General features: G+C 43.9%; 41 protein-coding genes and 1 pseudogene (2 of these 42 running past the window's edge). 15 read left to right on the top strand and 27 right to left on the bottom strand.

Features of this window, described 5'->3' with window-relative positions; genetic code table 11:
• The 5 genes in view from FDF36_RS08225 to FDF36_RS08205 are tightly spaced (at most 45 nt apart) and all read right to left on the bottom strand, a layout consistent with a single transcriptional unit that may run on beyond the window.
• Positions 1–613 carry the beginning of a hemolysin family protein gene (locus tag FDF36_RS08225; RefSeq protein WP_220391012.1) on the bottom strand. The gene continues 644 nt to the left of window position 1, outside the view, so only the first 613 of its 1,257 coding nucleotides appear in the window; its start codon is at positions 611–613; the stop codon falls past the left edge of the window.
• A gap of 2 nt (positions 614–615) precedes the next feature.
• A complete protein-coding gene (lptC, locus tag FDF36_RS08220; protein ID WP_220391011.1) occupies positions 616–1,233 on the bottom strand; it encodes an LPS export ABC transporter periplasmic protein LptC in 618 nt (205 codons plus the stop codon).
• A 4-nt stretch (positions 1,234–1,237) separates the two neighbouring features.
• Entirely contained in the window at positions 1,238–2,563 is a 1,326-nt protein-coding gene (locus FDF36_RS08215) for a hypothetical protein (protein ID WP_220391010.1), read from the bottom strand.
• A 45-nt stretch (positions 2,564–2,608) separates the two neighbouring features.
• Complete coding sequence (gene bamG / locus FDF36_RS08210) at positions 2,609–3,883, bottom strand: BamG family beta-barrel-assembly machinery protein (protein WP_220391009.1); 1,275 nt, start codon at positions 3,881–3,883, stop codon at positions 2,609–2,611.
• Positions 3,870–4,601, bottom strand: coding sequence for a type III pantothenate kinase (locus FDF36_RS08205; protein WP_220391008.1), 732 nt, complete (start codon positions 4,599–4,601; stop codon positions 3,870–3,872). The genes bamG and FDF36_RS08205 overlap by 14 nt, the downstream gene beginning before the upstream one ends.
• 512 nt (positions 4,602–5,113) lie before the next feature.
• On the opposite strand from FDF36_RS08205, the gene lnb reads away from it, so the two are divergent.
• The 5 genes from lnb to FDF36_RS08180 all read left to right on the top strand — a co-directional run bounded on the left by lnb (position 5,114) and on the right by FDF36_RS08180 (position 13,079).
• Positions 5,114–6,340, top strand: a complete 1,227-nt coding sequence (lnb, locus tag FDF36_RS08200; RefSeq protein WP_005775812.1) for a lipoprotein N-acyltransferase Lnb — start codon at positions 5,114–5,116, stop codon at positions 6,338–6,340.
• Positions 6,337–7,911: an alkaline phosphatase family protein gene (locus FDF36_RS08195; protein WP_005775810.1), complete on the top strand. Its 1,575-nt coding sequence runs from the start codon at positions 6,337–6,339 to the stop codon at positions 7,909–7,911. Before lnb ends, FDF36_RS08195 begins: the two co-directional genes overlap by 4 nt.
• A 107-nt stretch (positions 7,912–8,018) precedes the next feature.
• Entirely contained in the window at positions 8,019–11,348 is a 3,330-nt protein-coding gene (gene secA / locus FDF36_RS08190; RefSeq protein WP_220391007.1) for a preprotein translocase subunit SecA, read from the top strand.
• A gap of 119 nt (positions 11,349–11,467) precedes the next feature.
• Positions 11,468–12,568, top strand: coding sequence for a DUF6340 family protein (locus FDF36_RS08185; RefSeq protein ID WP_220391006.1), 1,101 nt, complete (start codon positions 11,468–11,470; stop codon positions 12,566–12,568).
• Positions 12,569–12,632: 64 nt separating this feature from the next.
• Positions 12,633–13,079 (top strand): hypothetical protein, encoded by a 447-nt coding sequence (locus FDF36_RS08180; protein WP_220391005.1) that lies wholly within the window; start codon positions 12,633–12,635, stop codon positions 13,077–13,079.
• Positions 13,080–13,159: 80 nt separating this feature from the next.
• Here the strand turns inward: FDF36_RS08180 and FDF36_RS08175 are convergent, their stop codons facing one another.
• The 5 genes from FDF36_RS08175 to FDF36_RS08155 form a co-directional block, all read right to left on the bottom strand.
• Positions 13,160–14,716, bottom strand: a complete 1,557-nt coding sequence (locus FDF36_RS08175) for a sulfatase-like hydrolase/transferase (RefSeq protein ID WP_220391004.1) — start codon at positions 14,714–14,716, stop codon at positions 13,160–13,162.
• A 174-nt stretch (positions 14,717–14,890) separates the two neighbouring features.
• Positions 14,891–16,456: a sulfatase family protein gene (locus FDF36_RS08170; RefSeq protein WP_220391003.1), complete on the bottom strand. Its 1,566-nt coding sequence runs from the start codon at positions 16,454–16,456 to the stop codon at positions 14,891–14,893.
• A 16-nt stretch (positions 16,457–16,472) separates the two neighbouring features.
• The gene (locus FDF36_RS08165; protein WP_220391002.1) at positions 16,473–18,113 is read right to left on the bottom strand and encodes a RagB/SusD family nutrient uptake outer membrane protein; all 1,641 of its coding nucleotides are present in this window, start codon (positions 18,111–18,113) and stop codon (positions 16,473–16,475) included.
• A gap of 6 nt (positions 18,114–18,119) precedes the next feature.
• The gene (locus FDF36_RS08160) at positions 18,120–21,500 is read right to left on the bottom strand and encodes a TonB-dependent receptor (RefSeq protein ID WP_220391001.1); all 3,381 of its coding nucleotides are present in this window, start codon (positions 21,498–21,500) and stop codon (positions 18,120–18,122) included.
• Positions 21,501–21,667: 167 nt separating this feature from the next.
• A complete protein-coding gene (locus tag FDF36_RS08155) occupies positions 21,668–22,675 on the bottom strand; it encodes a FecR family protein (protein ID WP_220391000.1) in 1,008 nt (335 codons plus the stop codon).
• Between the two features lie 135 nt (positions 22,676–22,810).
• On the opposite strand from FDF36_RS08155, the gene FDF36_RS08150 reads away from it, so the two are divergent.
• A complete protein-coding gene (locus tag FDF36_RS08150; protein ID WP_220390999.1) occupies positions 22,811–23,386 on the top strand; it encodes an RNA polymerase sigma-70 factor in 576 nt (191 codons plus the stop codon).
• Positions 23,387–23,589: 203 nt separating this feature from the next.
• Here the strand turns inward: FDF36_RS08150 and FDF36_RS08145 are convergent, their stop codons facing one another.
• The 5 genes from FDF36_RS08145 to FDF36_RS08125 form a co-directional block, all read right to left on the bottom strand.
• Entirely contained in the window at positions 23,590–24,663 is a 1,074-nt protein-coding gene (locus tag FDF36_RS08145; RefSeq protein WP_220390998.1) for a metallophosphoesterase, read from the bottom strand.
• An 84-nt stretch (positions 24,664–24,747) separates the two neighbouring features.
• Positions 24,748–25,776 (bottom strand): endonuclease/exonuclease/phosphatase family protein, encoded by a 1,029-nt coding sequence (locus FDF36_RS08140; protein WP_220390997.1) that lies wholly within the window; start codon positions 25,774–25,776, stop codon positions 24,748–24,750.
• 78 nt (positions 25,777–25,854) lie between these two features.
• Positions 25,855–27,375, bottom strand: a complete 1,521-nt coding sequence (locus FDF36_RS08135) for a SusD/RagB family nutrient-binding outer membrane lipoprotein (RefSeq protein ID WP_220390996.1) — start codon at positions 27,373–27,375, stop codon at positions 25,855–25,857.
• A gap of 13 nt (positions 27,376–27,388) precedes the next feature.
• Positions 27,389–30,691, bottom strand: coding sequence for a SusC/RagA family TonB-linked outer membrane protein (locus FDF36_RS08130; protein ID WP_220390995.1), 3,303 nt, complete (start codon positions 30,689–30,691; stop codon positions 27,389–27,391).
• Positions 30,692–30,948: 257 nt separating this feature from the next.
• Complete coding sequence (locus FDF36_RS08125) at positions 30,949–31,974, bottom strand: FecR family protein (RefSeq protein WP_220390994.1); 1,026 nt, start codon at positions 31,972–31,974, stop codon at positions 30,949–30,951.
• Between the two features lie 104 nt (positions 31,975–32,078).
• Between FDF36_RS08125 and FDF36_RS08120 the strand changes: the two genes are divergently transcribed.
• Both FDF36_RS08120 and FDF36_RS08115 read left to right on the top strand, forming a co-directional pair.
• Positions 32,079–32,660, top strand: a complete 582-nt coding sequence (locus FDF36_RS08120) for an RNA polymerase sigma-70 factor (RefSeq protein ID WP_181747520.1) — start codon at positions 32,079–32,081, stop codon at positions 32,658–32,660.
• A 209-nt stretch (positions 32,661–32,869) separates the two neighbouring features.
• Complete coding sequence (locus FDF36_RS08115) at positions 32,870–33,298, top strand: HU family DNA-binding protein (protein ID WP_220390993.1); 429 nt, start codon at positions 32,870–32,872, stop codon at positions 33,296–33,298.
• On the opposite strand, the pseudogene FDF36_RS08110 reads toward FDF36_RS08115, so the two are convergent.
• Positions 33,264–33,570 (bottom strand): annotated as a pseudogene (locus tag FDF36_RS08110) (sensor histidine kinase); the annotation flags it as partial. The gene FDF36_RS08115 and the pseudogene FDF36_RS08110 overlap by 35 nt on opposite strands.
• Between FDF36_RS08110 and FDF36_RS08105 the strand changes: the two are divergent.
• Positions 33,499–33,687 carry a hypothetical protein gene (locus FDF36_RS08105; protein ID WP_220391258.1) on the top strand — a complete coding sequence of 63 codons (189 nt, stop codon included), beginning with the start codon at positions 33,499–33,501 and terminating at the stop codon, positions 33,685–33,687. The pseudogene FDF36_RS08110 and the gene FDF36_RS08105 sit on opposite strands and share 72 nt — an antisense overlap.
• A gap of 174 nt (positions 33,688–33,861) precedes the next feature.
• Here the strand turns inward: FDF36_RS08105 and FDF36_RS08100 are convergent, their stop codons facing one another.
• The gene (locus FDF36_RS08100) at positions 33,862–36,492 is read right to left on the bottom strand and encodes a valine--tRNA ligase (RefSeq protein WP_220390992.1); all 2,631 of its coding nucleotides are present in this window, start codon (positions 36,490–36,492) and stop codon (positions 33,862–33,864) included.
• A gap of 116 nt (positions 36,493–36,608) precedes the next feature.
• Here FDF36_RS08100 and FDF36_RS08095 point away from each other — a divergent pair, with 116 nt between their 5' ends.
• Both FDF36_RS08095 and mazG read left to right on the top strand, forming a co-directional pair.
• Positions 36,609–37,670, top strand: coding sequence for a DUF3810 domain-containing protein (locus FDF36_RS08095; protein ID WP_220390991.1), 1,062 nt, complete (start codon positions 36,609–36,611; stop codon positions 37,668–37,670).
• Positions 37,671–37,675: 5 nt separating this feature from the next.
• Positions 37,676–38,461 carry a nucleoside triphosphate pyrophosphohydrolase gene (gene mazG, locus FDF36_RS08090; protein ID WP_220390990.1) on the top strand — a complete coding sequence of 262 codons (786 nt, stop codon included), beginning with the start codon at positions 37,676–37,678 and terminating at the stop codon, positions 38,459–38,461.
• A 101-nt stretch (positions 38,462–38,562) separates the two neighbouring features.
• On the opposite strand, the gene FDF36_RS08085 is transcribed toward mazG, so the two are convergent.
• The 7 genes from FDF36_RS08085 to FDF36_RS08055 all read right to left on the bottom strand — a co-directional run bounded on the left by FDF36_RS08085 (position 38,563) and on the right by FDF36_RS08055 (position 46,661).
• Positions 38,563–39,036: a hypothetical protein gene (locus FDF36_RS08085; RefSeq protein ID WP_005801211.1), complete on the bottom strand. Its 474-nt coding sequence runs from the start codon at positions 39,034–39,036 to the stop codon at positions 38,563–38,565.
• 28 nt (positions 39,037–39,064) lie between these two features.
• Positions 39,065–39,478, bottom strand: a complete 414-nt coding sequence (locus FDF36_RS08080; RefSeq protein ID WP_005785404.1) for a hypothetical protein — start codon at positions 39,476–39,478, stop codon at positions 39,065–39,067.
• Between the two features lie 17 nt (positions 39,479–39,495).
• Positions 39,496–40,047, bottom strand: coding sequence for an RNA polymerase sigma factor (locus FDF36_RS08075; protein WP_220390989.1), 552 nt, complete (start codon positions 40,045–40,047; stop codon positions 39,496–39,498).
• Between the two features lie 72 nt (positions 40,048–40,119).
• Positions 40,120–41,034, bottom strand: coding sequence for a ribonuclease Z (locus FDF36_RS08070; RefSeq protein ID WP_220390988.1), 915 nt, complete (start codon positions 41,032–41,034; stop codon positions 40,120–40,122).
• Between the two features lie 149 nt (positions 41,035–41,183).
• The gene (rpsA, locus tag FDF36_RS08065) at positions 41,184–42,977 is read right to left on the bottom strand and encodes a 30S ribosomal protein S1 (RefSeq protein WP_005775782.1); all 1,794 of its coding nucleotides are present in this window, start codon (positions 42,975–42,977) and stop codon (positions 41,184–41,186) included.
• Positions 42,978–43,118: 141 nt separating this feature from the next.
• Positions 43,119–44,234 (bottom strand): retron St85 family RNA-directed DNA polymerase, encoded by a 1,116-nt coding sequence (locus tag FDF36_RS08060; RefSeq protein WP_220390987.1) that lies wholly within the window; start codon positions 44,232–44,234, stop codon positions 43,119–43,121.
• 207 nt (positions 44,235–44,441) lie between these two features.
• Entirely contained in the window at positions 44,442–46,661 is a 2,220-nt protein-coding gene (locus tag FDF36_RS08055) for a DUF5686 family protein (protein ID WP_220390986.1), read from the bottom strand.
• Positions 46,662–46,901: 240 nt separating this feature from the next.
• On the opposite strand from FDF36_RS08055, the gene FDF36_RS08050 reads away from it, so the two are divergent.
• From FDF36_RS08050 to FDF36_RS08040, 3 genes are all read left to right on the top strand, one after another.
• Positions 46,902–49,091: a glutamine synthetase III family protein gene (locus FDF36_RS08050; RefSeq protein ID WP_005795924.1), complete on the top strand. Its 2,190-nt coding sequence runs from the start codon at positions 46,902–46,904 to the stop codon at positions 49,089–49,091.
• Between the two features lie 341 nt (positions 49,092–49,432).
• Positions 49,433–50,134, top strand: coding sequence for a Crp/Fnr family transcriptional regulator (locus FDF36_RS08045; protein WP_220390985.1), 702 nt, complete (start codon positions 49,433–49,435; stop codon positions 50,132–50,134).
• Between the two features lie 44 nt (positions 50,135–50,178).
• Complete coding sequence (locus FDF36_RS08040) at positions 50,179–52,623, top strand: beta-N-acetylhexosaminidase (RefSeq protein WP_220390984.1); 2,445 nt, start codon at positions 50,179–50,181, stop codon at positions 52,621–52,623.
• Positions 52,624–52,776: 153 nt separating this feature from the next.
• Here FDF36_RS08040 and trxB read toward each other — a convergent pair whose 3' ends face one another.
• From trxB to FDF36_RS08025, 3 genes are read right to left on the bottom strand one after another with little or no spacing between them, the layout of a single operon-like run.
• Positions 52,777–53,724, bottom strand: a complete 948-nt coding sequence (gene trxB, locus FDF36_RS08035) for a thioredoxin-disulfide reductase (protein WP_220390983.1) — start codon at positions 53,722–53,724, stop codon at positions 52,777–52,779.
• A 54-nt stretch (positions 53,725–53,778) separates the two neighbouring features.
• Positions 53,779–54,420, bottom strand: a complete 642-nt coding sequence (gene lolA1 / locus FDF36_RS08030) for an outer membrane lipoprotein periplasmic chaperone LolA1 (protein WP_220390982.1) — start codon at positions 54,418–54,420, stop codon at positions 53,779–53,781.
• 24 nt (positions 54,421–54,444) lie between these two features.
• Complete coding sequence (locus FDF36_RS08025) at positions 54,445–56,934, bottom strand: FtsK/SpoIIIE family DNA translocase (RefSeq protein ID WP_220390981.1); 2,490 nt, start codon at positions 56,932–56,934, stop codon at positions 54,445–54,447.
• A gap of 112 nt (positions 56,935–57,046) precedes the next feature.
• Here FDF36_RS08025 and FDF36_RS08020 point away from each other — a divergent pair, with 112 nt between their 5' ends.
• A protein-coding gene (locus FDF36_RS08020; protein WP_220390980.1) for a DUF5063 domain-containing protein crosses the window boundary here: on the top strand, positions 57,047–57,671 show its 5' portion. The gene runs 11 nt beyond the window's last position; 625 of the gene's 636 nt are visible here — the first part of the coding sequence; the start codon lies at positions 57,047–57,049; its stop codon lies beyond the right edge, outside the window.

Below are 57,671 nucleotides of genomic sequence, written 5' to 3'. Positions count from 1 at the left end.
AGTCTAGTGCATTCTGAAAGATTTTCACTTCCGTGTCCAGGGTTTCCTCACTTTCGGCATTGTCTATGCTTGACTGGACAAAGTAATCCAAATCTACCTTACCAAAAGCTTTAGCCGAAGCTTCCTTGTTCACCTTCACCCCAAACAGACGGAGAAAGAGATAAGAGATCCCCGACGAGAATTTAGATATCGGATAGAGAACAACATAACAGATAAAGAGAGGAATCGCAGAAACGTTCAGAGCCAGATTCGGATTAATCTTAAAAAGCGTTTTTGGCAAAAACTCTCCTGTCACCAAGATAACCAGCGTGGAAATCACAGTCTGTACCAGTACCATCACAAAATGGTTAGTGATCCATCCGGCCAGTAAATTGTCGCCGATAATCTGCGCCATCAATATACCATAGATAACCAAAGCGATATTATTCCCTACCAGCATGGTCGAAATAAAATCATTAGGATTCCGGAAGAATAGCGAAAGGATACGCGATGACACCCCTCCTTTCCGGTCCATTTCAAAACGAAGTTTGTCTACGGAAACAAAAGCAATCTCCATTCCCGAAAAGAAAGCAGAAAACGCCATCGTAATCAACAGGTAAATAATGATGCTCATAGTTACTTTACAGAATCTGTTTTTGCCTTTTCGGCATCTTCATCGATATATACTATACCAGATATGTTATGAACAACCGGCTTCATAAACTGATCGTCTGATTCAAAGCCATATCCGGTCATAATCTGATCCGGCTTTTCCATCCGGACAAACTTATCGGTATACACTTTCTTGGTGGCTTCATTCCAATATAACAACTCAGTAGTCACATGATCCCCCTTCAGACTCTTGATGTCGACATTTCCAATAAGCTTCCAGAGCCGGTCACGATCATAATAATAAGCTGTATCCGCCTTTATACTCGCATCTATATGAAATAGCGAATCGAACTGCTCCAGATAAATGCCCTTCTCAAAGGCCCAATACGAGGGTTTTTTCTTGTCAAAAATCAGCCACTCTTCAGTATTGACCCGATAACGCGTAACTCCGGAATCGGATATAAGAGTCGTTACTCCTCGCGTATCCATGACAGGGAGAGAATCCCGTTCGGTAATAGCATCAGCCATCACCTTATTTTTTCCGCCACAGGAAGAAAATAAAAGAAGCATAACAATTGCCCCGAAGACAATTGTTATGCTCAAACTTTTATTTAATAAACCGTTACTTTGTTGTCGCAACATAGATTTATCTGATCGTTGTAGACTCTCCAATCCAACCACCAATAGTGATGCGGTCACCGGCTTTGTAACCCAACATAAACAAGTCTTTAGCCTGCGGAGTATAAGCAGCATATCTGCTGATCATTTTGTTAGCTTCTTCGGCAACGCTCGGGTCTACGGATTTAGCTTTCTGCAATTTGTCAATAACAGCAAAATAAGTACACTTGTTCAAAGCCGATTCATCACTCCAGTTCGGACTCATTGCATACAGGTTAGCAATAAGGATGTAAGGAGCACCATAGTTTTCATTGAAGCTGATTGCTTTCTGAGCATAAGCTCTTGCCTGAGACAATTTCTTAGCTGTAGTTAAAACACTGGCAGCAGCATAAGCCTTTTCCGCTTTTTTCGCATTATCAGTCTCCAGATTAATAGCTTCATCAAAGAACTTCACGGAAGCGTCTATATCTCCTTTTTTATAGGCTTGGTATGCACATCCGGTAGCGGCTTCAGCTGAAGGCTCAATCTTATATACATAGAATGAAGCTTGCTGATAAGCATCGCTATCCGTACACTTCATCATTTTCATAATGCTTATGACCTTTTTCAAATAAGCCAAATCTGTCTGATTGGCCTCAACTTTAGGAGCATAGATAGCTTGGAGTGATTCGCAATCGGCAGTACCGCTATTGATGAACAGGGCAACCAAATTATCTTTGATGCCTCCAAGGGCTTTCTTCGTGCTCTCTTTATCAGCAGCAGCTATAGCATCATCTACATATTCGGATGCAGCCAGATAATCCTGAATAAACTGCTCCTTGTGAGCCGGGTCTGTCTTCAACTTATCATGTGACATCTGCAGGAAGTAGAATATAGTAGCTCCCGAAGATTCAGCCTTTACAGCATCCACTGATTTTTTCAGCCATTCATAGGCCTGATTTACATCCATATTAGGAGCAAAGGCAATATAATCGACAGCCTTGATTCCCAAAGCCTCGTCCTCTGATGATACTTTCACACCTTTTCCTAAAAATTCTTGAGTATACTTCATACGCAGATCATGCGTATTCATCAACTCATCAAAATACTTTTTGTATTCTGCAGAGTTTCTGTCCTTGATCTGCCCCAGCAACCCTTTCAGAATTTTATAACCGTCTGTGAAGGTATAGAAACGAAGAGTAGGGCAGTTCTCCAACACAGCTTTCCACGGAGTATAAGCATCTTTGAAATTGCCAGCTTTCACTGCTTCGTGAGAAATACTACTGTTCGAATTACAATTAGCGTCGTCCTGTGCTACCACAGTTGTTGCTCCCGCCGAAAGAAACAACACAGCCACAAGCGTTTTAATTTTCATTGTATCTAAATTTTAGTTGTTATATAATACCGTCTATTCTCTCTGTTATTTAACTTTACGTTTGAAGAACCAACCTTCATTGAACGTAATTCCGATGCTCAAACGCAATGTATTTTCATCTACCATACCGGCTTTCAGACCATGTACTTTAATATACTGGGCCGAAACGTTGATTAGCGAGCGTGAACCCGGAAGAGGCAACCCCAAACCGGCCGTTACTCCATACTCACGAGAGGCTCTCTCCCCCCCTATTTTATAATAAGGTTCCGAATAATATCCTCCAACGCGGTATTTGATATGCGCCAGATAACTCCGCGAGAAACGACTCGGCATGTACTCGGCACCCACTGAAATTTTCATCGCATCACAAAAAGCATTCGGCTGATTCATATAGGTCACGTCGCCCCACTTTTGCAAATTAAAATCAGCTCCCACGATCAGACGTTTGTCATACTCGTACGTAAGTCCCACCCCAAAGCTGTTTGGCATTCCAAAAGTAGCTACCGTATCGACCGTGTTCGTAGCGACAGCCTGCGTGCTGTTGGAGTTCGTAAGCGTCGCTCTTTGCACATAAGCTTCGTTATGCAAATCTTTTTTGGGCGAAAACACTACGCCTACTGTGACCGCATGTTTCCTACCGAACTGCTGTGTGTACTGTGCACCGAAGTCCAACTTATAGTCACGAACGGACAAATAGTCTACATTCTGAAAAGCAAAAGCATTATCATTGTTAGGAAAAGCAATACGCGCCGTACGCGTTATCTCTCCCCAAAAATACGAAACGTTTGCACCTACAGAGAAGTTTTTCAATATCTTCACTCCCAGACCGACATAAAGCTGATGCAATCCTCCGTCTCCGGCAAATGAAGTGATATTCTGTGCTTCTTCCGACGCAACGTCCTTATCTACCTTGGCTATACTATAGCCTACACTCGAGTAGGGTAACAGACCGATGCTCATAGCCACGCGCTGGTGTAGGCGGAACTGCATCGCTATGTAGTCAAAACTTGAATTTTTCGCATTCAACTTAGTACCTTCACTACTAAAGTTTGTATTTTGCATCGAAAACCCTCCGTCAAAAAGAAAGGTCAACGAATCAATCGCTGTATAAGAAGCAGGATTTAACGGATTAATATGTTTTCCATCGCGCAACCCATAAGCAATCCCTCCCATTGCTTTACTGTTTGCAAATGACTGATCAGCCAACTGGCCATAGCCATATCGTGTATAAGGAGAGTTTGTATTATTTTGAGCGATTGCCACTCCGGGTAATAATATCGTGAGCAGAAGCGCACAAAGTGTCTGTTTATATCCTACCATTATTATAGTTTAATATTCTATTTAATCCTTTCAACACTAAAAATCTATCTGCAAAGATGACACTTTTTAATTTCGTATCAAAAGAAAAATCATCTCCGCCCGTTAAAAAAACCAAAAGTTCAGGATATTTATGCTTCATAGCCGTAATATACCCTGCAATTTCGTATTCTATCCCTTTCTTTACACCTGCACGAATAGCAGTTTCAGTATCTTTTCCCATATCCGGCATGCGTCCTTCGGCATGAACCAACGGCAAACGTCCGGTAAACTGATGAAGTGCTTTCAGCCGCATCCAGAGTCCCGGAGAAATGTTACCACCATGATATTGTCCCAAAGAATCAACAAATTCATAAGTGATACATGTACCTGCATCAATCACCAGAATGTCTTTACCGGGAAACTGATCATTGGCCGCTACGACAGCAGCCATCCGATCATAGCCAAGAGTTTCGGGCGTTTCATACAAGTTTATTACCGGAAGCGGCGTATGGCTATCTAACCATAAGACGGGAACGGGGAGCTTAGCCAACTGAGCCAATACACATTCGTTTAAGTCTATAACAGTGGCAACAATTGCTTTTCGAACATTATATTTGCTGCAAACTGCCTCTAAACAATCCAGAGATTGATTAGAATCGTAAACAACTTCTACCATAGAAGCTTGGTCGAAAAGCGCTACCTTGGCTACTGTATTTCCAATATCGATAATTAAGTTCACTTTCTCTCTGTTTGAGGGTGCAAAGATAAGGGATAAAATTTATTTGCATGCTGAAATAAGAAATAAAAAAGCATTGGGAGGCAAAGAAAAGCCCCCAAAAGACGACCTGAGGAGCTATTGAAGAGACACGTTTTAAAACAGAAAATCCACCTGAAAAAGCATACGAAAAAAAGGCAGAAAGCCCAAAACCAAACATCCGGTTTTCACCACTGATCAACAACACCTTACGTATGTATAAAAACCCAGAAAAACCTACAATACAATACAGAACATAACAATAACAGAAGAAACAAGATACCGCCGCTGCCGATGCCATCCCCGGTAAACTTATCACAAAAAGATTTGTAGCCCGGCGCTCCGGCCCCGTAGCCCGGCGGTCGGATGTATGCAGCCCGGCGCTCCGCAATCTGTAGCCCGGCGCTCCGACACAAACAGCCCGGCGGTCGGGAAAAAGTGACAGATTTATTCACTTAATCGAGTATTTTATCCCGCAAAAGCAGTATCTTTGCCACATGAACTCAAAGTTGCGACATTTGCTCCTGATATTTTTTTCTTTCTTCACCATCCTGACATGGGGAACAGAGAGTCCATCCTCGCCTGATTCTGTCCGAATCAGCCTGCTGACGTGCGCTCCGGGGGAAGAAATCTATTCGTTATTCGGACATACTGCCATCCGCTATGAAGAACCGGCACGGGGTATCGATAGGGTGTACAACTACGGCCTGTTCAGTTTCAACACCCCTAACTTTACGCTACGTTTTGCACTCGGCAATGCCGACTACCGGTTGGGAGTGGAAGATTACCGTCATTTTGCCGTCGAATATGAATACTTCGGACGCAGTGTATGGCAGCAGACGCTCAATCTGACAGCCGAAGAACAACAACAGTTAATCACCCTTCTGGAAGAAAATTACCGCCCGGAAAACCGGATATACCGCTATAATTTTTTCTACGATAATTGTGCTACCCGACCACGGGACAAAGTGGAAGAGAGCCTGCAAAAAAGTGGCAGCCAACTGCTCTTCAGCAATACATATACCGAAAATAACGAGACTAAATCTTATCGAGATATTGTTCACCAATACACGAAAGGACACCCCTGGGCACAATTCGGAATCGACTTCTGCATCGGCAGCCAGGCCGACCGCCCCATCAGCGAAAGACAAATGATGTTCTCACCATTCTATCTGATGGATGCTTTTGACAAAGCGCGCATCGTTAACGCATCCGAAAACAGACCGTTAGTGACCGCCACTCAAAAAATTATCGACTGCGAACCGGACGTATCCGCACCTGCAGAAAGTGACATCTGGGATACACTTACCCCCATCCGCCTATCTCTTCTGTTTTTTATCGGCATCGGCATAGCTACGGTCTATGGCCTGCGAAAAAAGAAAAGTCTTTGGGGACTGGATATAGCAGTATTCGCCGCAGCAGGTATCGCAGGATGCATTATTGCTTTCCTTGCTCTTTTCTCCGAGCATCCCACGGTGGGGGCGAATTACTTGTTATTTGTCTTTCACCCGGGACATCTGCTCTGCCTCCCTTTCTTCATAAACGATGAACGGAAGCAGCGCAAAAGTAGGTATCATCTGCTGAATTGCATGGTTTTAACACTTTTTATAGCGTTTTTCCCTGTAATACCACAAAATTTCGACTTAGCAGTATTACCTTTGGCACTCAGTTTGCTGATACGTTCTGCAAGCAACCTTATACTGACATACAAAAAAGCTAAATGAAAGGACTATTAACCTCCATACTGACCGTACTTACTTTTACCGGGCTGCAAGCCCAGCCACTTCCCACTACTCCGAAATTAGTGGTGGGACTTACAATCGACCAGTTACGTACGGACTATCTGGAAGCTTTTTCAACTTTGTATGGCGACAAAGGCTTCAGGCGGCTTTGGAAAGAAGGACGCGTATTCCGGAATGCCGAATATACTTTCTGTGGCACAGACCGCGCATCGGCCATCGCAGCCATTTATACAGGCACCACTCCTTCGGTCAACGGAATCATCGGTAAACGCTGGATGGATGTGTCGATCCTGCGCACCGTGAGTTGTGTAGACGATCCTTCATTTATGGGTAATTACACGAATGAAAGTTCTTCTCCTTCACATCTCCTGACCTCAACAATTGCCGACGAACTCAAAATAGCTACCCGCAACGAAGGATTAGTATATGCTATCGCCCCCTTCCGTGACGCTGCCATTCTTGCAGCCGGACATGCCGGAAATGGCGCATTCTGGCTCAACAATACTACCGGAAAATGGTGCGGAACAACTTATTATAGTGAATTTCCATGGTGGGTGAGCCAATATAACGATCGGAATGCCGTAGACTTCCGCATTGCCGATATGACGTGGACTCCTGTCCACCCCATGCAAAATTACACATTCCTACCCGAATGGAGGGACGCAGCCTTTAAATATAAATTTGACGATGACCGCATCAATAAATACAAACGGCTGATTACAAGCCCTTTTATCAACGATGAAGTTAACTTGCTGACCGAGGAGCTTCTGGATAAGAGCACAATGGGAAAAGACAATACTCCCGACATGCTCTCACTCACCTATTACGCCGGCAATTATGCTCACAAAAGCGTACAGGAATGCGCTATGGAGATGCAGGATACCTACGTTCGCCTCGACCGCAGCATTGCTTCTTTGCTGGATATCATCGACAAGAAAGTAGGCTTACAGAACGTTGTCTTCTTTATCACTTCCACCGGATATACCGATACTGAATCGGCAGACCGGGGACTCTACCGGGTTCCGACCGGAGAGTTCCACCTGAACCGTTGTGCGGCCCTGTTGAACATGTATCTGATGGCTACTTACGGTCAGGGACAATACGTGGAAGCCTACTACGACCAGCAAATTTATCTCAACCATAAACTGATAGAAGAAAAACAACTGGATTTGGCAGATATTCAGGAAAAAGCCGCTGAATTCCTGATCCAGTTTAGTGGGGTAAACGAGGTTTATTCGGGTAAACGCCTGTTATTGGGGGCCTGGACACCGGACATCTCAATGATACGGAATGGTTTCCACCGTAAACGCTCGGGCGATCTGTTGATCGACGTATTGCCGGGCTGGACCATCGTCAATGAAAATACATCCGACCATAAAGTGGTCCGGAAAGCACATATTCCGTCTCCGCTTATTTTTCTGGGCAGTGGCGTAAAACCGGCCGTAATCAACACGCCCGTAACCGTCGACCACATAGCTCCTACCGTAGCTCACATCCTGAGAATACGGGCCCCGAACGCATGCACTGCAACTCCGATTACCGACATCCGGTGACACTTTCCACACAAAAAACAGTGTGCAAAGCGCAAATAAATCAGCATTTTAATGTAACTTTGCGCAGTTGAATCAATTTAGTAAATAATAAACATAAATAATAGATAATGGGATTTAATGAATTTTTAAGCTCGATTTTCGGAAACAAATCCACACGAGACATGAAAGAAATTCAACCCTGGGTAGACAAGATCAAAGCCGCTTACCCAGAGGTTGCTAAGCTTGACAATGACGGCCTCCGTGCAAAAACAGAGGAACTTAAAGAATACATCCGCAACTCGGCAAGCAAAGAACGTGCTAAAGCTGACGAACTCAGAGCAGGCATCGAAAGCGTGGAACTGGAAGACCGCGAAGAAGTATTCGCTCAGATCGACAAAATTGAAAAAGAAATATTAGAGATATACGAAAAAGCACTTGACGAAGTATTGCCGGTAGCTTTCTCCATCGTGAAAGAATCTGCCAAACGTTTCTCTGAAAACGAAGAAATAGTAGTTACAGCTACAGATTTCGACCGCACCCTGGCGGCTACCAAAGACTTCGTGCGCATCGAAGGTGACAAAGCCATCTGGCAGAATCATTGGAATGCCGGTGGAAATGACACGGTATGGAACATGGTTCACTACGACGTACAGTTGTTTGGCGGTGTAGTACTGCACAAAGGGAAAATTGCCGAAATGGCGACCGGTGAAGGTAAGACTCTTGTAGCTACGCTTCCCGTATTCCTGAATGCCCTGACCGGAAACGGCGTACATGTAGTAACCGTGAACGACTATCTGGCTAAACGTGACTCCGAATGGATGGGACCGCTTTATATGTTCCACGGACTCAGCGTGGACTGCATCGACCGTCACCAACCCAACTCTGACGCACGCCGCCAGGCTTATTTGGCAGACATCACTTTCGGAACGAACAATGAATTCGGTTTCGACTATCTGCGTGATAATATGGCTATCAGCCCGAAAGACCTTGTACAGCGCCAGCACAACTATGCCATCGTCGACGAGGTGGACTCAGTATTGATTGACGATGCCCGTACCCCGTTGATTATTTCAGGCCCCGTGCCCAAAGGCGAAGACCAGCTCTTTGAGCAACTCCGCCCATTGGTAGAACGCCTTGTGGAAAAACAGAAAGAGTTAGCAACTAAATACTTATCGGAGGCTAAGAGACTTATCAACTCAAATGATAAGAAAGAGGTGGAAGAAGGATTTCTCGCTCTGTTCCGCAGCCACAAAGCACTGCCTAAAAATAAGGCATTGATCAAATTCCTCAGTGAACAGGGAATCAAAGCCGGTATGCTGAAAACGGAAGAGATCTACATGGAGCAAAACAACAAACGCATGCATGAAGCAACAGATCCATTGTACTTCGTGATTGACGAAAAGTTGAACAGCGTAGATCTGACAGATAAAGGTGTAGACCTGATCACCGGTAACTCGGAAGATCCGACTTTATTCGTATTGCCGGACATAGCCGCCCAACTTTCGGAATTGGAAAACGAACATGGATTGAGCGACGAACAAAAGCTTGAAAAGAAAGATGCCTTGCTGACCAACTATGCCATCAAGTCAGAACGTGTACACACCATCAACCAGTTGCTGAAGGCATACACCATGTTCGAAAAGGATGATGAGTATGTGGTAATCGACGGACAAGTGAAGATCGTTGACGAACAAACAGGACGTATCATGGAAGGCCGCCGTTACTCAGACGGACTGCATCAGGCCATCGAAGCGAAGGAAGGTGTGAAAGTAGAAGCTGCCACACAAACTTTTGCCACCATCACTCTGCAGAACTACTTCCGTATGTATCATAAACTCTCGGGTATGACTGGTACGGCCGAAACAGAAGCCGGTGAGTTGTGGGACATTTACAAACTGGATGTAGTCGTGATTCCGACCAATCGACCGATTGCCCGCAAAGACATGAATGACCGCGTTTATAAAACAAAACGCGAAAAGTATAAAGCCGTAATCGAAGAAATAGAACAACTGGTACAGGCAGGACGCCCGGTATTGGTGGGTACTACTTCGGTAGAAATCTCCGAGATGCTGAGCAAGATGCTGACCATGCGCAAGATCGAACACAACGTATTGAATGCGAAACTTCACCAGAGGGAGGCAGACATCGTTGCTAAAGCAGGTTTGAGCGGTACGGTAACCATTGCTACAAACATGGCCGGTCGTGGTACGGACATCAAGCTGAGTCCTGAAGTAAAAGCAGCAGGCGGTTTGGCAATCATCGGTACCGAACGTCACGAGTCACGTCGTGTAGACCGTCAGTTGCGCGGACGTGCAGGACGTCAGGGTGACCCGGGTTCATCTGTCTTCTTCGTTTCACTCGAGGACGACCTGATGCGCCTCTTCTCTTCCGACCGTATCGCCAGCGTGATGGATAAACTGGGATTCCAGGAAGGTGAAATGATCGAGCACAAGATGATCTCCAACTCCATCGAGCGTGCACAGAAAAAGGTAGAAGAAAACAACTTCGGTATCCGTAAACGTCTGTTGGAGTATGACGATGTAATGAATAAGCAACGTACGGTTGTTTATACCAAACGCCGCCATGCGCTGATGGGTGAACGTATCGGAATGGATATCGTTAATATGATTTGGGACCGTTGTGCCGCCGCTATCGAGAACAATGCAGACTACGAAGAATGTAAGCTGGACTTGCTCCAAACGCTCGCAATGGAGGTTCCTTTCACAGAAGAAGAGTTCCGCAACGAGAAAAAGGATAAACTGGCAGATAAAACATTCGATGTGGCAATGGCTAACTTCAAGCGCAAGACAGAACGTCTGGCACAGATAGCCAATCCGGTGATCAAGCAAGTGTACGAGAACCAAGGACATATGTACGAAAACATCCTGATTCCGATCACGGACGGAAAACGTATGTACAATATCTCTTGCAATCTGAAAGCTGCTTACGAAAGCGAATCGAAAGAAGTAGTGAAATCATTTGAAAAATCAATTCTTCTTCATGTCATTGACGAATCCTGGAAAGAAAATTTACGCGAACTGGATGAACTGAAACACTCGGTACAGAATGCAAGTTATGAACAGAAAGACCCGCTGTTGATCTACAAACTGGAATCTGTGACTCTGTTTGACAACATGGTAAACAAGATCAATAACCAGACGGTGTCTATCCTGATGCGCGGCCAGATTCCCGTAGCCGAGCCTACAGAAGAACAGCAAGAAGCGGCCAGACGCGTAGAAGTACGTCAGGCAGCTCCTGAACAACGCCAGGACATGAGCAAATATCGCGAACAAAAACAAGACCTGAATGATCCGAATCAGCAGGCCGCTGCCCAGCAGGATACTCGCGAAGCCATAAAACGCGAACCGATCCGCGCTGAAAAAACAGTGGGTCGCAATGATCCTTGTCCGTGCGGAAGTGGAAAGAAGTACAAAAACTGCCACGGACGGAACAGCTAAGTAACAAAGAGCTTACAACTCCTTAATAAAAGCCTCGAACAGTTAAAAACTGTTCGAGGCTTTTCTATATTCAACCAAAATCGTATTTTTGTTCTTTTAGAAAAGTAAAAAAACAGGCTATGACAAAATATCCGTATATACTGTTCGTATTGCTCCTCGCGTCTTTCAGTTCCTGCCAGACTGTTGAGCAACTTTCCATCGATTATATGCTCCCCGCAGAGATCAGTTTTCCTAACGAACTGAAACGGGTGGCAGTCGTAAACAATGTGAGCGACACTCCGGATAACACCTTACCACCCAAGGATAATACAATAAAAAATAAGAATGAACTCAGCCGTGCAGTAGCCTATCACGAAGGACAACCCTCACTCACTACCGAAGCATTGGCCCAAGCTATTGCCGAACAGAACTATTTCAATGAAGTCGTAATCTGCGATTCGGCCCTGCGTGCACGTGATTTCACACCCCGTGAATCGACTCTCAGCCAAGAGGAAGTTCAGACCTTGGCACAGTTTCTGGACGTGGATTGCATCATCTCACTGGAAAACCTGCAGATGAAATCGACACGGGTTCTCAGTTACATCCCCGAATGGAATACTTATTACGGCACATTGGATACGAAGGTTTACCCAACGCTGAAAATCTATCTGCCGGGACGAAAAAGCCCGATGGTAACCATCAACACCCATGACAGCATTTTTTGGGAAGAATATGGAAATACCGAAGGGTTTGTCCGCTCGCGCCTGCCGGATGAAAAACAAATGATACGCGAAGCTTCTGAATTTGCCGGTTCCGTGCCGGTAAACAGAATATTACCTTACTGGAAAACGGCCAATCGATATTATTTCATCAATGGCTCCGTAGCTATGCGCGACGCTGCCGTTTATGTGAAAGAAAACGAATGGGAGAAAGCATCCAAACTGTGGGAACAGGCTTTTAAAGCAACCAAGAACGATAAAAAGAAAATGCGTGCAGCCTTCAACTTGGCCCTATATTACGAGATGAAAGACAGTGTGGAAGAAGCACACAAATGGGCTGTCACTGCACAAGAACTGGCCCGTAAAATAGACAAAATCGACACGTTGAAGAGAAACGATATAGACTTGAGCGAAATCCCCAACTACTACCTGACCAGCCTTTATGTGAATGAATTAAAGGAAAGGAGCAACGGATTGGGCAAATTAAAAGGCCAAATGAGTAGATTTAATGAGGATTTTTAAAGAAATCATGCAAGGGTTCTTATTTTTTTTATACCTTTGAGCTAAATAAAAAGAGCTAAAAGATATGAAACTTAGTCAGCAATCACAAGCCATTATCGAATCTGCGATTCAAAAAGCAATCAACAAATATACCTGTGGATGCGAACAGACCATCGTCACAGATATCCATATTCAACCGAATCAAAATTCCGGTGAACTCTTTATCTATGACGATGAAGATGAAGAATTATCCAGTGTAACCATCGATGAATGGACAGCCTACGAAGGGGACGACTTTTACGGAGATGCTGAAAGAATTTTCCGTACCGTGCTTTGCCGCATGAAAGAGAACGGAAGCTTCGATAAGCTAACTATCCTCAAGCCCTACTCCTTTGTATTGGTAGACGAAGACAAAGAGACGATCTCAGAGCTTTTGCTCGTAGACGACGACACACTGTTGGTGAACGATGAACTATTGAAAGGACTGGACAAAGAATTGGACGACTTCCTGAAAGACCTGTTGGAGAAATAATCCTCTTTTTTTTCATTATATAGTAAAAGAGGCCATCCGAAAGATTCGGATAGCCTCTTTTTGATATACAGTTTGTATAATCAAAATCTCGTCACTTTGTCGGAGTGAGCTTTCAGATACTCAAAACGATTGATCAGTTCACCCAACTTTTTAGGATACTTCTCGGCCAGATTCTTTTGTTGACCGATGTCCGACTTCAAGTTATACAACTTATAACCGTAACCCAAACCGATAAAGTCACCGTCTTCCTTGCTATAAGGATTGTAATATGGAGGAATCAGCGCCCAATCTCCCTGACGATAGGCATAATTGAACATTCCCTCAATAACCAACTCTTTACGCCCTTTTTTACTCTTGCCCAGAAAAGCATCGAGTGTGTTTTCGCTATCTACCTTGTCCGGATAAGTCTGTCCCAAAAGAGAAGCAAACGAGGCCAATAGGTCCATCTGACAGACAAATACATCTGACACCTGAGGTTTCACCTTTGCAGGCCAACGAAGCATGAATGGTATACGGGTACCTCCGTCGAACATACTTGTTTTACCCCCTCTCAACGGACCGGCTATTTTGTGATCACCCACCAACTCTACCGCATCATCTTGATAACCATCATCGAGCACCGGACCATTATCACTTGTCAGGATCACAATGGTATTCTCCGCCAATCCCAGCTTATCCAACTCTTTCAGGAACTGATCGACACACCAGTCTGCCTCCAGAATCACATCACCACGGGGACCCATGCCCGACTTTCCTACAAAACGTTCGTTGGGAACGCGAGGTACATGCGGTTGGTGAAGTCCGTAATAAAAGAAGAAAGGTTTGTCTTTATTGTCATCTACAAACTGTTTGGCCTTGTCCAAGAATAATCCTGCCATTTCTTCATCTTTCCATTGTGCAGCCTTCCCGCCCTTCTGGAAACCAATACGGGGAACTCCATTCACAATAGAGCCTGCATGTCCCACACTGGGATGCATGCGCAGCAATTCGGGGTTCTCTTTACCGGTAGGTTCGCCGGGGAAGTTTTTCCGGTAATCCACATAAAGAGGGTCATTCGGGTCCAATCCGACAACTCTTCCATTTTCCAGAAAGACGCAAGGAACGCGATCATTGGTTGCTGCCTGAATAAACGAATAGTCGTAACCGATCTCAGCGGCTCCGGGATGCACCTCCTTATTCCAGTCTACATGTCCATCTCCGAGGCCGATGTGCCATTTTCCGACAGAACCGGTAGTATATCCTGCCTGCTTCATTAATTTAGGCAACGTTATTTTTTGAGTATCAATAATCAATGCGGCATTACCCGGTAAGATTTTAGCGTCCACATTGCTCCAGGGATATTTTCCGGTCATCACCGAATAGCGGCTGGGGGTAGATGTGGCCGCAGTACAAAATCCCTGCGTAAACCGAATACCTTCGTTGGCTATACGGTCCATACCCGGAGTTTGAATCCGGTGTGCGCCATAACAACTTAAATCTCCGTATCCCAAGTCATCGGCGACAATCAGGATGATGTTGGGGCGTTTCTCTGTTTGTTCCTGGGCAGGCTGGGGTGCGGCTAAGGCACTTACCGGCAAAGACGCTCCTGCCACTAATCCTAATGTGCAGTTCAGCAATTTCATTCGTTCGTTTGTCATATCAATTTTGTTCATGAGTAATTTCCAATAAGGTCTGTCAGATCCGGATACAAAGATAGCCAACAATCTTATTCAGGTACGAAAATAGTGAGATTAAATCGAAACGGTATCCCTAAAAAAACGAGAGTGTGTCATTTCAACACACTCTCTTCAATGCCTCAGCGGCTATTTTATTTAGGGCTTCAGGTTTTTCATCCGGACATGTCTCAATATATTCTGGAGTTCAAAAACCAGATCCGGATGGAGAGAAGCTACATTTTTCTGTTCTGCCACATCGTCTACCACGTAGTATAACTGCGGTGTACTCAAATTACCGGTTTCTATCTTCGGTCCCCAAGTAATCATGGCCGGCCCGTCATTGGGCTCGATATACTTCCAGTCCTTGGTGCGGACTGATAATGTATGATTGGAAGCCTGCTCTATCACCCAAGACCGATCGGACTGGTTTTTGCCCAACCAAGTATCGAGGTAGTTAAAGCTATCGGGTGCCGCTCCCTTCGGTAGCCCGGCTCCTACCAATGAGGCCAAAGACGCAAACCAGTCGATCTGCGAGACCAAAGCGTTGGAAACCTGTGGTGAAGCAGCTCCCTTCGGCCATCTTACAATGGCAGGAATACGAGTTCCCCCTTCAAAAGCACTGTACTTATTACCACGCAACGGTCCTGCAGGGCTATGTCCGTTCAGCAATTCTTCCGCACGATCCTGATAGCCGTCATCGACAACCGGACCATTGTCACTGGACAGAATAATAAGCGTATTTTCCGATAGTCCCAGTTTATCAAGGGTTTCCATGATCTGGCCTACACTCCAGTCGAACTGCACGATGGCATCTCCACGCAATCCCATCGGGTTCTTTCCACGAAAACGGTCGTGCGGGAAACGGGGAACATGTACATCATTTGTAGCAAAATACATAAAGAAAGGTTCGTCTTTATGCTCACGGATGAAGCCGATGGCATGTGAAGTGATTGAATCGGCAATATTTTCATCTTTCCACAAAGCCTTACCGCCCCCTTTCATATATCCGATACGGCCGATACCATTGACGATGGCCATATCGTGCCCATGGCTCGATTTCAGATTGAACAGCAATTCCGGATGATCTTTTCCCAACGGTTCCCCCTCGATCGGCTTACGATAGCTGACTTCAATCGGAGCAGAAGGGTCATAATTGGCCACTTTACCATTTTCTATAAAGACACACGGAACACGATCGGCTGTTGCAGCCATTATATAAGAATAATCAAAACCTATATCTCCTAAAGCAGTCGGCAGAGGAGCATTCCAATCCTGTTCTCCATCCTTATCGCCCAACCCCAAATGCCATTTACCGATAGCCGCCGTAGCATAACCGGCATTCTTAAACATATCGGCCATCGTATAGCGTTCGGGACGGATAATCATTCCTGCATTGCCTGCCGCAATATCAGTGCCTGGACGGCGCCAGGCATATTCTCCGGTAAGCATAGAGTAACGCGAAGGAGTACTGGTAGCCGCCGTAGCATGTGCATTGTTAAAGCGAATACCTTCAGCCGCCAAGCGGTTTACATTCGGAGTCTGCACATTCTTTGCACCATAACACTCCAAGTCGCCATAACCGAGATCGTCGGCGTAGATAAACACGACATTAGGGAGTTGCCGGTCATTGATTTTTTGCTTGGCTTTTCCGCCCTTCTGACCGGTAGCAGCCATCAGGCATGCTACCGGAGAGAGACAAGCCAATAATACATATTGTCTCATTTCTTAAACTATTAAATTAGTCACGTAAATTCGGGTTAATATTTTGCTCGGACTGAGGGATCGGCCATGTATAATCCGTCGGATTACGGAAAGCACGTTTGCCCACATACCAGCGGTAGTTTCCTGTCGGGTCAACCTCCTTGGTCGTAGTCACATACTGAGTCGAACCCGGGTAAGGCGCACCCCAAATTTTCCGGGACAATACTTCGTGTGCAATTCCCCATCTCATGATATCCCAGTAACGGATACCTTCCATAGCCAACTCAATACGGCGTTCGTGACGCACGATCTCACGAAGCTTTGCGGGAGTTAGCTCGGTTACCGGAGGCATGTTCACACTTGCACGTCCTCTCACTGCATTGATAGTCTCATCCAATATTCCCTGAGTGATCGTTTGATTATCTTCAACCAAGCATTCCAGATATCCCAACAACACTTCGGCATAACGAATAACCGGAGTCAGCCCGTTTGCGCTCTGTACATCGTTTATAGGTGTCGATTCTTCAAAATATTTCCTCATCATAAAGCCGGTTCTGGAAGCTTCGCTCGTATAATCGAGCTTCTCTTTCTTGGCTGCACTGTAGTCAGGACTCATCTTATACTCTGTACCCATAAAGATGGCACCATTATAGTAGATTGTATAATCCAGACGCGGATCTCGATCCTTTCCTAAATTAGACGGATCATATCTCGGATCATCATAGCTGAAAGGAGTTCCATCCTTAAATTCATACGATTCGTATAAATCAGCAGCCGGATTGACCAGGCTCCAGCCTCCGTCTTTGGCAGAAAGTGCATGCTGCGGCAGACCGGTACCCAGATAGTTTTCCAGATACTGGATGTAGAAAATATTCTCCTTGTTCGAAGTTCCGGTAGAAGGATAAAACAGTTCCTGATAGTTGGCGTTTATCGCATTATCTCCCAATTCCATAATATCGTGGAAAGCCTTTGCTCCACTTTTCCAGTCTTTCTGCAACATGCAGGTACGTCCGAGAAAAGCAAGAGCCGCTTGCTTACAAGCACGTCCGGCTTCTCCCGCCGGAATGGCGGAGAAACGGGGCAAATCGGCCGCAGCTGCTGTAAATTCAGTTACACACCATTTCAGGATATCGGCCTGTGAGGTCTTTGTCACATTATTGGCTTCTTCACCCGTCAGCACATTCTCCACCAAAGGGACATCTTTGAAATAGCTGGCAAGGTAAAAATACTGTGTCGCACGCAGAAAACGGGCTTCCGCAATCATCCGTGTTTTCTTTTCCGATTCCGAGCTATTCTGGATGCCGACCAGGAAACGGTTACAATAACCGATTCGCTTATAAGACGTTTCCCAATATCTTTTAATAAAAGCATTGTCCGCAGTCAGGTTTCCACTTGAAATCTTAAAGAAAGGATTGTTCTCACCCCGACGGTCAAAAGCGTTATCCGAAAGATGCTCCATCATAATCATTCCGTGATAGGACCACCAATCCGAAGGGTTATACTCTACGCCGTCTGTCAGGCTTCCTCTATAAAGAGAAGTCAATGCCAGTTCCGCATTCGATTCGCTATTCCAAAAAGTCTCTTCGGACAAGTCTGTCAGTGGATAGCGCTCTAAATCACAAGCTTGAAACAGTCCTGCCGCCAATGCCAATGCTACTATATATTTTAAACTCTTCATCTTACATCAAAATTTTAAGGTTAAACCAAATGTATAAGTTGACAGAATAGGATAATAACTACCGTCTGTATTAATTTCCGGATCCCAGCCTTTACGATATCCGCTGATGGAGAATGGATTATCAAGTGATATATAAAAACGAAGGTTGGAGGAACCGAACTTCTGAGTGATACGTTTAGGCAATGTATATCCTAACTGGATATTTCTCACTTTGAGATAAGAGGCATCCAGAATCCAGAAGTCAGAACCCAGCGTATTGTTGCTACCCGCATTCGACATCACTTCGAGACGGGGATATTTAGGATATCGGTTCGACTGATTATTCGTCCAGGTCTCTTCTGCCTGCCATCTCTGAATATTGCCTTCCTGGAAGAAAGCATAACCGGCATAATTAGTTAACTGGCCTTTTACTTTAGCTACTCCCTGAAGCAATATATTGAAATCAAATCCTTTATACTCCGCACCCAGTCCTAAGCCAAATGTATACTGAGGTATCTTTGATCCTAAATAAGTTTTATCGGCCTCGTCCACCTTTCCGTCACCGGAGATATCCACATAGCGTAAATCACCGGCTTTGGAGTTAGGAGCAATCTTGCTCTGATCGTGCCATTCTTTTACTTCATCATCGGTCAGGAATACGCCATCCGTCTTATAGCCATAAAACATATTCATCGGATAACCCAGGAACAGGTTACTACCGTTACCTATCATTCCGCTTTTCTGTTCCACGTCTCCTACACCCAGGCTGATCACTTTGTTTTTAATTATCGAAAAGTTTCCATTCACATGATAACTAAACTCGCCAATCTTGTTCTGATGACCGATCTCAAACTCCCATCCCTTGTTCTCAAGGCTTCCTGTATTGACCTGCGAAAGTCCCAGACCAAAGATAGAAGAGTAACTTGCACTCGGTTTATAGAGAATATCTGTCGTTTTACGATAGAAGTAAGCAGCGTTGAATGTCAATTTATTGTTCCAGAAAGCTGTTTCAATACCGACATCGGTGGTACGGGTCTTTTCCCATTTCAGTGTAGGATCGACATAAGTGGTCACTGCGGCTCCTTGTGTATACACACCTCCGAATACATAGTTCATCGCCTTTCCAAGTGCGTAAGTGGACTGATAAGGGTAGTTACCGATATTATTGTTACCCAGGATACCGTATGATGCTTTCAGTTTCAAGTTATCAATAAAACTCAGTGACTCTGCTTCTTTGAAGAACTGCTCTTCCGACAGACGCCATCCTACAGCAACAGATGGGAAGAAACCGAATTTATTATCTGTCGGGAAACGGGAAGAACCATCATAACGCATAGTGGTTTCAAACAGGTAGCGTTGGTCATAGTTATAGGTCAGACGTCCGAAGACAGACATAATAGCCCAATCGTAACCTCCGCCGGAGTTAGTCTGGCCATCGGCTCCTCCTGCATTCAGATAAGGAACTTCATCCGAAGGAAAGTTCAAGCGGCTGCCTCCTACAGTTCTCTGTGATTCGTCTTCCCAAGTATAACCGACCAACACAGACAAATCATTTTTGCTGAACTTCACGTTATAGTCGGCCAATGCCTGGAATGTCTTATAGACCGTTTTGTACATAGTATCCGACAGAGAAGAAGGCCCCAGTTTCTTGCCGCCCGTAATCTCCATTGCCGAACGATAGTGACGAATCTGCTGACCGGTATAGTTATATCCTCCGATAGCTTTCAGCGTTAAGCCTTTCACAGGTGTGAATGCCAACTCGACATTAGAACGGAACTTATCGAAGTTTTCATCATAAAAAGAGCCGCTGTCCAGCCATGCCAATGGTGTTCCGAGTACCTTCGGTCCCAAGCCGTAAGATCCGTCTTCCAATTTAGTTGCCCATAATCCGGGAAAACGAAGTGCATTACTTGAGAAAGCTTTAAATCCGGCAGAGTCCATTCCACCCGGAGTAGAAGGTTCGCTCCGTTTAGAAACGACTCCACCCAAACGGGTAGTCAGTGTCAGGTTTTTAGCCAACTCTGTAGTCAGATTCACTCTGCCGTTATAACGGTCGTAGTGGTTGTGTTTCATCAGACCATTCTGCTTTACATAGCCAAAAGAAACCATATACTGCGTCTTATCATTTCCTCCGTTCACAGTCAGTTCATGGCCGGTTTGCAGTCCTTTGTTACCCAGAAGTTTATCCAGATAATGTTCATTAGGATAATTATACGGATCAGATCCATCCTTGTACTTCTGAATCTCTTCCGCCGAATAGACTTCCTTGCCCATAGCCTTATTGTATAATTCTGCATACTCCCAGGAATCACACATTTCCGGTAGTTCGGTAGCTTGATTGAAGCCTACATATCCGTTATAACTTACAGTAACTTTACCTTTCTGACCACCTTTTGTTTTTACCAGTACAACACCATTCGCAGCACGCGAACCATAAATGGCAGCCGACGAAGCATCTTTCAATATAGAGATACTTTCAATATCTGCCGGATTCAAATCATTCAGACTGCCGGGAAGCCCGTCAACCAGTACCAACGGATCAGGAGTCGCTCCGAAAGAGCCCACACCACGTACCCGAATCGTACCTTGGTCCTGTCCCGGATTACCGCTCGACTGTGTGATCGTCACTCCGGAGAGTTGTCCGGTCAGCATATTCGAAACACTGGGAGCAGTTCTGGATTCAAGTTTTTTGCTATCCACAGCAGCAATTGAACCAATCACGTTCACCTTCTTCTGTGAACCGTAACCTACCACAACAACTTCTTCCAAAGCCTGGGCATCTTCTTTCATTGTGACATTCAACGGTTTTCCTGCAATGACTTTCAGTTCCTGAGGCTGGTATCCGATGTAGGAAATCTCGATCACCGCCTTATCTGAACTGACCGATAGAGAGAAATCACCCTGCAAATTGGTAACCGTACCATTGGTAGTCCCTTTCTCAACGATACTGGCACCAATCACCGGTTCTCCGTTAACATCGACTACTTTTCCCGAGACTTTCACCGCTTGTTGTTGCTTCGATGTCATTTCAGTAGACAAAATAATCTTTTTGTCCAAAACGGAGTACTTCACGTCAGTCCCTTCAAAGATTTCGTCCAGTACTTTAAATATATTACTTTTATCAACCGAAACAGAAACAACTCTTTTCAGGTTGACGTGTTTGTTATTAAAGAAAAAGCCAAAGCCCGATTGCTTTTCTATTTCTTTCAGAACTTTCTCTACAGTTTGATTCTGTGCATCAATACTGATTTCCACCTTTTGTGCGAAGCTGTCTGTTGCATGCACAAAACTCATAGAGCAAATTAGGAATAGGATGAATAGTCGCATAGTTCTTGGAATTTTTTTCGAGGTCAGCCAAAGCGAAGACTTTACCACCCGCAATAATTGGATGCTAAAATAATTTTGCATAATTTTGTATTGACTTAAAGTTAAAAAATAGTTTATCTCAGCTTGTCGCCAAACAAGCCACAAGGTTTACTCTTTTACGTATGGATTAGATACGCCAATATCTTTCCATACGTTTTTGGCATTTTAAGGAGGTTTGTCTTTCATAAGCATTTCATTTTAAAGGTTAATCAATAAACTTCTATTATACTTCGTTCATCCCGGATATCGGGACTTTCCAAATATCTCCACTGTATCTTGGACGAGATTTTAAAATACTCCAGAATACGTTCCAACCGCTGTTCAGTAAATGTGCCTGTAAAGGCATTAGTCTTCAAACGGGCATTCTTCAGCTTAAATGTTACATTAAAACGCTTCTCAAGTATCCTCAGTGCTACATCCAACGGAGTGTTATTAAATATAATCTTGCCATCTTTCCAAGCGGTTTCGGACAGACAGGATGTTGCGTACAACTGTACATCACCATTGGTCGAACTGTAAACCAACCTTTGTCCGGGTTTCATAACCACCTTCTTGGCCAGGCAGTCTTTATCACTAAAATGAAAGCAGACTTGTCCTTCCACCAATGTTGTCGAAACATCCGGCTCGTCTTCATAAGCTTCCACATTGAAGTGTGTACCCAGCACTTCTATCTGCGATGAATGCGGGGCAGAAACAACAAACTTCTTTTTCAAATCCTTTGCTACCGCAAAATAAGCTTCTCCTTTTAATTCGACATTTCGTATATCGCCTTCAAAAACAGAGGGATAACGTAAAGAAGACTCCGAATTGAGATAGACAACCGTACTATCGGGCAATACCACCGAGGTTGTCATCCCCGGATTGGTCTTTACTTCCATCATCTGGCACACAGCAGATTTCCCATTGTGCATATACTGCACCAGAAAAGCAACGAACAACGGGATAAATAAGATAGCAGCGATACGCTGCATCCATTCCCACCATGTTGTTCTTCTAACGATCATTCTGCTGCTGACCTTTTTCAGAGCCTTTTCCGTATCTACCTTACGCATTACGTTGACCGTATCTACAGCTATATAAAGAGTGTTGATTTGATCCACTATCTTTCGGTTATCTTCCGATTCTTCCATCCAGGTTTCCACCTGCCGACATTCTTCTTCCGTTGCCAGCCCTTCACAATATCGAGGCAGTAAATGGTCTATATCTTCGTAGTTCATATTTATAAGTCAACTCTTTTATTAATAAGACAGGTGGAGAAATAAGATTCCTAAACTTAAATCCATTTTTTTTATAGAAATCTTTGTTTTAATAAGAAAAGACTATCTTTGTATATAAATTAAATTTCTAAATCTATGAAACAGAATCGGACAAAAGAAGACATTTTGCTACTTTCCCAACTTCAGCAAGGAGATAAAAAAGCCTTCAATACTTTGTTCAGAAGGTATTATCCGATATTATGCGCTTATGCCCACCGTTTTGTAGACTTGGAAGATGCGGAAGAAATAGTTCAGGATGTAATGTTGTGGCTATGGGAAAATCGAGAAATCTTATTGATAGAATCATCCCTTAGCCAATACCTATTAAAAATGATATATCACCGTTCATTAAACCGCATCGCACAAAAGGAGGTAAAGTACCGTGCCGATACACTATTCTATGAGAAAAACCAGGCTATGATTTATGATGTGGATTTCTATCAAATTGAGGAGTTGACCAAACGGATTCACACCGCAATAGCGGAGTTACCGGAATCTTACCGGGAAGCGTTTATCATGCACCGGTTCAGAGATATGAGCTACAAAGAAATCGCACAAACTCTTAACATCTCTACCAAAACAGTAGATTACCGCATACAACAGGCACTAAAATTATTACGTAAAGAACTCAAAGAGTTCCTGTCGTTCGCTTTGATATTTCTGGCAGCGTGATATGCAGAGAAGTATGTGGAGAATAAATATAGGCAGTGGGAAGGGACAAAAAAAGAGGGGATATATTAAAAAATCGTCTTCACCACAGAATAACATAGAGTGCCACAGAGTGAGCTTAATCTATTGATAACTAATAATATCTATCTGTGTAATCTGCGATGAAGACGACTTTTGATGTATCCCCTCTATAATATATACCGGAACTACTCTATCGTAATGTCGAACTGATCATAAGAATCTGTTCTCCACGATTTGTCACAAGTAAGAGGAGAAAGCGCAAAGAGAGGAGAGAATGTTTTGATTTTAATCGTTTTTCCATCAGGCATGAATTCCATAATCCTCAACCATCCGTCTCCACCGTTACCGAACCATTGCTTATCAGCTGTCTGCGCATTAAACATCATCTGAGGAACATTCTTGCCTGAAGCATTTTTATCAATCCGGAAACTGACATTATCCTTATAGTCGGCAATCTCACATTCGTGACCGCAAATCACCATACAGATATTCTTTGCCGGATAGACCAGCTTATCCCAAATAGCTTTTCCATAATTTGCAGGAGTCACTTTGTAATTCTCGCTTTCAATGACTTTTCCTGTCCATGCCAGATATGAATGTGTCAGCAATATCACTTTATGGTCTTTATATCGGGGAGCATCGACCACTTTCTTAGCCCACGCCAAAGCCTCATCACGGGGAGCAAATTCCAGAGAAACAACCAGAATTTTGCCCCAGGTATCGGTTATAAATTCATAGGCAGCATTTTCCAGTGTCGGTATACCCTGATAATTGTTGCCTACGGCAACCAGGCTCTTGCGCCAACAGGAGTTTCTCTCCGAGGGAAAGTAATCAGGGAAATGGCACAAACGATTCTCCGCTTTCTGATATCCATAATCATGATTACCGGTACAAATCACATAAGGCAATTTTCCATCCAGCCGTTCAAACGCACGTGAAGCGGCACGCCATTGCTCCTCACTTGTCTGGTTGCCGTTCACTCCATCCGGAATGCGAATTTCATTTTGCTCCACCAAATCACCGGTACAAAGCACACCTTTTATATTCAGAGATTCAATGCTATTGGCCACCCATGCTGTCTGTAACTCGAAAAGTGGCTGATTGGCATCGAACTTTGTATAACTCTGCGGATCGGGTAAAAGAATCATTGAAAAAGACTTTTCATCGGTCAACTTTGCGCGGACCGGATAGACTTGCGCAGAAACAAACAGCGTCTGCACACAAAGAATGAAAGCTAATAAGTAGTTTTTCCTGTTCATAAGTATTACATTTAAATATCTCAAATAAAAAATAAGTAGCAAAGATATAAATACTTGCCGGCAATAGCCCCTGCATTCTCCGATTTATTTCAGGAGAAAAGTAGCCATTACGGCTTTATGGTCTGTCGGCCATACGCCCAGCGGAGTTATAAACGAATCTTTGCCACTCTCCTCCACACGTTCACTACGGGCAATTGATTTTGAAGGACCTACCACCGATACATCTTTTAATTTCAATTTCCTGTCCGGCATGAAATAAATAAAGTCGATACGATCCCGTTCGTCAGCATCGGGTGCCCACGACAGTTTCTGCACCGGAACTCCTTCATTATCAGACGGGAATGTAAAGCCCGGATGTGTAACCGGATTAGGGTATTTCGTCCGGTAAGCATCTTTAAATCCGGCATTTTCAAGTAATACGGAGCAATCCCACCGAACTACCGTCCCATTATGATCCCACAAATTCTTTGTGTTTTCTTTCCAATCCAGATGTGAGGGTTCGTTGAAATCACCTCCCAGCAAAATGATATTTCCTTTTTCCTTTCGGGCATCTTCTATGACATGGCAAATAGCTTCATCACGCATAGATTCATTATTAGCCTTCTCAATGGCTACCGCATCCAGCACCGGAGCATCCAGTTTTTTCCAGGTAACCCCGCTATAGCCTCTCGGCAAATAACAAGCATAATGCGTATAATCCAGATGGGCAGAATAAACAACCACATCTCTTCCGTTAATACGAATACGGGCTTTCAGCACCGAACCGGCATCATCTTCCAAAGGGCAGTTAGGGGCTTGTTCTTCAATTTTATATTTTGATAAAATACCTACATCCAACTTACTGTTTTCACCATAATACTTCTTTCCACGCTCTTCCAAAGCCTGTAATATACGCGAAATGAATTGTTTCCCATGATAATTTCTCACCTCACTGAACAACACAATATCCGGTTCCAGGCGGGCCACTTCATCCGCTATGGCTTCAAAGCCCCCTTTCACCATGGTGCCCTCCTGCCAGATATTCATTTGGAGCACTTTGAGTTCGATCCCTTTGCCATAGGCCACTACGGCAAACAGCCATAAAGTTATATTTAATAAACTATATCTTAACATATCAATATACTCTAATCAACAGAGGTGAGAACAGGGAGCGTTTCTCTCCCATCTGCACTCACCTCTCCTATTTTTATTTTATTGCAAAATCCACATCAGTTTATTTACATCATCCACTCCTCCGAACTGACGTTCAAGAGCCTCGTTCTGATGTTCCAGGTTATAATCGGACTCTGATTTGGGATACATCCAGCGCATCGGCAACCTGTCATTCATCGTATTACGGTTGGTTGCAGGATTAATCGGCAACACCGGATAACCTGTACGTCGATAATCATAATAAACATCATACGGATGCTGCATGAACGAAGCCAGATAACGTTGCGTCAATATCTTCTCAATATCCGTCTCTTTCTCACCACTCAATTGGATAGCGGGTGTTTCAAGGAAAGCTGCAATCGCTTCCTCTGTAATCGGATGTCCATGATGATATACCTCTTCATCCGGAGTATTGGAAGCTATAAACTCCATATGGGCTCTGATCGCCTTTTTATAGTAAGCAGACGCATCTCCCGAAATCCATCCCCGCACGGCTGCTTCGGCCAGAATAAAATTCTGCTCGGCATATCCTAATCGAACGACCGGTTCTCCGGAAGGATAATCGGTATAACGTGCATTAAATCCGGAGTATTGTTCAGTGGCATAAGCTTTTTCTATCTGCTCGAAAGGCAGTGAAGGGTCTGTACCGATATAAGCATCCCAACTGTCGGCTGTCACCCCTTCGTTAAGTTTGGCCTTTGCCGGCTTTGCATAATAGAACATGCGAATATCTCCTGTTGCCTTGAATTTATCAATCAGCATGGTAGACAGCATGGCATAACCCGCATGCTTGGTATTCGTGTTATGGAAAGGATACACTGTATTCGCTTTATCCGCATATTTCATCTGCAGATTATCTTCATTCGATTCCATCAGACTGCCCGATGCTACGATCCGTGCAAAACGTTCCTTCACCTTCAGGTCGGCATCGCTCTCTTTCTTCGAGAGGTGCATCAGCACCTTCAGTTGAAAAGCCGTAGTCGCTTTCTTCCACTTATTGATACTTCCTCCCAGGATCGGATCACCATCAAAATCTTTAGCTGTCGAAAACAGTTCATAAGCTGTTTCCAGATCGCTCAGAATAAAGCCCATCACTTCCTTCTGGGTATTGTACTTAGGACGTACCAACCCTAATTCGCCTTGCAAAGCTTCTTCATAAGGAAGATCTCCCATCTCCATCGACATATAAAATATCTTATAGGCCTTGATGAAATGTGCCAGTCCGTCGTATGCATTTACGTTATCGTCCGAAACGGATTCGACCATCTTCTGGGCATTGATCAGGGTAGTATACCCGCCAAAACCGGAACGCCCGAAGACATTATACTGGTAATCTTCCATACTTTCACCCCATGCCATCTGCTTGGCAAGCAATTCGTCGTATATAAAGGATTTACTGGCACTGGAAGAGGTAATGTCCAGCAGTAATCCGGTTGCCAGCAATGAAGAGGTCACCTTAGTGGTTGCATCGGGATCTGTATTGATTTCATCGAACTTATCACAAGACGCCAACAAAGCGGTTGCCAGCAACAGCGATATGTATTTATTAATTCGTTTCATATTATTCTATCTTTTAAAAATCCAATTTTACATTAAAACCTAAATAACGGGTGGAAGGAGAGCTCAGGTTATCCGAGTCGCTGTCGGGATCGGTAAAACGGAACTCTTTGGTCCAGACAAACAGGTTTTGTCCGACAAAGGCCAGTGTCAGCCCTTTCATATGAAGCTTGTCACAAACCGATTTAGGCATTTGATAGCTCAGTGAAAGGTCACGCAATTTGAAGAAAGTTTCATCAAATACATTCTGACGGGTGACGGTACCTATATACGGGTTGGTACTCTTCATATACGATTCGTAGGATACCTGTACATCATTCGGAGCAAACACACGGTCGTCATGGATGATTTTTCCATTCGAGTCGTAATCTACACTTCCCGAAACTACTTTTACTCCACTGCCCACAAAGTTGGTCTTTTTGTTCACTACCTCGTCATACCGCCACTGGTTGTCCGAGTCGATATGTGCTCCCGAATTCCACATGGCCTGATTGGTCTTCGAATGTGCCATACCTCCCACTCGTCCGTCAAGTGTAAAAGAAAGAGTAAAGTTCTTATAGGTTACCGTATTGGTCCAGCCCCATATCCAATCGGGATATTCATAGCCGATAACCGACTGGTAGTCGCTCTGTTTGGGATAACCATTATAATTAACTAAATTTCCCTGTGAATCACGCTCCCAATCGTAAATACCGTACCAGTCCCAACGTTTCCCGACGGCTACCCAAGGTTTTTGTGTAGAATACACCGGGTCTATTTTGGTATAATACCAACGGTCACGCGACCAGTTGAAGGACGACTCCCATTTCAGGTCTCTCGTCCTGATAATATCGCCCGATAAAGTCAACTCTACTCCCCGTCCCACATATTCTTCATCGATATTGATCAATGTAGACGTAAATCCGGAAGAGTTACTGATACCTGCACTGCGGGTCAAGTTGTAATAGAGTTTATTATAATATGTAAAATCTAATTTCAGGCGATTCTTAAACATGTGAATTGCCGTACCGATTTCATAAGAACGCGTGGCCGAGGGTTTCACCGCTACACCACGGATAGATGTCGGATAATATGCGGCGCTCTCACCGTTCCACAAATCGGTAGAAACACTGTAAGTATTGTTGGTATCGTATACTCCCAAGTCACTCTTGGTCTGCGTCCATGCCCCCCTCACTTTCCAGAAGTCAATCACTTCGGGCATTGGGATGAACTGTGAAAGAACCACACTACCGGCTACAGAAGGATAGAAATAAGAACGTGTCTCCGACGGCAATGAAGAAGACCAGTCATTACGTCCTGTCACATCCAGAAACAGTGTACTCTTCCAGGAAACAGAGGCTTTGGCATATACACTGGTCACCAGCTTTTTAGTAATACCGCTGGTTGTCTTCACCGGATCAATCGATGACTTCAATGAATAATACCCCGGAATTTTCAATCCATTCTGCGTTTCGCCCAGAATATTGTCACTCTTCCAATAATAAACGTTTCCACCAATAAAACCATCGACACTAAAATCACCGAATTTGTGATCGGCAGACAAGATCAGGTCATTGTTTAAGCTGTATCCTCCTAAACGTTGCAGCCCGTAATAGCCTTGTTTATGCCAGCCGCCTACGGCACTGACGGCATTCCGCCACTCTTTCTTCTGCGAGTATGAATCCAGACCCGAACGCAGCGACAGGTTCAACCAGGGAGTAAAATCATAGTTGGCAGAAAGATATCCATTAATCAAATCGTAATCACTCGAACGGACAATTTCATTTGCTATGAAATAAGGGTTGTCATACCACTTGGTATCCATCCAGTTCTGCTGTTCGTCCTGCTTGATCCAGTAGTTCTTATAGTCGCGTATATCATATTCGGCACCCGACCACACCAACAGGTTATAAAGAAATCCGCTACCACCGTATCCGGCTCCCATGTCATTGGGATAAAAGCGCTTATTATAAGTCAATCCTCCGTCAAAAGAGAATTTCTTCCACTTCATATCACCCGACACCGAATAAGTGATTTTATTCAGTTTCTGATTCGGATACTGCCCTTTATTATACACATGAGTCAATGAAGTGCGTACACTTCCATACTTACCTTTCTGAGAGACACTTACGTTATTGTTTGTCACCATACTCAGTTCCTGGAAGTTCTTCAGATTGTTTTTGCCTTTCGATACCAAAGGCATGTCTACCCATTCGTGCGTATACGGATCATACTGCAACGCCGTACGCCCGATGTCCAGCTTATCTCCCCATACATATCCTCCGGTAGAATAGGTACCCTGTGATCCGGAACTGTATGACGTTTGCACTTCCGGCTTTCTCAGATATCCGGCCGCAAACATCGTACTGCTATTCACAGTCACATTCAGTCCCTCTTCTTTTCCTTTTTTGGTAGTAATCATCACCGCACCGGCTCCTCCACGTGCGCCATACAGGGCTGAAGCCGTAGCTCCTTTCAGGACATCGACCGACTCGATATCATCAGCAGCTATATCATTTAATCCTACATTACCATAAGGTACACCGTCGATAACCAGCAAAGGAGCAGATGCACGCAACGAAAGTGAAGGTGAGGTATTGAACTCCGTACTGTTTTTTACATTCAATCCGGCAATCTTACCGGTCAGCGATGTAGCTACATTTACGGTCTTGACAGCAGCCAGTTTGTCACCGTCTACCTTTTGCACGGCATAGCCCAGAGCTTTTTCCTCGCGCTTGATACCCAAGGCCGTCACCACAACTTCGTCGAGTTGTTTCGTATTTTCAGCCAACTGGACAGTAAGTGAGGTATTATTACCTACCGGAACTTCTTTAGTGATATATCCGATATATGAAATGATAATCGTACTCTTAGTTCCTACAGAAAGGCTGAAATTACCGTTGATGTCGGTAATCGTTCCGCTTCCGGTTTCTTTCTCCTTAATATTGGCTCCGATAACGGGCGACCCGGTTTCATCAATCACCAGCCCCTTTATCTTTTTAGTGGCCTGCTGTTGTGCAGCGGTTGTTTCCAAAATCTGTTTTGGAGACAGGATTATGCTGTTCTCCAATATCTTATACCCGATATTCGTTCCAGCAAACAATTGGTTCAGAACCTGACCAATCTCTTTCTGGTTACTTTTGATAGTCACATTCCGGGAGATATCCACTTGCTTGTTGTTATAGAAGAAGTGAAACTCCGACTGCTTTTCTATTTCATCCAGCACTTTCTGAAGACTACTGTTGTTGACATTTAAAGTCACACGTACTGACTGGCTATAACCTTTAGCCGCAAATGCCATGCTGGCAAAGACAAACAACATTATTGCTGATAGTTTCATACACAAAGGTATTTTTTTCAAGAGCGAGAATGTATTCTGCCTCCCGAAAAATTGGAAGTTTAAGTAAATTGTCATAGATTTGTAGTGATTTTGATTTAAAAAATTCTATTTGCCGCACAGTTTGTCGCCAAACAAACTGACGGTGGACTTTCATACAGGTAGATACGCCAATATCTTCCTGTATGTTTTTTTGTTTTAGGGAGAGCGTGCTGTCATAGTAGTAATAAAAATGATTTTAAAGTTTCATACTCAAACGGTTAATATAACTCTATCTTTGTTTTTTCCTGTATTGCCTTGTGTGTGGCATCATACTCCAGATCAAGGTATTTATACTGTATTCCGGATGCATATCTGAAGTGTTCAAGGATCAACGGCAGATACTGCCTGCTGAACACACCGGTGAAAGAATTGGCATATAGTGTGGAATCTTTCACGATAAACTCTACATTAAACCTCTTGCTGAGTATCTTCAGCGTTTCGGCCAGTGATGTGTTTTTAAGCACTACCTGACCGTTCTTCCAGGCTGTATAGATCTCCACATACGATTTTTCGGCCCGTGCCTCGTGTGTTGCCGTATGATATACAAATTCTTCATCGGGCTTCATGACGAATGTTTCTTTTGTATCGCCTTTCCCCAAGAATGACAACCTGACCGATCCCGATACCAACGTTGTCCTGACTATACTATCCGTCCGGTATGCTTCCATATTGAACTCCGTACCCAATACTTCGGTCTGTATATTGAAAGGAGTATTGACCACAAACCGTTTACTCCTGTCTTTACGGACAGAGAAGTAAGCCTCCCCGTCAAGTTCCACCGTACGCGTATCCCCTGTAAACTTAACAGGATGTTTCAGTGAAGATCCGGAGTTAAGCCAGACTTTGGTACCGTCCGGTAAATTTGCCTCAGCCACCATACCGGGATTGGTCCGTATCTCCACATATTCTTGCGGCGGATTTTTCAGAATTAAATAAAGGGTGGTGGCAAGCAGCGGTAACGCCATACAAGCAGCAATACGCTGCCCCCAAACCATCCAGGAGATTCTATGTCGATGTTTGTGTATTTTGCCTTTCACCTGCTGTAAGGCTGCGGAAACATCCACCCGATTCATATAATTCAGTGTGTCTGCCGCACGGTAGAGCCGGAAAATATCTCGTGCCATCTTCTCATTATCTTCCGAAGCCGCTATCCATTCCTCCACCTCTTTCCGGCGATCGTCTGGAAGTTCCCCCGCAAAATAGTTTAAAAGAACCGACTCATTAATGTAACAGGATTCATCCATAATTCGTGCTTTTATAGATAAGACGAACCAAAATAGAAATCTCCTAACCAAAAAACGTATTTTTTTTGAAAATAATATTATTTTTGCCCAAAACGAAGGTCTACATGTATAACGACACCTCGCGCACAGTAAGCGATGAAACTCTGTTCTTCCAGGTTCAGCAGGGAAACGAAGGCGCATTCGAAGCATTGTTTCTCAGGCATTACCCGGCTCTTTGTGCCTATGCCCGGCTCTTTGTCGAACCGGATGACGGCCAGGAGATCGTATCGGACGTCATGGTCTGGCTTTGGGAAAATAAAGAAATGCAGGCATTCGAGAGTTCCTTAAAAAGTTATTTGTTCAAGGCTGTTAAAAACCGCTGCCTGACTCTCATCAACCGGAACGAAGTGAAACAACGGATCGAAAAAATGATATTCGATAATCTCCAATCGCAGTATGATGATCCCGACTTCTACGTTATACAGGAGTTAACCGAAAAAATAGAAGAAGCTCTGGCACGACTTCCCGAGAATGTACGCGAAGCATTCGAACTCAACCGCTTTCAGAATCTGACATACAATGAAATAGCCGAACGGCTGGGAGTGTCTCCCAAAACAATCGACTACCGGATTCAACAGGCCTTAAAACAGTTGCGCATCGACCTGAAGGAGTATCTCCCCTTATTACTTCCTTTCCTCCTGCATTGAAAGAACGAAACAGTTCTTAGTTTCGTTGCATATCTCCTTATCTTTACGTACATTTGGCAGTAGCATACGATATCTGACACCCGGGTGTCGGATAGTCCGACATGGGGGTGTCACACACTGCGACACCCGGGTGTCAGCACTCCTAAAGTCTATGCTTCCTGTACAGAGAGTACAGAGAAAACGATAACTAACCTTAAAGATAAAAGTATATGCCTATAAACTATGTAGTCAGGAAGAAAAAAGATCAGAGCGGTAATGAAGTTAAAGAGCTCTACTATGCCGTGCCCAGTGCCATTCAGAACAAAGGAGTCAGTGAAAAACAATTAGCGGAGGACCTGCACGACAACAGTTCACTCTCGGCAGGCGATGTACTGTCTGTACTCGAACAACTCCCGAAAGCCATCGCACGACATATGAAAGAAGGAAGAACCGTCACCATCCGCGGATTGGGAACTTTCTACCCGGCCTTAAGCAGCGAGGGCTGCGACACTCCCGAAGAATGTACGCCCAACAAAGTCAGATTGACACGCATCTGTTTCCGGGCCGATACCGCGTTCACCTACGACGTGAAACATTGCGAATTCGAAAGCATGCAACTGCGATTTACAAAGAAGCCGAAGCCCGGTAAGGAAGAGTGAACCAAAAGACAGAACCTTTTCCGGACTCGGACTGAACCCCGATCTCGCCCCCCCAACTTCTCAATAATCATTTTGCAGATAGACAGTCCCAATCCGGTGCCTTGTATAAAAGTGTTGTATTTGACAAAACGCTCAAAAACATGTTCACATTGCTCGGCGGACATGCCACAACCGGTATCGGATACATAGAAGTATAACGTATGGGCATCTTGCAGCCGATACCCGATCTGAATCTCTCCCTGCGAAGTGAACTTTATGGCATTGACAACCAAAATCCATCCCGGATCGCCGATAAAGACGATCAGGCGAGGAGAAGATTGAAGTTGATAGAATTTAGAAACAATACGTCTTCCCTTGTTTTGTCTGTATGGGCAGATAGCCGGGAATGAACAGCTCCCAATAATACAAGAAGGAGGCAAAGGCATCTGAATGGTGTCTGTTTCATTTGTATGTTTGTTTCTTTTGAGTCGAAACAAAGGTATAACTATTTCTCCGTATACAAAAAAAGGTACTCTGTTATTTTTAGAGTACCTTTCTATTTTTATCTTCGTAAGAAGTTGATTTTACGCATTTTTCAGGGAAGCAATACTTTCCTTGAGCGACTGAATGATGCTTTCGGCATCCGCCTGTTTCTTGCGCTCCATCTCGATAACGGCTGCCGGAGCGTTATTTACGAACTTTTCATTGCTCAATTTCTTTAAAACTCCCTGCAAGAAACCTTCTTTGTGTTTCAGCTCGGCTTCCATGCGTGCTATCTCGGCATCGACATCGATCATATTACCCAGAGGCACCGCAAATTCAGTGGTTCCTATCATGAACGAAGAAGCTCCGTCAGCCTTTGCGTCCACTACCTCGATGGCAGACAGATTACACATTTTACGAATGACAGGATTCATCTTTTCTACCGGATTGGCTCCGACTACCTGCAATTCAAGCGGTTCTTTCAATGCGATATTCTTCTGCAAACGGATGGTACGTACACTGCTGATGATTTCTTTGGCTGTTTCGAACTGCTGGAGGAATTCTTCGTTTACCTCTCCCGGTTCTCCCAAAGGCTGTACCATCAGGCTTGCACCCGGTTCACGCTCGCGCAACTGCTGCCACAACTCTTCCGTAATAAACGGCATGAAAGGATGGAGCATAGCCAGCAGACGTTCGAAAGCACTTAACGTCATCGAGTAAATGAATCCGTTAACGGGCTGTCCGTAAGCCGGCTTCACAATCTCGAGCAACCATGAAGAGAATTCGTCCCAGAACAGTTTATAAATCAGCATCAATGCTTCGCTCAGACGATATTTGCTAAACAAATCGGCAACTTCGACAGCAGAGGCATCCAGTCTCTGGTCAAACCACTGTACAGCCAGGTGAGCATCTGCCGGAATATCGATTGTTCCCATTCCGTTCTCCCAACCTTTCACCAATCGGAAAGCATTCCATATCTTATTGCAGAAATTTCGTCCCTGCTCGCAAAGCGCGTCATCAAAGAGAATGTCATTCCCGGCAGGAGCCGAGAGCATCATCCCCATACGTACACCATCTGCTCCGTACTTTTCAATCAATTCCAACGGATCAGGCGAGTTACCGAGTGACTTAGACATTTTACGTCCCAGTTTATCGCGAACGATACCCGTGAAATATACATTCTTGAACGGCATTTTTCCTTCATATTCGTAACCGGCCATAATCATACGGGCTACCCAGAAGAAAATGATATCCGGTCCGGTCACCAAGTCGCTTGTCGGATAGTAATAATTGATTTCTTCATTACCCGGATTATTGATGCCGTCGAACAGAGAGATAGGCCATAACCAGGAAGAGAACCAAGTGTCCAGGCAGTCTTCATCCTGACGAAGATCGGTCATCTTCAGGTTAGGATTGCCAGTCTTTTCCCGAGCCAACTTCAGGGCTTCCTCATCGGTCACAGCTACCACATATCCGCCTTCGGGCAGGAAATATGCCGGGATGCGGTGTCCCCACCACAATTGACGGCTGATACACCAATCCTTGATGTTCTCCATCCAATGACGGTAGGTATTCTTATACTTGGCAGGATAGAATTTAATATCATCCTTCATCACCGGTTCAAGAGCGATCTGGGCCAGATGTTCCATCTTGAGGAACCATTGCATAGACAACTTCGGTTCGATGACCACGTTGGTACGCTCTGAATATCCCACTTTGTTGGTGTAGGCCTCTGTCTTCTCCAGCAGTCCGGCTGCTTCAAGATCCTTCTCAATCTGCTTACGGACGTCAAAGCGATCCATACCGATATACATTCCGGCAGCTTCGCTGATCGTACCGTTATCATTGAATATATCGATACTCGGCAAATTATATTTTTCGCCCAGCATATAGTCGTTTACGTCATGTGCCGGAGTCACTTTCAGGCAACCGGTACCAAATTCGATATCCACATAGTCATCTTCGATAACAGGAATCACACGGCCTACCAAGGGAACTATTACTTTCTTTCCTTTGAGATGCTGATTCTTCGGATCGTTCGGGTTGATACACATGGCCGTGTCACCCATAATCGTTTCCGGACGGGTAGTGGCAACCACTGCATATCCGTCTTCTCCTTCAATCTTGTATCTCAGGTAAAACAGCTTTCCGTGTTCTTCTTTATAAATCACCTCCTCGTCCGACAGGGCTGTCAGTGCTTTCGGGTCCCAGTTAACCATACGTACTCCCCGGTAGATAAGTCCCTTATTATAGAGATCGACAAATACCTTCAGCACACTTTCACTGCGCTTTTCATCCATAGTAAAAGCCGTACGGTCCCAGTCACACGATGCACCTAACTTACGAAGCTGCTTCAGGATGATACCACCGTGTTCGTCTGTCCATGCCCAGGCATGCTTCAGAAACTCGTCACGGCTCAGATCGGTTTTCTTAATACCCTGTGCGGCCAACTTATTCACTACCTTGGCTTCGGTAGCAATAGAGGCATGGTCGGTTCCCGGCACCCAGCAAGCATTCTTACCTTCCATACGTGCACGACGAACAAGAATATCCTGAATGGTATTATTAAGCATATGTCCCATGTGCAACACACCGGTGACGTTAGGGGGCGGAATGACGATGGTGTAAGGTTCACGTCCATCGGGTTTCGAACTGAATAATTTATGGTCCAGCCAATACTGATACCACTTCCCCTCCACGTCAGCAGGGTTGTACTTACTTGCTAATTCCATGTTATATCTATCTATTTTATTAGTTTATTGCGAAAGATTGGCGCAAAATTAATAAAAATAAGTAGAATATAGGGGCAGGAATATGTACTTTTGTTCCCCGAAAGGAAGAAGAAGCAATGAAAAACAGGAAACGAATCATACGGTACTCTGTTTTAGGGACTTTAATAGTCCTTGTCTGGCTCACTCAGATGCTCCCGGCATTGGGCGAAGGGTATGCCCGTACGGCCTATCCGGTCATTTCATATATCTTGTCCGGTTTTTCGAACATTATCCCCTTTGCATTGGGTGACTTATTTATAGCACTGAGCATTGGAGGAATGATCGCCTATCCGTTTTATGCACGAATCCGACTGAAATTAAGCTGGAAAAAAATACTGAGAAGAGATGTGGAATATTTGCTATGGATCTATGTTTGGTTCTATCTGGCATGGGGACTCAACTATTCACAAAAGAATTTTTATGAACGAACCGGAATTCCATATACTGCCTACACTCCCGAGATTTTCAATGAATTTGTAGACAACTATATCTCAAAACTGAATGAGTCGTATGTGCCGGTCAATCGGATCGATAAAGAAGTAACCCGCAAAGAGGCAGTCCGACAATATAACCTGATCAGTGATACGCTCGGTATACACCGTCCTCCCCACTCCCGTCCACGAGTAAAAACCATGATGTTCACTCCATTGATTTCGATGGTGGGCGTGACGGGTAGCATGGGGCCTTTCTTCTGTGAGTTCACACTGAACGGAGACCTGCTTCCTCCACAATATCCGGCAACCTATACTCATGAACTGGCGCATTTGCTAGGTATCACCAGCGAAGCGGAAGCAAACTTTTATGCATATCAGGTCTGCACCCGCTCCGTAAATAAAGAAATCCGTTTCAGCGGTTATTTCTCTATTTTAGGCCATGTACTTGCCAATGCCCGCCAATTGATGACAGAAGAGGAATATAAAAAGTTATTCGGCAGTATACGTCCGGAAATCATTGAGCTGGCCAGAAAAGACCAGGAATACTGGATGGCAAAGTATAGTCCGCTTATAGGTAATATTCAGGATTGGATATATGATTTGTATCTGAAAGGGAACAAAATAGAAAGTGGACGTAAGAACTATTCGGAAGTGATCGGTCTGCTGATTTCATATAATGAATGGAAAAAAGAATCAAATAAATAATAAACATGCATACAAGAGAAGAACAAATGGAAGCGTTCGGACGCTTTCTGGACATCCTCGACGAACTTCGGGTAAAATGTCCATGGGACCGCAAGCAGACTAACGAAAGCCTGCGCCCCAACACTATTGAAGAAACTTACGAACTTTGCGACGCATTAATGCGGAACGACAAAAAAGATATCTGCAAAGAACTGGGAGACGTCCTGCTGCACGTAGCTTTTTATGCCAAAATCGGTTCCGAAACCGGTGATTTCGACATGAAAGATGTATGCGACAAACTTTGTGAGAAGTTGATATTCCGTCATCCCCATGTATTCGGGGAAGTAAAAGCAGAAACAGCCGGACAAGTATCCGAAAACTGGGAACAATTGAAACTGAAGGAGAAAGACGGCAATAAAAGTGTGTTAAGCGGTGTACCTGCTGCTTTACCCTCGCTTATAAAAGCTTACAGAATGCAGGACAAAGCACGCAACGTGGGATTCGATTGGGAAGAAAGAGAACAGGTCTGGGATAAAGTAAAAGAAGAAATCGCCGAATTTCAGGTGGAAGTGGCTAACATGGATAAGGACAAGGCAGAAGCAGAATTCGGAGATGTCATGTTCAGCCTCATCAATGCTGCCCGACTTTATAAAATCAACCCGGACAATGCATTGGAACGCACCAACCAAAAATTCATCCGACGATTTAACTATCTGGAAGATCATACCATTAAAGAAGGTAAAAATCTAAAAGATATGAGCCTGAATGAAATGGATGCTATCTGGAACGAAGCTAAAAAGAAAGGATTATAGTCCGACACACCCCGGATTCAAAAAAAAATGAGGGTATGTCACCACTCACCACAGAGTCTTGATACACCCTCATCTATATAATGATTTGCTAAAAGGATAAGCTATTTCCTCTTTCCCTGTGGACGTTCATTTCCACCTTTATTATCACGTACCCCTTTCAGCAGTTCGCGGTGGAAACGCATCTCGGCTCTTTGCACCAGATAAATTTTCTTGCACGAAAGGATTTTCTTAAACTTCTCAAAATAAGTTTTATCCAGCCGGTCCGAAGCGATGCGGGCATCATAAACTCCTTCCAGAATTTCTCCGTATTGAGTGTCGGTCGTCTTTTCATCTTTACCGCTACGAAGCAATTTCCATGCTTCGTCATTCAATTGCTTTTTCCGATCCTGCAGTTCAAAATAAACCGGAAAAAACTTCGCAGCCTCTTCTTGGGTCAAGCCAGCTTTTTCTGTTATAAATGCTTGTTGTTTGGCCCTGAATTCTTTGGGTGACAAATGTTGATTAGGACTTCCCACGGCACGCAGCGCAGGGGTAAAGCCACAAACTATAATCAATAGAATAATCAGTTTCTTCATTTCGCTTTATTAAATCAGTTTAGTTTACTTATTCGGCTGTCGCATCACTAAGGTAGACGTACAATGAGTAATCGTCCAACATCGAGCGATCTAATGCTACATCAATATATTCATCCGAAACCACTTCTGTCGCTGCTTCATTTGCAGTGAGATGATCACCGGCAGTTGTCGGTTGGTGGTTCGAAGAAGCTACACGGATGATCAATGCAGCTCCTATAAACATAGCCGCCATATAGAGCAAGGGCTTCATCCTGATCCACATCGTGGGTTGCTTCACTTCCTCGAAGGCAGGACCTTCTTTTTCCGGCAGTTTCCCCATAACCTCTGAAGTCAAGTTTTCAAAGTACCCTTCAGGTACTTTAAAGGAATTCTTCTTCCCCACTTTCTTCAATATGTTATCTTCTTCTTTCATACGTTCTTCTCCTCTCTTCTTCTTAGACATTGTACATATTAAAAGGTTTAATTGGCCTCCTCCAAAAACTTCTCGATTTTTTTCACGGCATGATGGTAAGAAGCTTTCAGAGCTCCTACTGAAGTGCCGAATATCTCCGACATCTCTTCATACTTCATCTCCTGATAGTATTTCAGGTTAAACACCATCTGCTGCTTCTCAGGAAGGGTCAGCAGTGCTTTCTGAAGCAAAAGTTCTGCACGATCTCCCGAAAAGTAAGGATCACTCTCCAGTTTCTGGATGACATCAGCCTCCGGATCGTCAATGGCGACCGTATTCATAGCCCGCTGTTTATTCAGGAAAGTGATACATTCGTTCAGGGCAATACGGTAAAGCCAGGTAGATAGCTTTGCCTCAGCCCGGAAATAATCAATGTTTATCCACGCCTTAATGAAAGTGTTTTGAAGAAGATCATTGGCATCATCGTGTGAAAGCACCATCCGCCGGATTTGCCAGTATAACTGTTCGCTATATTGTGAGACAATCCTTTCAAATCCCTGCTTCTGTGTTCTCTCATCCTGAAGGAGCGCCAAAACCTCTCGTTCATTATAAGGGTTCATAGGTTCGTTTGTAATTCGTATATGTTATTTTAGACAATTCTATTCAGCAATAGTTTAATCACTTCTCCGGAATTAAAGACTTATACACAAATTTTCTTTTGCCAGAATCGTATTCGGGAATACCGCCGAAGCTTCTTTAAGCAAAATATTCTCGTCTTCGTAACGAGCAGAAAAGTGACCGATTACCAACTGGCGCACCCCAGCCCCTAAAGCTATCCGTGCCGCCTGAGCAGCTGTAGTATGATAGGTTTCTTTGGCACGTGCCAGTTCTGATTCGGCAAAGGTCGCTTCATGAAAAAGTAAGTCGACACCGGAAAGTTGTTCCACTATTTCCGGCCTAAAAATCGTATCGGAACAATAAGCATACTTTCTGGGAGGATCCGAAGGCCGGGTCAAACGTGTATTGACAATCACTTCTCCCTCGGGAGTCACGTAATCAGATCCATTCTTTATCCGGTTTAGTTCGTAAACAGGCACCTTATAAAAATCGACCATATCACGTATAATATGATTGGGGCGTGCTTTTTCGGCAAACAGAAAGCCACAACAAGGAATACGGTGCTGAAGCGGAATAGTGGTGACTGTCATCGAACGATCTTCGTAAACCACTGAAGTCTGCCTGGTATCGAATTCATGGAAAATGACTTTATAGGCCAATGTATGGCAAAAGAAATTGAGCATGGGAGTCAACAACTCCTCCAACCCTTTTGGAGAATGAATGTGCAATTCAGCCGTACGTCCCAGTAACCCGAAAGTGGAAATAAGTCCCATCAATCCGAAACAATGGTCACCATGCAGATGCGAGATAAAGATATGATTCAACCGTGAGAATTTCAACCGTGATTTACGCAATTGCATTTGTGCTCCTTCTCCGCAATCGATCATAAAAAGTTTATCACGCAAATTAACTACCTGTGAGGTAGCAAAATGCCGGGTAGTAGGCAATGCGGACCCGCAACCCAATATATGTAATTCAAATTTTTCCATCTTTCAAACTGTATCTGCAAAGATAGGCAATTAAAATTCAGTGCAAAGTCTCACCGAATAAAAAAATAATGAAGGGTTCTGCCAAGATACAAAAAAGAAAGGGTACTCCTTTGCAGGAATACCCTTCAGTTTATCTGAGAAAATATGAATTACTTCTTACCTTCCAACTGTTCTTTCAGAGCAGCCAAAGCATCGATATCACCCAGAGTTGTAGAAGCAGCCTGGTTCTGGATAGCAGGAGTTTCTTCTCTCTTAGAAGATTTCTTTGCGTTAGAGGCAGCCTTCTTTTCAGCTCTTTCTTCTGCCTTAGCAACATCTTCGAAAATGCGGCTGTGAGACAGGATGATTCTCTTAGCATCTTTATTGAACTCGATCACTTTGAATTCCAGTTTCTCGTCCATCTGAGCCTGTGAACCGTCTTCTTTAACGAGATGTTTCGGAGTAGCGAAACCTTCAACACCGTAAGGAAGAGCAACTACAGCGCCTTTATCCAGCATTTCGATAATTGTACCTTCGTGTACAGAACCTACAGTAAATACTGTTTCGAATACATCCCAAGGATTTTCTTCAAGTTGTTTGTGACCAAGGCTCAAGCGACGGTTTTCTTTGTCGATTTCCAATACCTGAACTTCGATATCAGCACCAATCTGAGTAAATTCTGACGGGTGTTTAACCTTCTTAGTCCAAGAAAGGTCAGAGATGTGGATCAGTCCGTCAACACCTTCTTCGATTTCTACGAATACACCGAAGTTAGTGAAATTACGAACCTTAGCAGTATGCTTAGAACCTACAGGATACTTCTCTTCGATAGTTTCCCATGGATCTTGTTTCAGTTGTTTGATACCCAAAGACATCTTACGTTCTTCGCGATCCAAAGTCAGAACTACAGCTTCTACTTCGTCACCGACTTTCATGAAGTCTTGTGCAGAACGCAAATGCTGTGACCACGACATTTCTGAAACGTGGATCAGACCTTCAACACCCGGAGCGATTTCGATGAATGCACCGTAGTCAGCCATAACCACTACTTTACCTTTCACTTTGTCACCTACCTGAAGGTTCGGATCCAAAGCATCCCATGGGTGCGGAGTCAGTTGTTTCAGACCCAAAGCGATACGTTTCTTCTCGTCATCGAAGTCGAGGATAACAACGTTCAACTTCTGATCCAGTTCAACCACTTCTTTCGGATCGCTTACGCGGCCCCAAGACAGGTCAGTGATGTGGATCAATCCGTCTACGCCACCCAGGTCGATGAATACACCATAAGATGTGATATTCTTAACGGTTCCTTCAAGAACTTGTCCTTTTTCGAGCTTACCGATAATTTCTTTCTTCTGTTGTTCCAGTTCAGCTTCGATAAGAGCTTTGTGAGAAACAACCACGTTTTTGAATTCCTGGTTGATTTTAACCACTTTGAATTCCATTGTTTTGCCAACGAATACATCATAGTCACGGATCGGTTTCACGTCGATCTGAGAACCCGGCAAGAATGCTTCGATACCGAATACGTCAACGATCATACCACCCTTAGTGCGACACTTGATGTAACCCTTGATAATTTCTTCGTTTTCCAGAGCAGCATTAACGCGATCCCAAGAGCGAGTAGCGCGAGCTTTTCTGTGTGACAGAACCAACTGTCCTTTTTTGTCTTCCTGATTTTCGATGTATACTTCAACAGTATCACCTACTTTCAAATCAGGATTGTAGCGGAATTCATTCAAAGGAATGATACCGTCTGATTTGTAACCGATGTTCACAACAACTTCACGTTTGTTCATTGCGATTACAGTTCCGTCAACAACCTCACGGTCATTTACTTTGTTAAGCGTACCGTCGTAAGCTTTTTCGAGTTCTTCGTGGCTGGCACCAGCGAAGCTCTCGCCGTTTTCATACGCATCCCAGTTGAAGTCTTCAATAGGAGCAACGTTCTTTAAGTTTTCCATTAATAATTAATTGTTTAGTAATTCTTTAATTAAATAAGACATTATATTGATTATATAAATCGGGCGCAAAGATAGAACTATTTTCTTGAATTAGAAAAGAATAGCGAAAAAAATATCAAAAGGAACTACAATCGACATCCCTCACATTAATCTCTTCAAAGCCGTGATAGAATCAGATACATATCGGTTATCCGGCTCTATGGAACGCCAGTAGCAAAGATTACCCAATAAACGCTTCAGATAAACGGGATCGGTAGACCCTATATGTTCCTGATGTCCTACCAGCCCTTTTGTCAGGACGTAGTGCACATTCTTACGAATTTCTCTCTTTTTCACTTTAGGTATAGTCATCTTCTCACCCGAACTAACCGATACTCCCGTAATAATCTTACGTTTATATTCAGACAAGAAGCGTGTCTTTTTTGCATTTATCGTGAAGCCTTCTTCCCGGACAATCCCGTGAATTCGTGCCAATACTTCATCTTTCGGCAAATAATCTCCCGAAAATGTAAGATCATCGGCATATCTCGTATAAACCAGTCCATATTCATCGGCTAACGCCATCATTTTTTTATCCATCGGATAGGCTATGATATTGCTGAGAGCCGGACTTGTAGGTGCTCCTTGCGGAAGACATTTATAGCAGCAACAGAGCTCTCCCAGTACTTTCGCAATAGGGCCAGAGTATCCCATCTCCCTGAATGCCGCCCTTACTTTGGGCGAACGGATGGAAGGGAAAAAGTCATGGATATCTACTTTTAATACGTTTTTTCGTCCCAGATGTGCCTGGGCATTATCAGCCACTGACTTACCCGGACAAAACCCGGTAACGGCAGGATGCACATGGGCCAGTAATAAGATGCGTTGGTAAATGGTCTGCTGCATGACTCGTAACTTATCTTCCGGAGCTGTAATGGCCCGAAATCCCCCGCTTCTCTTCCTTATATAGAATAGCTTATATTGCCTCGGAACATAATCCAGCACCTCTCTCAACGCGTCTTCTTCGACCGCAAGCAGATTGGCACACCAACTGACAGCTTCAGCTTTGAATCGCTTTGCACCAAAAAAATTAGCATCCTTACCAAAAAGACTTCTGGGAAACAAAGCACTTGTTTTCTTTTCTTTAGCATAAGGGGTGTCGCTGACATAGTTACCGGCCTTCCATCGCTTATATCCTTCCTGGCTTTTACTCGAACGAATAATTATAAAAACCAGCAGAGCGGTAATAACGGTTACAATACAAAAGAGTAGTTCCATCCTTATATATTATTATATATAGAAACAATAAAAAAGAGGATGAGATTATTTACTTTTCTTTACTTATGAGCAACATAATAAAGAAAATCAGAAAAACCCTGAATTTACGAGGCGACTGCACCTCTTTTTTGCTAAATCTTTATCTCATCCTCTTGGCCACAAAGGTAGAAATATTCTTCTCAGCAGACAAAAATAGCAAGAATAAAATTACCGGTTAAATAACTCGAACGTAAACTTGCAGCCGATCTCAGTATACTTCCAGTTCTCACTACCCACAAAAACACCAAAATCAAAAATGTGAGTACCAATTCCATACCCCAATTCCACATAAGGCTGGAGATGAGGTACCGACAATATACTCGCATACAACCGCTCGTTTTGGACATAGCGTGTGTATTTAATCAGATGTTTCAATAACAGGAAAGGAGCTTCATAAGTAAAATGCCCCCGTATGTATTTCCGTGAAGCATTGTACCAACGACGGTCAAGAAGCTGAAATACTCCCCCGATTTCGTCATTCCAACCTTCGGGAAGATTACTTCGGGTAAAATTATTAAAATCGACAAAATACATCTCTTTCTGATTAGTAAACATACCAAAGCCAAAACGATAATAGATATTGCGCATCAGTCCCAAAGGTATATGATGTTGTAGATCAAACTCCAGACGTTCATACTGTCCGGTACTGCCAAACACTCCTTTGATTCCTCTCTCCCAGTCTATTGAGAAAGTGGGATACTTGGAATGGAGATTAATCTTACGATGACCGTTCATATAATAGTACAGACAAGGGGTCCACTCCAATCGAACCCGAGGGGCAAAACTCAAATAGGTGTTCCTTATTTTGTTTTGAATATCTTCATTGGAGGGATCTTTACTCTTTGTCAGCGGAACCAGTTTGGAGGGTTTCACCGCCTTTCGTCTATGAGTAGAAAAACCTACACTTAACTCTAACCCATTGATAACCTCAATACTATGTCTGAAATTAAAATATAAGTCGTAAAAGTAATCCAAATGAATCTGATTAAAATCGAACACACTATCGGGTATGGCTTTCAGATCATCAAGTACATCACTGCTATAAATTCGGTTACCATTACCAAAATCAATATGAACAGTTGCCATCTTCTCGGGCAAGTAATTAAATTCGGTATTGACAGACCAATAGAATTCTTTTCGTGTAAAGTTGTAGCCCAACTTAGGTACCACACGCAATAGCCGATCATGCTTAAAAAGTCGGTTATATTTAAACGATTGCCTGTAGGAAAGGCCGTTGCTCCCACTATAACTCAACAAAAAAGGGTTGATAAGGGGCGAACACTTCACGCTTCCCAGATTGGAGAGGTTCAATTTATAGTCACTGATCAGCACGTCTCCCACCTGTCCCCAAAACACCTGACTCTTACTCTTAGGTTTAATATTGCGTTGAATGGTATCTTTACGCAATGCATCTTCTTTGTATAGTTTACGCTCATCCTCTGACAAGGGAATCGGCCTTAATGTTTCAAAATAAGCACTATCGGTATGGAAAGAGGTAGTCTCGCATTGCAAATTATAAGAGTCTGAAAGGTCATATTTACTTTTTCCTTTTGTCCTCGCCCTCACCTTCTCTTTCCATTTATTCTGATTTTCTTCAAGCACAATATCGTGATAGTCGAGCGATGCCACATAAACCCCATTAATACGGTTACCCAGAAAATTAAACTGGCCTTCGACATTGTAGCTGACCGGAAGAAACTCATCATCCTTTCCCACACTGCCCATTTTTATCAGGCAACTGAACAATAGTAGTTCCGACCTGCCGGAAAAACGTATTTCACGGACACTCCACACGTCACTACTCACAATCATATATCCACCTACCAACTGATCACTCTTACTTTTGGGAATAAACCGTATCTTATATTGTCGGTTGTCCGTTCCGCCCATTATGGAATCGATCAGATACTTATAATATTTCCGCCCGTTTTTGGCCAAAGGAGAAAGCAATCGGTCATAAAGCAGTGTTGAAGAATAAAGATTGATATTGAAATACTCAAGCATCCCCGGTACTCCCCGGTTATTGTGGACAGTGCCCACAGAAGCTTTCACCTTTTGGTCGTAGATATTAGGAGCTGTAAAATGCAGATCACTATACGTCTCCACCATATACTGCCGTACACCTTTTTGAAGACGAAACATGGAAGGTACATACCGGAGAATAAAATTCTTTCGTTTGATATCCATCGTACCTTTTATATATAGATCGGCCCGGTAGTCAGTCACTAACTTCTCATAAAATGGGGCGAAGGTCATCACATTATTCAAAATAGAATCGGCAGAGATGGGGCGATTGGTCTGAGGATCAAGAACAACGTTAGCCACTCCCTTTTGAACAAAACAGAGCGAGAATAACAAAAAACACCATATTAATATATTGTACCTCAAATACTAATCTCCTTAATTGAAGGCAAATATAAAAAAAATCCGATTATGCGACTAATAAATTCATATTTTATAGTAATCTCCGGATAGGTAAAGTATACAAAAAAGTTATTTCGCCTGCACAGAAACAGGGGTGTACAAAGAAAAAACATATTTATTTTGAAAAATACCCCTATAAAAACAGGGGTATATCAGAAAAAACATATAATTTTGCGCCCAACAACCAATAAAAGAGACACCATCATGTCAAAAATGAGATTTTTCGCACTACAAGAGCTATCCAACAGAAAGCCCTTAGAAATTACTACTCCCTCTAATAAACTATCCGATTATTATGCCAGCCATGTATTCGATCGTAAGAAGATGCAAGAGTACCTTCCCAAAGAAGCGTACAAAGCAGTAGTAGACGCTACCGAAAAAGGCACCCCTATCAGCCGAGAAATGGCCGACCTGATAGCCAATGGCATGAAAAGCTGGGCAAAATCGCTCAATGTGACACACTACACGCACTGGTTTCAGCCACTGACAGACGGAACGGCCGAAAAGCATGACGGCTTTATCGAGTTCGGTGAAGACGGTGAAGTAATCGAACGTTTTTCCGGCAAATTACTGATCCAGCAGGAACCGGACGCTTCTTCTTTCCCTAATGGTGGAATCCGTAATACGTTCGAAGCCCGCGGTTACACAGCATGGGATGTTTCGTCACCGGCTTTCGTAGTAGACACCACTCTTTGTATCCCGACGATTTTTATCTCATATACAGGTGAAGCGCTCGACTACAAAACTCCATTATTAAAAGCATTGGCAGCCGTTGACAAAGCTGCTACCGAAGTATGCCAGCTTTTCGACAAAAACATCACTCGGGTATTCACCAATTTGGGTTGGGAACAGGAATATTTTTTGGTTGACACCTCTTTATATAATGCCCGCCCCGACCTTCGATTAACGGGACGTACCTTGATGGGACATTCTTCAGCCAAAGACCAACAGTTGGAAGACCATTACTTCGGTTCTATTCCGCCACGCGTCACTGCCTTCATGAAAGAGCTTGAAATAGAGTGTCACAAACTGGGCATACCGGTAAAGACCCGCCACAATGAAGTCGCTCCCAACCAGTTTGAATTGGCTCCCATTTTTGAAAACTGTAATCTGGCGAATGATCACAACCAGCTGGTAATGGACCTGATGAAACGCATCGCACGCAAACATCATTTTGCTGTTCTTTTCCATGAGAAGCCCTACAACGGTGTCAATGGCTCAGGTAAGCATAACAACTGGTCGCTCTGTACCGATACAGGTATCAACCTCTTTGCACCGGGCAAAAACCCCAAAGGAAATATGCTATTCCTTACTTTCTTGGTAAACGTATTGATGATGGTCCACAAGAATCAAGATCTGTTGCGTGCTTCGATCATGAGTGCTGGAAACAGCCACCGCTTGGGGGCCAATGAAGCGCCTCCCGCTATCCTGTCCATTTTTCTGGGTTCACAGCTGTCAGCTACACTCGACGAAATTGTCCGCCAAGTGACCAATTCAAAAATGACTCCGGAAGAGAAGACAACCTTAAAGTTAGGTATCGGACGTATACCCGAAATCCTGCTTGACACTACCGACCGTAACCGTACTTCTCCTTTTGCATTCACCGGAAATCGGTTCGAGTTCCGTGCCGCCGGATCATCAGCCAACTGTGCCGCTGCCATGATTGCCATCAATGCCGCCATGGCCAACCAATTAAATGAATTTAAAGCATCGGTAGACAAACTGATGGAAGAGGGTATCGGTAAGGACGAAGCAATCTTCCGCATCCTGAAAGAAAATATCATAGCCTCCGAACCTATCCGTTTTGAGGGTGACGGCTACTCAGAAGAGTGGAAACAGGAAGCAGCCCGCCGCGGACTAACCAACATCTGCCATGTTCCGGAGGCCCTGATGCATTATATGGATAACCAATCGAGAGCCGTACTGATAGGCGAACGTATCTTCAACGAAACCGAACTCGCCTGTCGTCTGGAAGTGGAATTGGAAAAATATACCATGAAGGTACAGATTGAAAGCCGCGTATTGGGTGATCTGGCCATCAACCACATCGTCCCTATCGCTGTCAGCTACCAGAACCGTCTTTTGGAAAACCTTTGCAGAATGAAGGAAATCTTCTCTGAAGAAGAATACGAAGTAATGAGTGCCGATCGGAAAGAACTTATTAAAGAAATCTCTCACCGTGTATCTGCTATTAAAGTACTGGTACGCGACATGACAGAAGCCCGCAAAGTAGCCAATCACAAAGAGAACTTCAAAGAGAAAGCATTTGCTTACGAAGAGACCGTACGTCCTTACCTGGAAAGCATACGCGACCATATAGACCATCTCGAGATGGAAATTGACGATGAAATATGGCCGTTACCCAAATATCGAGAACTATTATTCACGAAGTAAGCCATACTTGATGTCTCCCCGTAAGAAGGTCCTTTTCAAAGATCTCTTATGGGGAGCTTTCCATTTCCCGGGTTTCCTCTACCCAAGCCTACTTTCCTGCCGGCAAACATCCCAGCGTCTGTCAACAAAAGATTGAAAGAGATCAATGTTCAATTTGAAAGATAGATAAACCGGAGTTCCATATCGCGCTTCTTGCTCTCAGAAAGAGTATGCTCACTCTCCTAAATAGTCCGCCCGACTTCCAAAATGTAAAGCATACATAGCAAACTTTTCAATAAACTATTCTGTTTTTCATTTTTTCTTTCTACATTTGTGCTTTATAACACAGTTTTGCAACAGATATGGTAAAGATGAATTTGTCAGAAATAAACGTTCCCGAACGTATTGCAGAGATGTGGGCTCCTCTAAACGCAGAGCAAAGGGAGTTCCTGGCCAATAATTTCACCCTTCAAAATTACAAAAAGAATGAAACAATTTATTGTGAAGGTGAATCACCTACCTATCTGATGTGTCTGCTCAGCGGCAAAGTGAAAATCTATAAAGACGGAGTAGGAGGCAGAAGTCAGATTATACGCATGATAAAACCTACAGAATATTTCGGTTACCGGGCTTACTTTGCCAAAGAAGACTATGTGACTGCTGCTTCTGCATTCGAACCTTCAACCATCTGCCTGATTCCCATGAGTGCTATCATGACACTGATAAGCCAGAACAATGACTTGGGTATGTTTTTCATTCGTCAATTGTCTATCGACCTCGGTATTGCCGATGAAAGAACCGTCAATCTGACCCAAAAACACATTCGCGGACGCTTGGCCGAATCACTGCTTTTCCTCAAAGAAAGCTATGGATTGGAAGAAGATGGCTCTACGTTAAGTATCTATCTTTCACGCGAGGATTTGGCTAACCTATCGAATATGACTACTTCCAATGCCATCCGTACATTATCCAACTTCGCAACCGAACGACTGATCACCATCGACGGACGAAAAATCAAGATCATCGACGAGGAAAAACTTAAGAAGATCAGCAAAATAGGATAAAAGCGCTCTGTCGCCATTCAATAACTTAACACACATTTATTACCATGAAAAAAGGAATTACTCTTCTTCTTTTGTCTCTGCTTTTCATCACCCCCGGATGTAAACAGTCAAAAGAAACCATCGTGAACGAATACAATATCGTTCCGTTGCCAAACCAAATGATTCCCCAACAGGGGCGGTTCGAAATAAGTAAAAAAGTAAGAGTCATAACAACCGCTTGTACACCGGACGTACAAATCATTGCCGACAGCCTCATCAACCGATTGAAGCTGACATCAGGAATTACCATAAAGCAAACTTTCGAGAACGTAACGGACGAGCCTGTTATTCGTTTTGTGCCGCAAGACGGAATGCCCGAAGAGGGATATAAACTCTCTGTCACTCCTCAAAATATCACCCTCACGGCTTCTACCCCCAAGGGATTTTTCTATGCAGTGCAAACACTTTATCAGTTATTGCCACCCGTTGTATATGGTAGCCAAAAGGTGAAGGATGCCGAATGGTCGGTGCCGGCTGTCGAAATAGAAGATGCTCCGCGCTTTGCATATCGCGGCCTGATGCTGGACGTATGCCGCCACTTCTCCCCGGTGGAATATATATATAAATTCATCGATATGCTGGCCATGCACAAGATGAACACTTTCCACTGGCATCTGACCGATGACCAGGGATGGAGAATTGAAATCAAAAAATATCCCAAACTGACTGAAATAGGCTCCAAACGTAAAGAGACATTAGTAGATTATTACTATGTAAACTACCCGCAAGTTTTTGACGGCAAAGAGCATGGTGGATACTATACACAGGAACAGATCAAAGCCATTGTAGACTATGCGGCCAGCAAATTTATCACGGTGATCCCCGAAATCGAGATGCCGGGACATGCAATAGCAGCCATTGCTTCTTATCCGGAACTTTCATGTACACCGGACAGCACATGCGATGTGACAGGAACCTGGGGCGTATTCGAGCAGGTATTCTGCCCCTCGGACACCACTTTCCAGTTCCTTGAAGGAGTAATGGATGAAGTTATGGATCTCTTCCCCAGCAAATACATCCACATCGGTGGTGACGAATGCCCGAAAACAGCCTGGATCAACAGTGAATACTGCCAGTCGTTGATCAAACAACTGGGACTGAAAGACGATGTTACCCCCAATGTTATCGATGGGAAGAAACATACCAAAGAAGAGAAGTTACAGAGCTACTTCATCACCCGCATGGAGAAATACCTGAATAGTAAAGGGCGCAATATCATCGGATGGGACGAAATTCTGGAAGGCGGACTGGCCCCGAATGCCACTGTTATGTCCTGGAGAGGAGTAGAAGGCGGATTAAATGCAGCCAAAGCCGGACACAACGCCATTATGACACCGAATCCATACGCATATCTGGACCAATATCAGGAAGAGCCGGAGATAGCTCCCGTTACCATCGGCGGATACAACACGCTCAAAAAGACTTACAGTTATAACCCTGTGCCGGACGATGCAAACGAACTGGTGAAAAAGCATATCATCGGTGTACAGGGTAACATCTGGACAGAATATATGCCCAGCAATGACAACCGCGACTATCAAGCCTTCCCACGTGCAGTAGCCATCGCCGAAACGGGCTGGACATTGAATGCAAACAAAAACTGGAACAACTTTTGCCAACGCATGGTAGAAGATTTCCGCCGTATGGATGTAAAAAACGTCAAAGCTTGCCGCAATTTCTTCGATGTGAATATCAATACACATGTGGACGGAACTAATACGTTGAAAGTAGTACTGGAAAGTTTCTACCCCAATGCCGAAATTCATTATACAACAGATGGAAGCACTCCAACAGTAGAATCTGCCATTTACGATCTTCCTTTCGCCTTATCCGGCGAGATGAATGTGAAAGCCGCTGCTTTCAAAGACAAAAAGATGTTAGGCAAAGTCAGTGGAAAGAAGTTGTATGGCAATCTGATCAGTGGTAAAAGTTTCACAGTGACTCCGCCCATCGGAGGGGCCAAAGGCGACATTTTTGGTGAAAACGATGTTCTCGGTACTGATATAAGCACTTTCGGACTAACCAATGGTAAACGTGGCAATATCGCTTCGATGACTCCGTGGAGCGGATTCCGGATGAACGATACCTGCAAAGAACTGGTATTTATCGTCGAATTCGAACAACCTACTACTGTCAGCAAAGTGGTCTTCGGTTCGTTATACAACCCTGCATCAGTCATTCTCCCTCCCAGTATAGCTACTGTCGAGACCTCTTCCGATGGACAGAAGTATGATAAAATGGCAGAAGCTTCCTTCAAACGGAACTATCCTGAAAGAGGTAGAAAGGCATTCACTGATACATTAGGCTTTGCCCCCAAAGAAGTCAAGTATATCAAAATCACTCTTCAAAATGGTGGTACTTTACGAAACGGCATTGATTTCGTGAAAGACCCGAATGAAAAAGATGTGGTTCAGGCTAACATCTATTTGGACGAAATAGAAGTATATTAACGACCACATCATACTCCACAAAAACGCGGAGGACACAGAGTATTATTTCCTTTCTGAAAATATAAACTCTGTGTCCTCCGCTTTTATTTACGGACACAATTACTTTCCAAAGGATAACTGCGTCCGGAATATCTTTGTCGTTTCTTACAAATCTTAGATCAATCCCTTTTCAGACAGATAGCGTTCAGCTTCAATAGCAGCTTTACATCCGCTTCCGGCAGCTGTAATAGCCTGACGATAATGTGGATCAGCTACGTCACCTGCGGCAAATACTCCGGGTACCTTGGTACGAGGACTGTCACCATCGGTGGTAATATATCCCACTTCATCAGTATCCAGATAGGGTTTAAAGATGTCCGAATTCGGTTTATGCCCGATAGCGAGGAAGAAACCGTCGATAGGTAATGAATAGCGTTCTTCATCGGGCTCCTCCCAACGTTTCACAAGATTCATACCTTCTACACCGTTCTCACCGAAAAGACCGACTACATTATGCTCAAAGAGTACTTCAATCTTATCGTGCTTCATCACACGCTCCTGCATAATTTTCGAAGCACGAAGATAAGGCTTACGCACAACCAGATAAACCTTGGAAGCGAGTCCGGCCAAATAGATCGCTTCTTCACAAGCAGTGTCACCACCACCTACCACAGCAACCACTTTCTTGCGATAGAAAAAACCATCGCAAGTAGCACAAGCGCTGACCCCCATACCGGCATACTTCTTTTCATCGTCCAGCCCTAAATATTTGGCTGTAGCTCCGGTGGCGATAATCAATGAATCGGCTTCGATTACCTTTTCACCATCGATTGTAATTTTGTAAGGAGCCTGACCAAGATCAGAGGCGGTAGCAATCCCAAAGCGGATGTCAGCCCCAAAACGTTCGGCCTGTGTACGAAGATCTTCCATCAATTGCGGTCCGCTGATTCCTTGTGGATAGCCCGGGAAATTTTCTACATCGGTAGTGGTAGTCAACTGTCCACCCGGCTGTATTCCTTCGTAAAGCACCGGTGACAAATTTGCACGTCCAGCATAGATAGCGGCTGTATAGCCGGCTGGCCCTGAACCTATAATAAGGCATTTAATTCTTTCTGTTTCCATACTCCTATTTATATTTTACGATTTACTATTAACGCTTGAAATCATTCCCCTCTCCTACCGAAGATCGATCACTTCAGCATGAGGATATTGTTTCTTATCAAACACAAACATACCATCGGCATATTTCAAACCTGTCTGATAACCAGTCACAGTGATCTCGCTGCGACTCTTATCACGTTGTTCCATCATGATAAACAATGGTTGATAAGTGTCTTTACTCACATAAAGCACAATTCTCGATAAATCTCTCTTCTTGTCAGTAGCAGTCAATATTACCTCGTAGACCGATTTGCCACCAAAGTTCTTCAATGATCCAATCTTATAGTCGAAGCCATGACGGTATATCTGCAAAAGTGCATACGGATTAAGACTCTGCAATTCGGTCCCGGTAGGGTTACTGATATTAACTTCATCACTGCTTTTCAGATAGCTCCACTGGGTCTTACCATCAAACCAAGTAATAGCATCGTCTGTTTTCAGTACAAATTTTTCCCCTTTGAGTTCGATGACTCCGGCAGACTGTCCGGCCATCCTGCTTTTGTTAAATACTGTCACGTTGAATTCCGCACGGATACCGCCTGCCTTTTCAAATGTGCCCGCTGTCTTATCAAGCACAACTTTTGCCTGCATTTGTTGTTGTGCAAACACAGGCAAAGTCAGTAAAGCTATCCAAATGCTAATTATAATCTGCTTCATTGTATACACTCATTTAACGTTTGATTATTGAATATTGTTCAAACGCATTTCAAGGTCGTTTTCGTCTACACACAGCACATCGCGTGCCTTACTTCCCTGTGAGGGACCTACAATGCCGGCCTTTTCCAGCTGATCCATCAAACGCCCGGCACGATTGTAGCCGATAGAGAATTTACGCTGTATCAGCGAAGTAGATCCCTGTTGATGAATCACAATCAGGCGGGCAGCCTCCTCAAACAACGGATCAAGACGTCCCATATCGACTTCACCCAAATCACTGCCGCTATCTTCACTCACATATTCGGGCAGGAAGAAGGCGGTAGGATATCCCTGCTGACGTGAAATATACTTGGTGATTTCTTCCACTTCGGGCGTATCGATAAATGCACACTGCACACGTACCGGATCGGCCCCCTGAAGGAAGAGCATATCACCGCGACCGATCAACTGATTGGCTCCCGGACGGTCGAGAATAGTACGTGAGTCCATCATCGCTGACACGCGAAATGCGATACGTGCCGGGAAGTTAGCCTTGATAGTACCTGTGATAATATTAGTGGTCGGACGCTGGGTTGCGATAATCATATGGATACCTACGGCACGTGCCAACTGTGCAATACGGGCAATCGGCAATTCGATCTCCTTACCTGCTGTCATAATCAGATCACCGAACTCATCAATGACCACTACGATATAAGGCATAAATTTATGCCCCTTTTCCGGATTCAGGCGGCGATTGATGAACTTCTCGTTGTACTCTTTGATGTTGCGCACATGAGCCATTTTCAACAGATCATAGCGGCTGTCCATCTCCACACAAACAGAATTAAGGGTCTGCACCACTTTAGTCACGTCAGTGATGATAGCATCTTCACCATCGGGAAGTTTCGCAAGAAAATGATGTTCAATGACAGAATAAATGCTGAATTCCACTTTCTTAGGATCCACCAGAACAAACTTCAGTTCGGCAGGATGCTTCTTATAAAGCAGTGAAGTGATGATAGCGTTCAAGCCGACAGATTTACCCTGTCCGGTAGCACCTGCCACCAATACGTGCGGCATTTTGCAAAGATCAACCATGAATACCTCATTCGTAATGGTTTTACCAAGTGCAATAGGCAAATCATAGGTTGACTCCTGAAACTTCTTACTACCTATAATAGACTGTCCTGAAACGATCTTCGGATTTGAGTTAGGCACCTCGATACCGATCGTACCTTTTCCCGGTATGGGAGCAATGATACGAATGCCCAACGCAGAAAGGCTCAAAGCGATATCGTCTTCCAATCCACGAATCTTTGAAATACGTACTCCTTGTTCCGGAGTGATCTCATAAAGAGTTACCGTAGGTCCTACCGTAGCTTTAATCGTACTTATTTCAATGCCAAAACTACGCAATGTATTGATAATACGGTCTTTATTTGCATTCTGTTCCTCCATATTGATGGTAGGCTCACTATTTTCATAGTGCTTCATCAAGTCGATAGTAGGAAAATGATAGTTCTCTAAATCCAGTTTAGGATTGTAAGGTTCAGTCTCCGCACCCTGATAATTTTCATCATCGGCAGCAGTCTCTATTTCGAACTCAGGCTCTTTATCTGCCGACCCTGCCCGAAAAGGAGGTACGGGATCAGGAGTTGTCTGCTCAAAAGTCATAGTCACATCACCATCGGATGTCACAGCCCTGTCTTCCGGAGTCACAGGCATTTCGGTTGAAGATTCGACAGGTGTTTCAGGCACAGCAGTAGTTTCCACCTTCTTCACCGGTACTTCCTGACGGAAAGTACGATTTACATCAAATTCCACTTCCTGAGGTTTCGGATTATCATATTCATGTGGTTTGGGCTCTTGAATGGCTTCAGAAAGTTCTTCTTTTTGCTTACGCTTCAAGAAACTAAGACTAAAAAGCTTACGCAACCAAATAATGGTGCGGGCACTCATATATATAAGGAAACAAATACCTGTTACCAAAAGAATCAGCCATACACCGGGAATACCGACTTGAGAAATAAGCCAGTTACTGATGTTATAACCATGCAATCCACCCAGATAGATGAACGAGTCCTGATAATGGTCCATAAAAACGAAACCAAGGAAAACGGAAAACCAAATGAGCAACAGTGAACATCCGATAAACCATTTCCAAAGGCGTACCACACGTACACGCATTAATTTTAATCCGGCAACAGCCAGATAGATTAAAATAAAGAAAGAGGAAATACCAAAACAGTCATTAATCAGATAACTTGCCAACTGAGCTCCCCGGGAACCCGCATAGTTCTTTACATGATTGTTCACAGCAGCAAGGTCCTGGGCATTCCCGCTATCAATGATACTTTGGTCAGCTGCTCCAGTAAAAAAGAAAGAGGTAAAGGCCAGCAATAAATAGACAGAGAAAATGACCAGTACCAACCCGATCACAAAGTGAATTGTTTCGTTCCTGAAGAAAGCCACATATTTTTTTGTGGAAGCCGGCTTCTGTTCTGCTTCCTTATCTGATTTCTTTTTTGCCATGTGGATGATGAATCTTAAGCTATATGATTAATGATGCAAAAGTAGTAAAAAAAAGAATTTCATTGGACTACCCACAACTTTTTCTTACCTTTGCGTTTCAATTCAAGCAGAAATGAAAAAAGAGAGTCAAGTAATATTTGATAAGAATGTGATAGAATTCGTTACAGTATCCGCCGAGTTCTGCGCTTTTTTGGAACGTGCCGAAAGTATGAAACGCAGTACGTTTGTTGACACCACCCTTAAAATACTTCCTTTGCTTTATCTAAAAGCATCCATGCTTCCGAAATGTGAAATGATAGGTGATGAATCACCTGAAACGTATGTAACGGAAGAAATTTACGAAGTGTTGCGCATCAACCTGGCATCCGTATTGGCAGAAAAAGACGATTATCTGGAAGTATTTCTACCCGACATGGCTTACAGTGACGAACCGATCAAAAAGAATATTTCGGAAGATCTGGCCGACATTTATCAGGATATCAAAGACTTTATCTTCGTATTCCAGCTGGGATTGAACGAGACGATGAACGATTCCCTCGCCATCTGCCAGGAGAACTTCGGACTCTTGTGGGGACAAAAACTGGTAAACACCATGCGTGCCCTGCATGACGTAAAATATAGTCCGAAAGCCCGGGGAGAAGACGAAGAGGAAGAAGAGTACGAACCCGAAAACAATGAAGACTGTCACTGTGAAGATGACGACTGCCATTGTCACGATCATGGCTGCCATTGCCATG

The organism is Bacteroides fragilis, from assembly GCF_019583405.1.
Classification (GTDB): Bacteria; Bacteroidota; Bacteroidia; order Bacteroidales; family Bacteroidaceae; genus Bacteroides; species Bacteroides fragilis_B.
The sequence above is the reverse complement of the archived record's forward strand: the minus strand, read 5'-3'. Positions and strand labels throughout refer to the sequence as shown.

What these genes read in the sequence shown, in the direction of transcription:
- FDF36_RS08195 (WP_005775810.1), top strand. Translation starts at nt 6,337, where the DNA reads ATGAAAGGACTATTAACCTCCATACTGACCGTACTTACTTTTACCGGG.
- lnb (WP_005775812.1), top strand. Translation starts at nt 5,114, where the DNA reads ATGAACTCAAAGTTGCGACATTTGCTCCTGATATTTTTTTCTTTCTTC.
- FDF36_RS08165 (WP_220391002.1), bottom strand. Translation starts at nt 18,113, where the DNA reads ATGAAGAGTTTAAAATATATAGTAGCATTGGCATTGGCGGCAGGACTG.
- FDF36_RS08160 (WP_220391001.1), bottom strand. Translation starts at nt 21,500, where the DNA reads ATGCAAAATTATTTTAGCATCCAATTATTGCGGGTGGTAAAGTCTTCG.
- FDF36_RS08150 (WP_220390999.1), top strand. Translation starts at nt 22,811, where the DNA reads ATGAAACAGAATCGGACAAAAGAAGACATTTTGCTACTTTCCCAACTT.
- lptC (WP_220391011.1), bottom strand. Translation starts at nt 1,233, where the DNA reads ATGTTGCGACAACAAAGTAACGGTTTATTAAATAAAAGTTTGAGCATA.
- FDF36_RS08145 (WP_220390998.1), bottom strand. Translation starts at nt 24,663, where the DNA reads ATGAACAGGAAAAACTACTTATTAGCTTTCATTCTTTGTGTGCAGACG.
- FDF36_RS08060 (WP_220390987.1), bottom strand. Translation starts at nt 44,234, where the DNA reads ATGGAACTACTCTTTTGTATTGTAACCGTTATTACCGCTCTGCTGGTT.
- mazG (WP_220390990.1), top strand. Translation starts at nt 37,676, where the DNA reads ATGCATACAAGAGAAGAACAAATGGAAGCGTTCGGACGCTTTCTGGAC.
- FDF36_RS08045 (WP_220390985.1), top strand. Translation starts at nt 49,433, where the DNA reads ATGGTAAAGATGAATTTGTCAGAAATAAACGTTCCCGAACGTATTGCA.
- rpsA (WP_005775782.1), bottom strand. Translation starts at nt 42,977, where the DNA reads ATGGAAAACTTAAAGAACGTTGCTCCTATTGAAGACTTCAACTGGGAT.
- bamG (WP_220391009.1), bottom strand. Translation starts at nt 3,883, where the DNA reads ATGGTAGGATATAAACAGACACTTTGTGCGCTTCTGCTCACGATATTA.
- FDF36_RS08085 (WP_005801211.1), bottom strand. Translation starts at nt 39,036, where the DNA reads ATGAAGAAACTGATTATTCTATTGATTATAGTTTGTGGCTTTACCCCT.
- FDF36_RS08025 (WP_220390981.1), bottom strand. Translation starts at nt 56,934, where the DNA reads ATGGCAAAAAAGAAATCAGATAAGGAAGCAGAACAGAAGCCGGCTTCC.
- FDF36_RS08135 (WP_220390996.1), bottom strand. Translation starts at nt 27,375, where the DNA reads ATGAAACGAATTAATAAATACATATCGCTGTTGCTGGCAACCGCTTTG.
- FDF36_RS08100 (WP_220390992.1), bottom strand. Translation starts at nt 36,492, where the DNA reads ATGGAATTAGCAAGTAAGTACAACCCTGCTGACGTGGAGGGGAAGTGG.
- FDF36_RS08170 (WP_220391003.1), bottom strand. Translation starts at nt 16,456, where the DNA reads ATGAGACAATATGTATTATTGGCTTGTCTCTCTCCGGTAGCATGCCTG.
- FDF36_RS08040 (WP_220390984.1), top strand. Translation starts at nt 50,179, where the DNA reads ATGAAAAAAGGAATTACTCTTCTTCTTTTGTCTCTGCTTTTCATCACC.
- FDF36_RS08050 (WP_005795924.1), top strand. Translation starts at nt 46,902, where the DNA reads ATGTCAAAAATGAGATTTTTCGCACTACAAGAGCTATCCAACAGAAAG.
- FDF36_RS08120 (WP_181747520.1), top strand. Translation starts at nt 32,079, where the DNA reads ATGTATAACGACACCTCGCGCACAGTAAGCGATGAAACTCTGTTCTTC.
- FDF36_RS08070 (WP_220390988.1), bottom strand. Translation starts at nt 41,034, where the DNA reads ATGGAAAAATTTGAATTACATATATTGGGTTGCGGGTCCGCATTGCCT.
- FDF36_RS08105 (WP_220391258.1), top strand. Translation starts at nt 33,499, where the DNA reads ATGGGCATCTTGCAGCCGATACCCGATCTGAATCTCTCCCTGCGAAGT.
- FDF36_RS08185 (WP_220391006.1), top strand. Translation starts at nt 11,468, where the DNA reads ATGACAAAATATCCGTATATACTGTTCGTATTGCTCCTCGCGTCTTTC.
- FDF36_RS08175 (WP_220391004.1), bottom strand. Translation starts at nt 14,716, where the DNA reads ATGACAAACGAACGAATGAAATTGCTGAACTGCACATTAGGATTAGTG.
- trxB (WP_220390983.1), bottom strand. Translation starts at nt 53,724, where the DNA reads ATGGAAACAGAAAGAATTAAATGCCTTATTATAGGTTCAGGGCCAGCC.
- secA (WP_220391007.1), top strand. Translation starts at nt 8,019, where the DNA reads ATGGGATTTAATGAATTTTTAAGCTCGATTTTCGGAAACAAATCCACA.
- FDF36_RS08155 (WP_220391000.1), bottom strand. Translation starts at nt 22,675, where the DNA reads ATGAACTACGAAGATATAGACCATTTACTGCCTCGATATTGTGAAGGG.
- FDF36_RS08125 (WP_220390994.1), bottom strand. Translation starts at nt 31,974, where the DNA reads ATGGATGAATCCTGTTACATTAATGAGTCGGTTCTTTTAAACTATTTT.
- FDF36_RS08115 (WP_220390993.1), top strand. Translation starts at nt 32,870, where the DNA reads ATGCCTATAAACTATGTAGTCAGGAAGAAAAAAGATCAGAGCGGTAAT.
- FDF36_RS08180 (WP_220391005.1), top strand. Translation starts at nt 12,633, where the DNA reads ATGAAACTTAGTCAGCAATCACAAGCCATTATCGAATCTGCGATTCAA.
- FDF36_RS08215 (WP_220391010.1), bottom strand. Translation starts at nt 2,563, where the DNA reads ATGAAAATTAAAACGCTTGTGGCTGTGTTGTTTCTTTCGGCGGGAGCA.
- FDF36_RS08130 (WP_220390995.1), bottom strand. Translation starts at nt 30,691, where the DNA reads ATGAAACTATCAGCAATAATGTTGTTTGTCTTTGCCAGCATGGCATTT.
- FDF36_RS08080 (WP_005785404.1), bottom strand. Translation starts at nt 39,478, where the DNA reads ATGTCTAAGAAGAAGAGAGGAGAAGAACGTATGAAAGAAGAAGATAAC.
- FDF36_RS08140 (WP_220390997.1), bottom strand. Translation starts at nt 25,776, where the DNA reads ATGTTAAGATATAGTTTATTAAATATAACTTTATGGCTGTTTGCCGTA.
- FDF36_RS08095 (WP_220390991.1), top strand. Translation starts at nt 36,609, where the DNA reads ATGAAAAACAGGAAACGAATCATACGGTACTCTGTTTTAGGGACTTTA.
- lolA1 (WP_220390982.1), bottom strand. Translation starts at nt 54,420, where the DNA reads ATGAAGCAGATTATAATTAGCATTTGGATAGCTTTACTGACTTTGCCT.
- FDF36_RS08075 (WP_220390989.1), bottom strand. Translation starts at nt 40,047, where the DNA reads ATGAACCCTTATAATGAACGAGAGGTTTTGGCGCTCCTTCAGGATGAG.